Origin of the sequence: Janthinobacterium pasteuri (genome assembly GCF_051380775.1) — a bacterium.
Classification (GTDB): Bacteria; Pseudomonadota; Gammaproteobacteria; order Burkholderiales; family Burkholderiaceae_D; genus Janthinobacterium.
The window spans coordinates 274359-329680 of the sequence record NZ_JBNYXS010000001.1 but is presented as its reverse complement, the minus strand read 5'-3'; the positions used below and the strand labels follow the sequence as shown (position 1 = coordinate 329680).

Genomic DNA, 55322 nt, shown 5'->3' with positions numbered 1-55322 from the left:
GCTTAATATGAGGGGAGAAGTTTGGTTTTGCACGGCGGGTAGATTAAGATACCTAATTCAGCATTTTACTTGATTGAAGGGTGGCAGAACGTGAGTAGCAACGAAACAACGCAGCAATTCCAAACGTGGATGTGTCTTATTTGCGGCTGGGTTTATGATGAAGCGGCCGGCCTGCCCGACGAAGACATCGCTCCCGGCACGCGTTGGGCCGATGTTCCGATGAACTGGACCTGTCCTGAATGCGGTGCGCGCAAGGATGATTTCGAGATGGTGGCGCTGTAATTAATCCAGATCCGTGGGATGGTGCTGCCAGCACGCTGGTATCGCGGCAGCCTGTGCTATGGTATGAAAGATTGTCGAATAATCACATGACGCGTCCCTTCCTGCCCGAGGCACCGTCCGATGCCGTGTGCGCTGGCGCCACGATACTGGTCATCGACGACAGCGCTACCAGCCGCAGCGCGGCGGAAAAGGTCTTGCGCGAGGCAGGTTATCGCGTAGTGGTGGCGGAAAACGGCTTCGAGGCCCTGGCCAAGATCGCCGACTGCCAGCCGGCGCTGATCGTGTGTGACATTGTGATGCCGCGCCTGGACGGCTACCGCACGTGTGCGCTGATCAAGGCCAGTGCGGCCTTTCATGCCACGCCGGTGCTGATGCTGTCGTCGAAGGAGGGCCTGTTCGACCGTGCGCGCGGCGCCATGGCAGGCGCCAGCGCCTGCCTGGTCAAGCCGCTGGCGCGCGAGGCGCTGCTGGAAGCCGTACGGCTGCATCTGGCCAGGTAATTTGAGTAAGTGGTTTATTGATTGACAACGCAGCAAGGAAGCAGATGGCCATACACACAATTCTGATCGTCGATGACTCGCCGACAGAACGCTATTACCTGAGCGAGATGCTGGTGCGTGCCGGTTATGCCGTCCTCACGGCGCAGGACGGTGCCGACGCGTTGGCGCAACTGAAGCAGGCCAGGCCCGACCTGATCCTGATGGACGTGGTGATGCCCGGTGCGAATGGCTTCCAGATCACGCGCGCGATTGCGCGCGATCCCGAACTGCAGGACGTGCCGGTGATTATCTGCTCCAGCAAGAGCCAGGAAACGGACCGCATCTGGGGCTTGCGCCAGGGTGCGCGCGATTACCTGGTCAAGCCGGTGGTCGAAGCCGACCTGCTGGCCAAGATCGCTGCGATTTCCTGAGAATGCAAACGATGTCAGGTCACGGCGTTTCCACAGCGGCCTTCCCGCCTGCCGCTGCCGCCATGCCATCCTTCGAGGCGGGGGCGCGGCAGGGGCGCTTGCGCCAGTATCAGTTGCAATTGATCGAGCGGATACAGGCCGCGCGCAGCGGCGCGCTGGCAGCGCGCAAGGAACTGGGCGTGATGCTCGGTGGCCAGCCGTGCCTGCTCGACCTGACGCAGCTCGGTGAAATCGTCATCGCTGCCGGGGTGCAGATCCAGGGCGTGCCGCTGGCGCAGGACTGGTATTTGGGCCTGGCGGCCATGCGCGGACGCCTGACAGGGGTCGTCGACCTGGCCCGCTACATGGGCGAACCGCCTTGCGCGCCAGGCAATCACTGCCGCATCATCACGTTCTCTCCCCGCCTGGGCCTCAATTGCGCACTGCTGGTCGAGCGCGTATTGGGCTTGCGCCAGCTGCGCACGCTGCAAGCCGTGTCCTTGCCGGCTGCACCGCTGGGCGCGGCGCCATCCTGGGCGGCGCAGGCGCTGCGCGACAGTGAAGGGCAGCAGTGGCTGCGCCTGGACCTGGCGCAGCTGGCGCAATCGGAACGCTTCCTCGATGCCGGTTTTGGCGGCCTCGCCGCACACAAGGATATTTGCTGATGGGCGCCCATTCCCCTATCCTGTCCGCCGGCATGCCCGAAGCGGAACACGCTGCTGGCGAGCCCGTATCGGCGGCCGACCTGCCGCTGCGCCTGCGCGACGCGCTGGGACGGCGCAAGTCGCTGGCCAAGGCACCGGTCAGCGACTTGAAGCTGCCGCTGATCGGCCATTTTCCGCTGCAAAGGCAATTGAGCATCCTGTCGACGGTGATGGCTCTGAGCCTGGCCGCCAGCCTGCTGTTCGTCGGTCTCAATACGCGCAGCGGCAATATCGCCTCGGCGCAGACGCAGCTGGCCAGCGACGCGTTGATGCATTCTCAGCGCATCGGCAAGGCTGCGCCGAATGCCGTGCAAGGCAATCCGGAAGCCTTCCGCCAGCTCGAGGAAAGCCGCAATGAACTGAACCAGGATTTCCGCCTGATGCTGCGCGGCGGGACGTATCACGGGCGCGATATCGGCGAGTCGCGTTCCGCCCTGTTGGCGGCGGTGGCCGACGCGCGCAAGAAGTGGGCCAGCAGCGACCGCGCGGCCAGCACCATCTTGCGCCTGAAAACGGAGCTGGGCGAATTCGACAAGACCTTGCAGCAATTGAACGCACTGTCGCCGGCGCTGCTGGCGCAGACGGAGGAAATAGCGGCGCTCAAGGTGCAGCACGGCGGCAACGCGCGCGACCTGGCCGTCATCGGCCGCCTGATGATGCTGAGCCAGCGCATGAGCCGCAGTGCCAGCGAGTTTCTGTCGTCGGGCAGCATCAGCTCGGAAACGGCATTTTCGCTGGGGCGCGACACGACGTATTTCCGTACCGCCGTCGAAGGCTTGCTCAATGGCAGCGTGGCGCTGCAATTGGCGCCCACGCGTGACGCCGAATTGCGCGACCGGCTGGTGGCGCTGAAAGCCAGTTTTGACACTTACCAGAAACTGGTCTCGTCGATACTCGACCGGCTGGATAAATTCAGTTCGGCCAAGAGCGCCGAACAGCTGATCTTCAACGAGAACGAAGATTTGCGCCAGCGCTTGACCCTGCTGCAGCAGATGTACCACGTGAACCAGGAAACGCTGGGCATGGCCTTCTGGATGATGGTCGGCGGCGTGTTGCTGACGCTGATCGCGGCAGCCGGTATTGGCCGCGTGCTGCTGCAGGACTCCGTCAACCGCACGCGCGACGCCGAGCGGCGGCGCCAGGAAGCGGAAATCCTGCGGCTTGAGTCGCAGGGGAAAGAGGAAGAGGCGAAGGCCAGGAATGACCAGAATCAGGCGGCCATCCTGCGCCTGATGAACGAATTGCAGAAGGTCGCCGACGGCGACCTGACGGTGCAGGCCACCGTATCGGAGGATATCACGGGCGCCATCGCCGATTCCGTCAACTACACGGTCGAGGAATTGCGCGGCCTGGTGGGGCGCGTGACGGCGACGGCCGAGCAGGTCAACCGCGCCTCGACGCAGGCGCAAGGCATCTCCAGCAAGCTCCTGATCGCTTCGCAGCAGCAGTCGCGCGAAATTCAGGGCGTCAGCGCCACCGTGGTCAAAATGGCCAATGCGATTACCGACGTGTCGAAGTCGGCCAGTGTCTCGGCCGACGTGGCGCGCCAGTCGGTGGCGGCGGCGCAGCAGGGGGCGACGGCGGTGGAAAACGCCATCAAGGGCATGCATGAAATCCGCGAGCAGATCCAGGATACCTCCAAGCGCATCAAGCGCCTGGGCGAATCGTCGCAAGAAATCGGCGAAATCACCGAGCTCATTTCCGACATCACCGAGCAGACCAATGTGCTGGCGCTGAACGCCGCCATCCAGGCCGCATCGGCCGGCGAGGCGGGGCGCGGCTTCTCGGTCGTCGCCGAGGAAGTGCAGCGCCTGGCCGAACGCTCGGCCGCCGCCGCCAAGCAGATCGGTGCGCTGGTGCGCACCATCCAGGCCGACACCCAGGATGCCACCCGCGCGATGGAAAAATCCACGCAGGGCGTGGTCGAGGGCGCACACCTGTCCGATGCCGCCGGCGCTGCCTTGAACGACATCAGCCAGGTGTCGAAACACCTGGCTGAACTGATCCAGGGCATCTCGTTCGCCACCGGCACGCAGGCCGGCTCGGCCAGCGGCGTGGCCTTGAATATCCAGCATATCCTGAGCGTGACGGAGCAGACCCAGGACGGCACGCAGCAAACGGCGCAGTCGATCCACAAGTTATCGATGCTGGCGCAGGAACTGAAAAACTCGGTGTCGCGCTTTCGCGTCGCCGCCTGAACGCCGCGCCATTCCAGGCGCGGCGTGTTGTGCGTACCGATTTTTGCGCTACGATTTCTTTACCGAGGCATGCATGAGCACACCTGATAGTCCGCAGCATTCCAAGCCGTTCGACAGCGAACCCCTGTCGTGGGTGATGGTGGAAATCCGCGAAGCGCTGGGCCGCTCGAAAACGGCGCTGTTCGAAGCGGGTGGCCGCGAGCGCGAGGAACGCGCCACGGCACTGCAGCATGCACGCTCGCACCTGCACCAGGCGCATGGCGCGCTGGTGATGGTGGACGTGGCCGGTGCCAGCCTGCTGACGGATGGCGCGGAACAGGCACTGGCGCGCTTTCGCGACGGCAGCCTGGAATACACGCTGGACCATGCGCAGATTGTCGCCGATTTGTATCAGGCCCTGATCGAATACCTGGAAGACCTGGTGGCCGGCACGCCGCCGCAGCCGACGCGTTTGTTCCCTTACTACCGCGATCTGCAAGCCATGCTGGGTGCCGAGCGCATACACCCGGCCGACCTGTTTTTCCCGCCCCCGGCTATGCTGGAAGGGCATGTCATCGCGCTGGCGGACGCCCCCCTTGTGGCCGATTATCCAGCCTGGCGCGGGCGCTTTGAAAAGTCTTTGCTGCCCTTCCTGAAAGCGCAGGATGATGCGGCGCGGCGCCAGCACGCCAGCGACTTGCACGCCACGCTGACCCTGGTGGCGGACGCGCAGCAAGAAGCGCCGGCGCGTACCTTCTGGTTCGCCATGCAGGCGTTTGCAGGACTGGCGGCCGGCGGCGAGGGCATGGGCACGCTCAACGTCAAACAGTTGTTCGGCCTGATCAATCTGCAATTGCGCCGCCTGGCGCAGGGCACGGCCAGCCTGCCCGCATCGATGCTGCACGACGCCCTGTTCTTCATCGCCGCCGCCACCGAGCCGACGCCGGAGGCGCGCCAGCTGCGTGCCGCTTTCGCGCTGGACGGGCAGGTGCCAGCCGATGTGGAAGCGCGGCGTTACGGCCAGGTCGACCAGGATGCCTTGCAAGGCGCGCGCACGGCATTGGGGCAGGCGCGCGCCAGCTGGAGCCGTCTGGCGCAAGCCGACCTTGATCCCGCCCTGTGCGAAGCATTCGAACAGTCTTTGCGGCAGGTGGCGGCGCAGACCGATATCCTGAAACAGCCGGCCCTGGCCAGCCTGCTGCGCGAATGCGCGGCCGTGGCGCGGCAAGCCGTGGCCAGCGGGCGCAGTGCGGCCCTGGAGAACGAAATCGGTATGGCGCTGCTGTTTGCCGACACGGGGCTGGAGCAGGTGCGCCGCCTGCCCGACGACTTTGCCGGCAATGCGGAAACCATCGCCGCGCGCCTGCAGGCGCTGCTGGCCGGCGAAGCGCCGCCGCCCGTCACTGCTGGCGAGTTGTCGCGCCAGATCGAACAGGGTCAGACCGTCGCCGCGCTGGCCGAGGACATGAAGACGGGCCTGCGCCAGGTGGAAAAGGTGCTCAACGCGTATTACGCGGATGCCTCGCGTGGCGTCGCGGGGGCCCTGGATGGCGTCGCGCCCGTGCTGGGGCAGTTGCAGCAGCAACTGGCGGGACTGGGGCAGGAAGACGCGCGCGCCGCCGTGCTGCAGGTCGACGCGGCCCTGCAGCGGCTGGCTGGTGGCGACGCCAATGCGGATGCCAGTGCGGAGGCGCTCGACGAGATCGCACAAAATGTCAGTGCGCTGGGATTTTTTGTCGATATGCTGGGCCGCAACGCGCAAGCGGCCAGCGGGCGGTTCCATTTCGATGCCGCCGCCGGCACCTTCCGCGCCCTGCCATTTGAAAAGGTCGCCGCCGCCGGTGTCGTGCCGGTACCCTTGCTCGACCAGGCCCTGGCGCCGGCCCTGCCTGCCGGTGTGGATGCCGCGCCGGTAGTGACCGATGTCGACGCAGAGATGCTCGACATCTTCATCGCCGAAGCGCGCGAAGTGCTGGCCTTTATCGATACCACGCTGGCCCTGCCGCGCGAGCAGGCCGCCAGCGGCGACCACCTGGCCATGCTGCGCCGCTCGTTCCATACTCTCAAAGGCAGCAGCCGCATGATCGGCCTGGTGCAGTTTGCCGAGGCCGCCGGTGCCATCGAGCGTGTCATGAATACCTGGCTGGCCGAGGCGCGCCCTGCCAGCGACGACTTGTTCACCCTGCTCAATTACGGCTGGTACCAGCTCAGCGAATGGGTGGCCGAACTGGAAGGCGGCGCAGGGCGCGAGCGCGAGGCCGGCATGCTGCTGGCGGCGGCCGAGCGCGTGCGCGAAGGCGGTCCGTTCGAACTGCGCAAGCCGCGCCCGGCTGCGCCGGTGGCCAGCAATGGCAATGTGATCGGCTTTCCGTCTGCCACCGCGCCCGCCGCGCACGAAGCGCCTGATGATCACCTCAAGCACGTCGGTGAACTGCGCATCAGCCTACCCTTGTACAACATCTACCTGGCCGAGACGGATGAATTGCTGCGCGTGCTGACGCGCGACTTCGGCGAATGGCGCCACGAACGGCGCGCCGTCAGCGTGGAGGCGCTGCAAGCCGTGCATACCCTGGCGGGGACGTCCGGCACGGTCGGCTTCCAATCCTTGCGCGACCTGGCGCACGCGCTTGAGACGGTGATCGAGACGGTGGTGCCGCCGCTGGCCGGCCTGCGCGCCGGGCAGCACGACGTGCTGGAACAGGCCATGCAGCGCATCGCGCAAATGCTGCAGGCGTTTGCGCTGGGCGACCTGGCGCCATCGCAGCCGGACATGATCGAAGCGCTCAACACACTGTGGCGCGCCTTGACGGCGGCGCCCGGCGAGAGCCATGAAGACCAGCTCGACGCCCTGTTTGCCGCCGCTTACGCCAGCATCGTCGGCACGCCGGCGCAGCCTGCAGAAGCGCAGGCCGACGCCTTGGCCGAGGTTCCTGTACCCCAGCTCGAGTCCCTGTTCGAAGCGACGTATGCGAGCATCGTCGCCGATGCGCTGCAGCCGGCCGCGCCAGCCACGCCCACCGCGCTGGCGCTGACGCAGGACAGCGGCGCCAGCGACGACCTGTTCGACGCCGGTTTCGAGCACGCGCCGCCTTTGGTGCACGTGGAGCCGGAAGCGCTGGCGCCGGCCATCATGCCGGCCGACGCTGTCGCTCTGCTGGCGGCGAGCGCCGGCATCAGTGATGAACTCGACCTCGATTTGCTGTCCGTGTTCCTGGAAGAGGGCGCCGACCTGCTGCCGCAGATCGGCGCGGCGCTGCGCAGCTGGCAGCAGCAACCGCACGACAGCGGCCAGGCGCAGATGCTGCTGCGCACCCTGCATACAGTCAAAGGCAGCGCGCGCATGGCCGGCGCCATGCGCCTGGGCCAGCATGCGCATGAAATCGAGACGCATATCGAAAACATGCTGCACGCAGGCACCGCCACGCCGCAGGCGTTCGATGAATTGCTGGCCCACTATGACCATGCGCTGCACCTGTTCGAACAGTTGCAGCAGCCTTTGCTGCCCTTGCCAGGCATGGAAGACACGCCGGCGGCCGAACCGAAGGCGGCGCTGGTGCGCGTGCGCGCCGATATCCTCGACCGTCTGGTGAACCAGGCTGGCGAAGTGTCGATTACGCGCTCGAAGATGGAAAATGAAGTCGGCGTGCTGGGCGCCTCGCTGTCCGAGTTTTCCGACAACCTGGCGCGCCTGCGCCGCCAGCTGCGCGAAGTGGAAATGCAGGCCGAATCGCAGATCGCCTCGCGCATGGCCGTCGGCAGCGAGCGCGATTTCGATCCGCTTGAATTCGACCGCTTTACGCGCTTGCAGGAACTCACGCGCATGATGGCTGAAAGCGTCAATGACGTGGCTTCGTTCCATGAAAACCTCAGCCACAGCGTCAATGCGGTGACGGACGACCTGGTGCTGCAGGCACGCCTGACGCGGGAGCTGCAACGCGACCTGATGCAGATCCGCATGGTGCCGTTTGCCAGCATTGCCGAACGCCTGTTCCGCGTGGCCCGGCAAAGCGCCAAGGAAGTCGACAAGCGCGTCAACCTCGATATCCGCGGCGGTGGCGTGGAAATCGACCGCAGTGTGCTCGAACGCATGGCCGCGCCCTTCGAGCACCTGCTGCGCAACGCCATCGTGCACGGCGTCGAGCCGCGCGAGGCGCGCCTGACAGCAGGCAAGAGCGAGATGGGCGAGCTGCTGGTGCAGGTCAGCCAGCAGGGCAATGAAGTGGCGATCGCTTTTTCCGACGATGGCGCGGGGCTGGACCTGGAACGCATCCGCGCCAAGGCGCATGGCGCCGGCCTGGTGGCGATGGACGCGCCTTTGACCGACGCGCAGGCGGCCGAGCTGATTTTCACGCCCGGTTTTTCCACTGCCGACAGCCTGACGGAACTGGCCGGGCGCGGTTTTGGCATGGATATCGTGCGCTCCGAAGCGCTGGCCCTGGGCGGACGCGTGGAAACGCTGACGCAGGCCGGACTGGGCATGCGGTTTACCATCCACTTGCCGCTGACCCTGGCCGTGACGCAAGTGGTGCTGCTGGCGGCGAACGGCAAGACGTATGCCTTGCCATCGGTGCTGGTGGAGCAGGTGCTGCACCTGAAAGGCGAGCAGCTGGAGCAGGTACGGGCGGCCGGGTGCGTCGAATCGCATGGGCAGTCGCTGGCGCTGCACCATCTGTCGGCCATGCTGGGCGAGACGCCGGCGGCGCAGACCATGCAGCGCTATGCGCCGGTGCTGCTGCTGAGGAATGGCCATGACAGGCTGGCCTTGCAGGTCGATGACGTGTTGGGCAACCGCGAGGTCGTAGTCAAGCATGTGGGGCCGCAGCTGGCGCGCATGCCGGGCATCGCCGGCGCCACGGTGCTGGGCACGGGCGATATCGTGCTGATCCTCAATCCGGTGGCGCTGGCGCAGCACCTGGAACATCATCCTGAACTGCTGTCGCAATATGCGCTGGCCAGCAGCGAGCAACATGCCGCCTCCAGCGCACTGGCCGTGCCAGCCGTGCGCGTGATGGTGGTCGACGATTCGCTGACGGTGCGCCGCGTGATGCAGCGACTGTTCGAGCGCGAAGGCTACCAGGTACTGCTGGCCAAGGATGGCGTCGAGGCACTGGAGCAGCTGCATGCACTGGAGCCGGCTGCCATGCCGGCCCTGCTGCTGGTTGACGTGGAAATGCCGCGCATGGACGGTTTTGACTTGACGCGCAATGTACGCAGCGATGACAAGACGCGCGCCATTCCGGTCATCATGATCACCTCGCGCAGCGCCGACAAGCACCGCAAGCACGCGTTTGAACTGGGCGTGAATGCGTATTTCGGCAAGCCGTTCCAGGAAGAGGAATTGCTGGCCGAAGTAGCGCGCTTGCTGGCCGGTAGCGCAGTTACGCCGCCGCCTTGACTACCGCGTAGCGTTCCAGCGTCTCTTTGCGCGCTGCGTCGTGCTGTACCATCGGCTGTGGATAATCGCGTCCCAGCACGATGTTTTTTTGCTCGAGCAGCATGCGCGGCACCAGCCAGGGCGCATGGATTTCCTTGTCGCCCAGCGCCTTCAGTTGCGGCAGATAGCGGCGGATGAAACGCCCGTTCGCATCGAATTTTTCTGATTGCGTGATCGGGTTGAAGATGCGGAAGTAGGGTTGCGCGTCGCAGCCGGACGAGGAGGCCCATTGCCAGCCGCCGTTGTTCGAAGCCAGGTCGAAGTCATTCAGGTGCAGTGCGAAATACGCTTCGCCGCGGCGCCAGTCGATGCCCAGATCCTTGATCAGGAAGCAGGCCGTGACCATACGCAGGCGGTTGTGCATATAGCCCGTCTGGTTCAGCTGCGCCATGGCCGCGTCCACCAGCGGATAGCCGGTGCGCCCCTCGCACCAGGCCGCAAACGCGGCATCGGCTTCGGGGCCGGTTTCCCATGCGATGGCGTCGTAGGCCGGTTTGAAGGCGCCGCCTTCCACATGCGGGTTCTGGTACAGGATCATGGCGTAAAAATCGCGCCAGATCAATTCGGCCAGCCACACGGGCGCGCCATCGCCGCCGCTGCCCCGGTCCATCAGGTCGACCACGGTGCGCACCAGGTAGCGCAGCGATACGGTGCCGAAGCGCAGATGCATGGACAGGTAGGACGGCCCCTTCAGGGCAGGAAAATCGCGCGCCACGTCATAGCGGGTTACGCGCGCCAGGAAATCCTCGAACAGCGTGCTGGCGCCCGACATGCCCGTGGGAATGGCCAGTTCGGCCAGGTTGCTCGCTTCGAAACCCAGTCCGCCCAAGGTCGGCAGGGGGGCAGGCGTGCCGGTGCGCGGCGGCGCCAGGCTGGCCGCGTGCGGTTCGATATCGAACGGCGCCAGGCAGCCGGGTTCGGCGCGCATTTTCTTCAGCCAGGCATTCTTGTACGGCGTGTAGACCGTGTACGGCTTGGCCGAGAGCGTCAGCACCTCGTCCTTTTCAAAGATGACCTGGTCCTTGAAGCTGAACCACAGGCGCGCCTCGTGCGTGAGCGCGGCGGCTACCATGGCGTCGCGGGCGATCGCTTGCGGCTCGTAGTCGTGGTTGGCGAAGACGGCGTCGGCATTCAGTTCGGCGGCCAGGCGCGGGATGGCCTCGGCGGCGTCCGCGTGCAGCACGATCAGGTCGCCACCCAGCTGGCGCAGCTCGTCGGCCAGTTCGGCCACGCTGGCATGGATGAAATCGACCCGCCGGTCGCGGCGCGGCAGCGCGGCCAGGATGGCGGTGTCGTAGACGAAGACACAATGCACGGCCTGGCTCTGGCGCAGGGCGTGATGTAGCGCAGCATGATCAAATGCGCGCAGATCGCGCCGGAACCATACCAAAGAAGTCTTGATTGTCATTATTTTGCGTGTTCAGGGTCAAAGATAGGCTATTTTTTGCCGCCAACAGGGCTTTATGGCCGCGCGCGTCGTGCCTTTGGCGTCGCTGCGGCGGCAATTCAGTGTAAACTAGCGGGTACGTTCGTGGTGGTTTATGTGCGACAGCGATTATGCAATCAATTTTACAATTGGCATGGCAATGCGCTCGCCAGCGCGGCGATGTTTGATATTTCGCAAGTTGCAAAGCGTACTGAAGTAGCCGAATGGCTCATCGAATGTATAACAAATTTATAATATAACAAGAATAGCGCCCGGCATCACGCTTCTCGCCGCCCAACTTCGTGGCAGCGTGCGTCAGGCGTACGATAGCGGGGTAAGCGAGACTTGCCAGCAAGGCCACAGAGAGAGCATCGCGTATGAAAAAGAGTAAATTCGACCAGACTCTACCAGGGCATCGTTTGATGCAGGGTGTTGGAGAGCCGGTCGCGGCCGGTTCCTCCACCTTGAATCTGGCCAACCATTTCCTGATTGCGATGCCGGCCATGCAAGATCCGATCTTCGGTGGCACGGTCGTGTACGTCTGCGAGCACAATGAAAACGGCGTCCTGGGCGTCGTCATCAACAAACCCACCGACATGACCATGGAAGTGCTGTTTGACCGCATCGATCTGAAACTGGCGGCCGGCAGCGACACGCCCATCATTAACGAACCGATCATGTTCGGCGGCCCCGTGCAGGATGACCGCGGCTTCGTGCTGCATACGCCGGGCGCGCATTATTCCTCGTCGCTGACGGTGACGGATGAAATCGCGTTTACCACCTCGATCGATGTGCTCGAAGCCGTCGCCAAGGGCGATGGCCCCGAGCGCATGCTGGTGTCGATCGGCTATTCGGGCTGGAGTCCGGGCCAGCTGGAAGACGAGATCGGCCGCAATGGCTGGCTGACGGTGGGTGCCTCGGCCGACATCCTGTTCGACTTCCCCATCGAGCAGCGTTACGTGGCGGCCATCAAATTGCTGGGTATCGATCCCCTGATGCTGGCATCGGAAGCCGGACACGCATGAGCGGTGACGCCATCGACACCATCCTCGCCTTCGATTTCGGCTTGAAACGCATCGGCGTAGCCATCGGCAATAGCATGATTTGCCAGGCCAAGCCGCTCAGCGTAATCACGGCCACGGCGAATGAGCCGAAGTTTGCCGCCATCGATAGCCTGATCAAGGAGTGGGGCGCGAGCCGCATCGTGGTGGGCCTGCCCAGCCATCCGGATGGCACCGAGCACGAGATGAGCGCGCGTTGCCGCCGTTTCGCCAACCAGGTGCATGGCCGCTTCAATCTGCCGGTGGATCTGGTCGATGAGCGTTATTCCTCGGCCGTCATCGCCGCCAAGCGCGGCGAAGTCATCGACGACCGCGCCGCCGCCATTATCCTGCAACAGTATTTCGACGCGAATTATTAATCTGACCTTAGCCTCCCATCCTGAATGATTAAGAACTCTATGCCGCATCCTACGAATCCTTCCCAACTCGACGCCGAGGCCCTGTACGCGGTCTTGCTGCAGCAGGTGCAGAGCGGCCTGGCGGGCATCCCCAACGTGGCCATCGTCGGCATCCATTCGGGCGGCGCCTGGCTGGCCGAACGCCTGGCGCGCGACCTGAACCTGCTCGACCGCCTGGGTGTGCTCGACGTGTCGTTCTACCGCGACGACTTCGCCCAGAAAGGCCTGCATGCCGACGTCAAGCCGACGAAAATCAGCTTTGACGTCGCCGGCGCCACCATCCTGCTGGTCGACGACGTGCTGTACACGGGCCGCACCACGCGCGCGGCCATCAATGAATTGTTCGACTATGGCCGTCCGGCCAAGATCATGCTGGCCGCCCTGGTCGACCGCGGCGAGCGCCAGCTACCGGTGGCCGCCGATTTCGTGGCCGCCTTCACTGCCGTGCCGGCGGGCCAGGCGCTGGTCCTGAAGCAAGCCGACGATGGAAAATTCACGCTCACCATAGATACCCACCATGCTTAATCCGCAACTGAATAAACACGGCGAACTGCAACATCTGCTGACGATTGAAGGCTTGCCGAAGTCTATCGTCAACCACATCCTCGACACCGCATCCTCGTTCGTCGGCATTTCCGACCGCGATGTGAAAAAGGTGCCGCTGATGCGCGGCAAGAGCGTTTTCAATCTGTTCTTTGAAAACTCCACGCGCACCCGCACCACCTTCGAGATCGCCTCGAAGCGCCTGTCGGCCGATGTCATCAACCTCAATATCCAGGCTTCGTCGGCCAGCAAGGGCGAGTCCCTGCTCGACACCATCGACAACCTGTCGGCCATGCATGCCGACATGTTCGTCGTGCGCCACGCGCAGTCGGGCGCGCCGTACCTGATCGCCAAGCACCTGATCGACACGAAGCAGCCGCACGTGCACGTCGTCAACGCGGGCGACGGACGTCACGCGCACCCGACCCAGGGCTTGCTCGACATGTACACGATCCGCCACTACAAGAAGGATTTCACCAATCTGACGGTGGCCATCGTGGGCGACATCCTGCATAGCCGCGTGGCCCGTTCCGACATCCATGCGCTGACCACCTTGGGCGTGCCGGAAGTGCGCGCCATCGGCCCGCATACCTTGCTGCCGGGCGGCCTGGAACAAATGGGCGTGCGCACCTTCACCAACATGGATGAAGGCCTCAAAGGCGTGGACGTGATCATCATGCTGCGCCTGCAGAATGAACGCATGAGCGGCGCGCTGCTGCCATCGGCGCAGGAATATTTCAAGAGCTACGGCCTGACGCCCGAGCGCCTGGCGCTGGCGAAACCGGACGCCATCGTCATGCATCCGGGCCCGATGAACCGCGGCGTGGAAATCGATTCTGCGGTGGCCGATGGCCCGCAGGCGGTGATCCTGCCGCAGGTGACGTTCGGTATCGCCGTGCGCATGGCGGTGATGAGTATTTTGGCTGGTAATCAGGGCTGATAGCCCAAGGACGAGTAAGCGAGCATGACGACACTACATATCAAGAACGGCCACCTGATCGACCCTGCCAACGGCATCGATGGCTTGCAAGACCTGTTTATCGCCGATGGCAAAGTGCTGGCCGTGGGCAGCGCCCCGGCCGGTTTCAAGGCCGACACCACCTTTGATGCGGCAGGCCTGGTGGTTTCCCCCGGCCTGGTCGACCTGTCCGCGCGCCTGCGCGAGCCGGGCTACGAATACAAGGCGACGCTGGAATCGGAACTGCAGGCGGCCCTGCAGGGCGGCGTGACGAGCCTGGTGTGCCCGCCCGACACCGATCCCGTGCTCGACGAGCCGGGCCTGGTGGAGATGCTGAAATACCGCGCCAAGACGCAGAACAAGGCCCACGTGCACCCGCTGGGGGCGCTGACCATGGGCTTGAAAGGCAAGTCGCTGACGGAGATGGCGGAGCTGACGGAAGCGGGCTGCATCGGCTTCGCGCAGGCGGAAGAGCCAATCGAGGACACCACCGTGCTGTTGCGCGCCATGCAGTACGCGAACACTTTCGGCTACACGGTCTGGCTACGCCCGCAGGATCCGCATATCGGCCGTGGCGGCATCGCCCACAGTGGTCCGCTGGCGTCGCGCCTGGGCCTGTCCGGCGTGCCCGTGATGTCCGAAACCATTGCCCTGCATACGATCTTTGAATTGATGCGCGCCAGCCGCGCGCGCGTGCACCTGTGCCGCATTTCGTCGGCGGCGGGCCTGGAGCTGATCCGCGCAGCCAAGGCCGAAGGCTTGCCCGTCACCTGCGACGTGGGCGTGCACCATGTGCACCTGACGGACGCCGACATCGGCTTTTTCGATCCGAACGCGCGCGTCACGCCGCCGTTCCGCAGCCAGCGTGACCGCGACGCGATCCGCGCCGGCCTGCTCGACGGCACGGTGGACGCCATGTGCTCGGACCACACGCCTGTCGATGACGATGAAAAACTGCTGCCCTTCGGCGAAGCGTCGCCGGGCGCCACCGGCCTGGAACTGCTACTGTCTTTGGCCCTGAAATGGGCAGACGACTATGCGCTGGGCCAGCCGCAAGCGGGCGCCCGTCCGCTGGCGCGCGCCGTGGCCAAGGTCACGTCCGATGCGGCCCGTGTCGCCGGCATCCCGGCTGGCAGCCTGGCCGTGGGCGAAGCGGCCGACATCTGCGTCTTCGATCCCGCCGCGCGCTGGACCGTGTCGTCGGCGTCGCTGGCCAGCCAGGGCAAGCACACGCCTTTCCTCGGCTATGAGCTGAGCGGTATCGTCAAGGCGACCATCGTGGCTGGACAGGTGGCATTTCAGCGTTAAAAAATCAGATCCATGGACCGGGGCAGGCTGCCCCGGCATCCCTTGTCTGCTCCCGGATTTCGGCTCTGGTTTATTTGTTGGTGTCATTTGAAACTTCTGCTTACCTACCGCCTCGCGCGCATCGCCATTCACCTGAGCTGCGGCATGGCCAAGAGCGCCGTGCTATTCCCCTGGCTGGACCTGGAAGGGCGCAACCGGCGCATCCGCGGCTGGTCGATGCAGTTGCTCGACATCTGCGGCGTGCACGTGGAGCAGCCGGCTGACAGCATGCCGGCACTCGACCATGCCATGGTGGTGGCAAACCACGTTTCGTGGCTCGACATCTTCGTCATCAATGCCGTTCATCCTTGCCGGTTTGTCGCCAAGGCGGAAATCCGCGCCTGGCCGATCCTGGGCTGGCTGGCGGGGCGCGCCGGCACCATCTTCATTTCGCGCGGCAGCAAGCGCGACCTGCGCCTGATCTTCCAGGGCCTGGTGGATAAATTGACGGCGGGCGAGCGCATCGCGTTCTTCCCCGAAGGCACGACCGCCGCGCAAGGGCAGATTTTGCCGTTTCACGCGAACCTGTTCGAGGCGGCCATCGACGCGCAAGTGCCGGTGCAGCCTTTCGCGCTCGTGTATGTGGATGACAAGGGGGCTTTGCACCACGCCGTCGACTTCATCGGCGAGATGAGCTTTGCGCAAAGCATGGTGGCGATTTTAAGCGGCCCGCCGATCACGGCGCGCCTGACTTGCCTGGCTTCCGTCGCGACGGCCGGTGCACACCGGCGTTACCTGGCTGCGGCAACGCAGGCGGCGGTGGCCGCCGCGCTGCCGCTGGAACAGCTTAATTCTTGACGTGCAGCCAGCGCGCGTGCGCGGCGCGGGCCAGGTAGTCGAGGATAAAACCTAAAATCCCGATCAGCACGATGGCAGCCATCAGCTCCGAATACGCCAGGCGGTCGCGCGTGTCGAGGATGAAGTAGCCGAGGCCGGCCGACACGCCCAGCATTTCCGCCGGTACCAGCACGATCCAGATGATGCCGATGGCCAGACGCACGCCCGTCAGAATATCGGCCGTGATGCCCGGCAAAATCACCTTGAAGACGATTTCGCTGCGCGTGGCAGACAGGCTGCGCGCCAGCAGCAACCAGTTCGGATCGAGCCGCGCCACGCCGGCCGCCGTATTGAGCAGAATCGGCCAGACGGCCGCAAACGCCAGCAGGAAGTACACGGGCGCGTCACCGACGCCCAGCACCATCACGGCAATCGGCATCCACGACAGCGGCGAAATCATGCGCAGCAGCTGGAACAGTGGCATGGCCGCCCCGGAAAAGCTTTTCGACATGGCCACCAGCACGCCCAGCGGCACGCCGATGACGATCGCCAGCCCCAGGCCGACAGCCACCCTTTGCAGGCTCAATACCACGTGCAACCAGATATCCGAACCGCCCAGCATCTCCTTGAACGCCAGCGCCGTGGGCAGCGGTGCAAAGGCGGTGGCGATGGGCGTGGATTTCTCCAGCGCCGTCACGCCCATGGACCACAACAGCCAGGCACAGGCCAGCCCTACCAGGGGCAGGCCGAACTTCGTGAACAACTTGCTTGCCATCGTCAGACCGCCACGGTTTCGCTGCGCAGCAGGTTGGCCGGCAAGCCGAAGGCGGCCGGGCCGCCGACTGCCGCGATGGCCTTGCGCACGAAGCGGTCATCGACCAGGTCGCGCGCGGCGAACTTCGGATCGAGGTTCGCCAGGAAGCGCGTATCGCCTTCGACCTTGGTGCGACCGATGGCGCGCACCAGTTCTTCCGTGTACGAGGCGAACGGATACGGCTGGAAGTCGATGCGGCGCTGCTGCCAGTTCTTGTGCACGATCAGGCCCTGTTTTTCGTAGCTGGCGTAATCGGTGGTGGCCAGTACCTTGGTCAGCACCTGCAGCGGATGCGGCGTGTAGCGATTCTCTCCCACGTTCGACAGCAGCTTGGCCGTATCGACCTGGTTCGAGCGCGTCCACAGCTGCGCCTTGACGATGGCGTTGGTGACTTTTTGCGCCCATTCGGGACGCGTGTTGATGTCGCGCTCGGACAGGAACGTGACGCAGCACGCATGGTTTTTCCACACGTCGCCCGAGAAGCGCAGGATCTTGCCGATGCCGGCGTTTTCCGCCGCCGCATTGAATGGTTCGGCCACGATGTAGCCGGCGATGGACTTGCTGGCCAGGGCCGAGACCATTTCGGCCGGTGCCAGCACGATCAGGTTGACTTCATTCGATTTGATGGCCGCGTTGCGCGCGCGCGTGACCGGGGTCAGGCCGTTGGCACTGAGGATTTGCTGCAGCAGGATGTTGTGGATCGAGTACCAGAACGGGATGGCGACCGTGCGCCCGCCCAGATCGGAGACCTTGTTGATCTCGTTGGCCACCGTCAGCGCGGAGCCGTTGACGTGGTTCCAGGCGACGACCTTCGCCGGGAACTTGGCGCCGTAGCGCACCCACAGGGTGGCGGGCGACAGCAAATGGATGACGTTGACCTGGCCAGCCACGAAGGCTTCGATGATTTGCGCCCAGCTGCGGAACAGGCGCGGTGTTTCCGCCTGCAAGCCTTCCGCTTCGAACATTTTTCGGGCGTGGGCGACGAGCAGCGGGGTGGCGTCGGTAATCGGCAGGTAGCCGATTTTCACGGGCTGATCGTCGCCTTTCGGACCTTGCTGGGCCATGGCGTCGCCGGCGAACAGCAGCGGCGAGGCGACGCTGGCCGTGGCCAGGGCCGACATGCGCAGGAAGTCGCGCCGCGTCAGGCCGCAGTCGCAATCGGACGAGGCGCAGATGTGCAGGGGTTTGTTATCGTTTGGGAGGGACATGATGGGTTCCAATAAGGTGCATTAATGTGCGGCGTGGGCCTGGTCTTGCTGTTGTAGCGCCTGCAGCGCGGCAAGGATATCCATTTTCAGGGCGATCACCTCGGCGCTGTGGCCGATGCGCGGCTGGGCGATGGCGACGGGCCATTCGCGCACGATGTTGCCAGGTTTGCCACCCATCAGCAAGATGCGGTCGGCCACCAGGATCGCTTCATCGATATCGTGCGTGACCAGCAGCACGGCCGTGTGCCAGCGGTGCACCACGTCGACCAGTAGCGACTGCATCTCGGCGCGCGTGATGGCGTCGAGCGCGGAAAACGGTTCGTCAGCGAACAGCAGTTCCGGTTCGCGCGCCAGTGCGCGGGCCAGCGCCACGCGCTGCGCCATGCCGCCCGACAGCGCGGATGGATACAGCTTTTCGCGGCCCTTCAGGCCCACCGCCTCGATGGCTTGCGCCACGCGCGCCTGGTGCGCTTCGCGCGTGAGTTGCGGCTGGTGCTTGAAATCCAGGCCAAAGCCGGCGTTGCCCGTGACATTCAGCCAGGGCAAAAGGCTCGCCTGCTGGAACACGAGGGCGCTGCGCGGGTCCGGTTCGCGCATGGGCGCATCGAGAAACTGGATCTCGCCCGTCGATGGCGGCTGCAAGCCGGCCAGCACGCGCAGCAGGCTCGATTTGCCGCAGCCGCTGCCGCCCAGCAGGCAGACGATTTCACGCTTGCGCACGCCCAGCGAGACCTGCTGGAACACAGGCGCCGTGCCGGGATAGGCGTAGCTGAGGTCTTGCGCCTGCAGCGCCCAGTCTTGCGCTTCCACTGCTGTCGTCATGCGGGCGCTCCCGCAGCCTTGGCCGCCTGCTGGCTGTCGAACAGCTGCAAGGCTGCCTGTAATTGCGTCAGGCTGGGGGTGACGATGGGGATGAATGACGACTCGCGCCAGCGGCGCGCAAAGCCCTGCTGTTCGGCATTCAGGTAGGCGCGCCCGCCCATGGCCTGCAGTTCCAGCATCAGCGCCTGCTGCAGCACGTCGGCCAGCTGTATGCGCAGGCGGAACATGGCCGGCGCCTGCGTCTTGAAGCGGCCATCGTGCACGCCCGCCAGCAAGGTAGCGACAGCCGCTTCCAGGGTCGCTTGCAGCGTTTCGATGCGCGGTGTGAGCTGGTTGCGCGAGCCGGCCGAAATCTGCGCCGCCTGCGCCAGGCTGGCGCGCGCCAGGCCGATCGACAGGCCGCACTGCATGCCGAGGAACGATGGACGCACCTGCGGCAGCCAGGCTGGCGCATTGTCGCTGATGATGTCCGCAGCGGGGATGTGCACCTGCGTCAGCTTGACGGAGGCCGTATTGCTGCCGCGCAGGGCGATCAGGTCCAGGTCGTCGCTGCGCTTGACGCCTGGCGTGCTGCTGTCAAAGGCGACGATGACGGGTGGCGCGCCGTCGTTGGGCGCCACGGCGGCCGCCGCGATAAAGCCCGCCTTGCGCAAATTCGTCACCCAGGCCAGGCCGCCGTCGACCAGCAAACCGTCATCCTGGCGCGCACCCGTGATTTGCAGCTGCTCGATGCCGGACAAGAATTTCATGGCGTTCGACAAACCGCTGGCGCCCGCCTGCGCGCCCGCCAGCAGGCCTGGCAGGCGGCGCGCGGCCAGCGCGCGGTTTTCGCTTTGCAGCAGGAATTCGATGAAGCAGCGCTGGCCCCAGAAGACGAAGGCCGCTGTTACCGATTGTTCGGCCACGTTGGCGATGGCGTCGATGGCATCGCGCACGTCGCCGCCCGCGCCGCCATGTTCCTGCGGCACGCCGATGGCCAGCAGCTGGTCGCCGGCCAGCGCCGGCAGGACGGTTTCAGCCAGCTCCGACGATTGGTCGAGCTGGTCGGCATGCATGTGCAGCCAGTGATTGAGATGGCCCATGTCAGACGGCGCCAGGCAGGTAGGGCGTCAATTGCGGATTGACGGGCGTGCCGGCCAGGCTGTTGGAGAAATTGCACAGGGTGGCCAGGCTGATGCCCAGCACCACTTCCAGCGCCTGCTGTTCATTGTAGCCGGCGGCCAGGAAGGCTTGATACTCGCTGTCGGCGACGGCACCGCGCGTGGCGATGACGGCCGTGGCGAAGGCGGCAACGGCGTCGAGTTTGGCGTCGCCGGTCGGCTGGCCATGCTGCAGGGCGCGCACGATATCGGGCGTCTGTCCCGCTTTTTTCAGCGAGATGGCGCTATGGCCCGCGATGCAGAAGTCGCAGCCATGGATGCGCGCGGCGGTGATCTGCACCACTTCGCGTTCCATCAGGCTCAGGCTGGCGCGCGCATTGATGCCCGATACGCTCAGATAGGTTTCCAGCGCCAGCGGGGCATTGGCCAGCACGCCGATCAGGTTGGGCAGGAAGCCGTTGTTGGCGATGGCCTTTTCCACGAAGGGGCGGCTATCGGCCGGGGCGGTATCGAGAGTGTGCAGCGTCAGACGGGACATGGGGTACCTTGCTAGTTTAGTAAGTCACCCAGCCATTATATCGGCCATGCCGTGCATGCAACAGACGTCAGCGTCGTCCTTTTGTGCTCGTTCGTCTTTGATTGCGCACACCTTGATGTCAGCTGGCCAGTTGGCGCTGGCGCTGGTCGCGCCGGTAGGCGCCCGGTTGCTCGCCCGTGACCCGCTTGAAGGCGCGCGTAAAGGCGGCGTGCGAGCGATAGCCCACCAGTTCGGCTGCGCGTTCGACGGAGACGCCGTCGTGCAGGCGCCGCGCGGCGATCTTCATGCGCAGCAGGAGCAGGAATTGGGCCGGTGAGTGGCCGCTGGCGCTGGCGAAATGCTTGCAGAAGCTGGCGCGCGACATGCAGGCCGCTTTGGCCATGTTTTCAATCGACCAGTCGGCGGCGGGGGCGTCGAGCATGCGTTCGAGCAGCGGCGAAAATGCGGGCTGGTGCAGCAGCGACAGCAGGCCGGCTGCCACTTGCTCGCCCTGCGCCACATGGCGGATCAGGTAGAAGAACAGCAGTTCGACCAGGCGCGCTATGAGCGGCGATGGCTGTTCCGGGTCACCGCCTGCCTCTGCCAGGATCAGGTCGAACAGCGCGGCGGCGGCACTGAAGGCTGGCGCGTCGCCGCGTATCAGCAGGTACGGCGGGAAGGAGTCGACGATCAGCGCGGAAAGGGCGCCGCGAAATTGAAAGAAGCCGCAGGCCAGCGCCGTCGCCGGCTGGTCCGTGGGCGTCTGCAGCGGCAGCATGGCTTGCGCGCTGACCGCCTGCAGCGGATCGCTGTGGGGGCTGAGGAAATGGGGCAAGTCGCGCAGCAGGAAGACGCCATCGCGCGGGCCGAGCGCAATCGGCGCCGCGCCATCGAGATGCAAATAGCAGTGGCCATCGAGCACCAGGTGAAAGCTGCCCAGTTCCCGGCCCGCCGTGGAAGCGCGCCAGCGGCCGCAGTACTGGCCCACGTGCAGGACGGCGGTGTCAAGTTCCAGGCTGCCGAGCAGCCAGCGTGCCAGTCTGTCGGTATCAGGGTGCATGGGATGGGACAGGCAAAAGCTGCATCATACGGACCACGCGAGGCAAGGCAAACGACCGATTTCGACTAAGCATATGCGCGCGATGCTGCTTACTGTTTGCCACTGTGCCGCTGGAAGGCAGGACAGTCCACTTGCAGCAGCGAGCGGTCTTCCAGGCACACGGCGGACAGTTTACCACCCCATACGCAGCCGCTATCGAGGCCGATCAGGTGGGGTCGCAACTGCAGTCCCAGCGCCGACCAGTGGCCGAAGACGACGGTGTCGCCAGCGCTGCGCCGGCCGGGCACGTCGAACCACGGCAGCAGCTTGGAACCCGGTGGCGCGCTGCCGCTCTCCTTCATCTTGAAGTCCATCACGCCATCGGGTGTGCAAAAGCGCAGGCGCGTCATGGCGTTGACGATGCAGCGCAGCCGGTCGGCGCCCTGCAGGTCGTCGCGCCAGGCAGCCGGCTCGTTGCCGTACATGGTACGCAGGAACGCCACCCAGCCATCGCTGCGCAGCATGACGGATACTTCCTCGGCCAGGGACAGGGCCTGGGAGGCGTTCCATTGTGGCAGCAGGCCTGCATGCACGAGTACATGACCCTGGTGCTGCAAGGCGAGCGGACGGTGGCGCAGCCAGGTGATCAACTCCTCGCGATCGGGCGCGTCGAGGATCTCGGCCAGCGTATCGGATGCATGCTCCGGGCGGATGCCGTTGGCTACAGCCAGCAAGTGCAAGTCATGGTTGCCCAGGACGCTGTCGGCCAGGCCCTGCTGCGCCAGCGCATGCACATGGCGCAGGGTGGCCAGCGATGCCGGGCCACGATTGATCAGGTCGCCCGCGAACAGGAGCCGGTACGGGCCTTCTGCCGCCGTCTGGATCCGTTCGATCAGTTCGACGGTTTGTGCATGGCAGCCTTGCAGATCGCCGATAAAGTAAGTTTTCATAGGTACCGAGGTGAAGTGAACTACGCGCATGCATTATAAACATGGCTGCCCTTAGTCGTTGGCTGCCTTGCCGTCATCTGCCCGATTGCGCGCACGGCCGGCTGGAAGGGAAAAGTCGGGAGACGATTATGCTGCATGTGGATTTAATGTGGTTTCATTTCCCGCTGCCGCATATCGACAATAATACTCCGGCACGTTTATCGGAATGGATAATTGTCGCACCATGCAAGCCTTGCAAGCAGTATGGCAGGCATGCCGGAATGCCACTCATCCATGTTTATGCATTTTTCACGCGTGCTTTCGGTATATTCTTCATTTCATCTTAATGTTGAACAGATAAATAAGTCGATGGCCGTGATTCAAGCGGCGATGGATTATGCAACGTTGCGCAGATATTTATGCAATGTAGTATATTCCACGTGATTTTATTATTTAATAATGTAAAGGATATACCGGATGGATCTGTCAACGATGACGATGCTGGAATTGCGCAAGCTGGAAGATAATGTGAAGCAGGAATTGAACAGCCGCGAGCGTGAAGACTTGAACAAGGCGCGCGAACAGATCATGGCCATCGCGCAGCAAGCGGGCATTCCGCTGAAACAGTTGATACTCGACGGCTTGCATCCGCGCACGGGCAAAGTCGCGGTACGTTACCGCCATCCAGACAATGCCACTGAACAATGGACCGGCCGTGGCCGCCAGCCGCTGTGGGTCAGGCAGTGGGTGGAATCGGGCAAGTCCATCGATCTGCTGCGCGTATAATTCGGTATACTCTTGGCGCAGTCGCGTGCTTCACCTTGCCATGCACCCTATTGATACCCTTACTTATAGCGCCCATACCATGCTTCCATTGTCCAGAACGATCTTCAAGGCTTACGATATTCGCGGCATCATCGCTAAAACCCTCGATGCCAGCGTGGCCTACAAGATCGGTCAGGCATTTGGCCAGGCAGCCCTGGCCAAGGGTGAGCAGCGGGTCGTGATCGGCCGCGATGGCCGCCTCTCGGGGCCTGAATTGACGGCGGCGCTGGCGCAGGGCTTGCAGGCTGCCGGCGTCGACGTGATCGACCTGGGCGTGGTGGCCACGCCGATGGTTTACTTTGGCACGAACGTGCTAGACACGCGCTCCGGCATCATGGTCACTGGCAGCCACAATCCACCCGATTACAACGGTTTCAAGATGGTGTTGGCGGGCGAAGCGATCCACGGCGAGGCGATCCAGGCGCTGTACCACAGCATCGTCGCGCATGACGGCAGCGCCAGCGCCAAGGACGTTGCCAACCCGGGCAGCTACACCACGCACGATATTCGCGCCGCCTACCTGGAGCGCATCCTGGGTGACGTCAAGCTGGCGCGCCCGATCAAGATCGCCGTCGACTGCGGTAATGGCGTGGCCGGCGCATTTGCCGGCGACCTGTTCCGCGGCATGGGTTGCGACGTCATCGAATTGTTCTGCGACGTCGATGGCAATTTCCCGAACCACCATCCGGACCCGGCGCATCCGGAAAACCTGCAAGACCTGATCCGCTGCCTGGCCGAGACGGATGCGGAAATCGGCATCGCCTTCGATGGCGATGGCGATCGCCTGGGCGTGGTCACCAAGGATGGCCAGATCATTTACCCCGATCGCCAGATGATGCTGTTTGCCGCCGACGTGCTGACCCGCCATCCGGGTGCGCAGATTTTGTATGACGTGAAATGCACGCGCCATCTGGCGCCGTGGATCAGCAAGCATGGCGGCGTGCCGCTGATGTACAAGACGGGCCACTCGCTGGTGAAAGCCAAGCTGCGTGAAACGGGCGCGCCGCTGGGTGGCGAAATGAGCGGCCATATCTTTTTCAAGGACCGCTGGTACGGTTTCGACGACGGCCTGTATTCGGCCGCGCGCCTGCTGGAAATCCTCACCCGCGAAGCCAATCCTTCGGCCCTTTTGAACTCTCTGCCGCAGTCCGACAGCACGCCGGAACTGCATCTGGAACTGAAGGAAGGCGAGAATGTCGCGCTGATGGACATGCTGCGCCGCGACGCCGTCTTCCCCGGTAATGAACAGATCATCACCATCGACGGCTTGCGCGTGGAGTATGCGGACGGCTTCGGCCTGGCCCGTTCGTCCAACACCACGCCGGTGATCGTCATGCGCTTCGAAGCGGAAACGCCGCAAGCGCTGGCACGCATCCAGGGACAGTTCAAGAGCGTGATCCTGGCCGCCAAGCCTGACGCCGTTCTACCCTTCTGACAGCATGACCGCTCAATCTGGCGCACAGGCGCCCTTGAAAATCCTGCTGGTGCGGGTATCTTCGCTGGGCGACGTGCTGCATAACCTGCCGATGGTGGCAGACATCGCCCGTCATTATCCGGATGCGACCATCGACTGGGTGGTCGAGGAAGGCTACACCAGCCTGGTGCGCCTGAACCCCCGCGTGAATACCATTTTCCCGTTCGCGCTGCGGCGCTGGCGCAAGAGCCTGGGCAAGAAAGAGACGCGCGCGGAAATCGCCGCCTTTTTCCGCAGCCTGCGCCAGACGCGCTACGATTACGTGTTCGATACCCAGGGCTTGCTCAAGACGGGCATCATCATGGGTGCTGCGCGCCTGGCGCCAGGCGGACAGAAGGTTGGCCTGGCGAACGGCAGCGAAGGTTCCGGCTACGAGGGCATTTCGCGCCTGTTTCATACCAACAGCATTCCGCTCGACCCGCGTACGCACGCGGTAGCGCGTGGCCGCCTGGTGGCTGCCGCCGCACTCGGCTACACGGTCGATACGCGGGCCGATTTCGGCTTGCCGGCAGTGCCAGGCAGCGAACCGCGCCCGGACTGGATGGGCGCGGCGCCATATTGCGTGTATTTCCACGGCACGGCGCGCGACGCCAAGAAATGGGCGCCGCAACACTGGATCGCCCTCGGCCATGCGCTCTCGCCCATGCCCATTCTGCTGCCCTGGGGTTCGCCCAAGGAAAAGGCGGAAGCCGAACAGTTGGCGGCCAGCCTGCCGAACGCGCGCGTGCTGCCGAAACTGTCGATGGGCGAGGCCACCCTGCTGGCACGCCACGCGGCGCTGGTGATCGGCGTCGATACGGGCCTGACACATATCGCCGCCGCCTTCCTGCGTCCGACGGTGGAAATCTATGCAGATTCGCCACGGTGGAAAACAGAAGGCAACTGGTCGCCGAACATCATCAACCTGGGCGACAAAGGCGCGCCGCCCGGCGTGCCGGAAGTGCTGGCCGCGGCGCAGCGCCTGCTGGCCGAGCATCCCCCCGCCTGACTTCAACGTTACCTATCATGCGACTTTTTTATACCCTTGCCTGGTGGCTGGCCTTGCCCCTGGTGCTGGCGCGGCTGTGGCTGCGCGGACGCCAGGAGCCCGGCTACCGCCAGCATTGGGGCGAGCGCCTGGGCTGCTACGGCCGCCAGGCAAAACCACTGATTCCCACGCTCTGGCTGCACGCCGTCTCCGTCGGCGAGACGCGCGCTGCCGAGCCGCTGATCGATGCGCTGCTGGCCGCATGGCCCGATTGCCGCATTGTCCTCACGCACATGACGCCCACGGGACGTGCGACCGGTAAAACCCTGTTCGCCAAGCACGGCGCGCGCCTGCTACAAAGCTACCTGCCGTACGACACGGGAGCCATGCCGGCCAGTTTCATCCGCCATTTCGCGCCGCGCATCTGCATCCTGATGGAGACGGAAGTGTGGCCTAACCTGATCCACCAATGTAATCGCTACAAAGTGCCGGTGGTGCTGGCCAATGCGCGATTGTCGCAGCGTTCGCTGGGCAAGGCGCAGCGCCTGGGCAAGCTCATCGCCGATGCGGCGCGCGGCATCACCCTGGTCGCGGCGCAGACGCAGGACGACGCCGATCGCGTGCGCCAGCTGGGCGTGCAGGAGGTGGTCGTCACGGGCAGCATCAAGTTCGACGTCGTCGTGCCCGAGGCGGCCCTGGCGACGGGCGCCTGGCTGCGCGGTGCGATAGGTGCACGCCCCGTGCTGCTGTGCGCCAGCACGCGCGACGGCGAAGAACCATTGATTCTTGATGCCTTTACCCGCGCCAGCCTGCCCGCCAACGTGCTGCTGCTGATCGTGCCAAGGCATCCGCAGCGCTTCGACGAGGTGGAAAAACTGGTGCTGACGCACGGCCTGGCCGTGCAGCGCAGGTCCGGCCTGGCGCAGGACGATACCGTCACGGCGGGCACGCAGGTGCTGCTGGGCGATACCATGGGCGAGATGTTTGCGTATTACGCGGCCTGCGATTGCGCTTTCGTCGGCGGCAGCCTGCTGCCGCTGGGCGGGCAAAACCTGATCGAACCGGCGGCGCTGGGGAAACCCGTGCTGATCGGCCCCCACACCTTCAACTTTGCGCTGGTGACCGAGCAGGCGATTGCCGCCGGCGGCGCCGCGCTGGTGGCGGACGCCGACGCGCTGATGGCGCAGGCGTCATTCTTGCTGCAAAATCCCGCGCAACTGGCGTCGATGGGGCAAAAGGCGCTGGCCTTCGCGGCGCAGCACCGTGGCGCCACGCCGCGCACGATTGCGGCCATCAAGACCCTGCTGCCCGTTTAATTGAACAAGACGGGGAGTTCCTGCGAGCGTTTTCTCAGTGCCTGCTTGGCGCCATCGTAGTCGGGATAGATCGATTCCACGGTGGCCCAGAAGCGGGGGCTGTGATTCATTTCCAGCAGGTGCGACAGTTCATGCGCTACCACGTAGTCGATCAGTGGCAGGGCGAAGTGGATCAGGCGCCAGTTCAGACGGATCTTGCGCTCGATGGTGCAGCTGCCCCAGCGCGTGCCGGCCGAGGATAGCGACAATGAATCGTAACGCACGCCCAGCCTGTCCGCATACAGGTCCAGCCGCGCTTCGAACAGCTGGCGCGCTTCATGCTGGAACCAGCCCTTCACTTTTTCCTTCAACTGTTGTTCGCTGCCCGTGGGCGTGACCCAGACGTGCAATTCATTCGTTTCGCGCTGGAAGCTGGCGCGGTGGCGCGGCGCCTGGTGCAATCGCAATGTGATCTCGCCACCGAGATAGGGCAGCACGGCGCCATCGATCCATGCCACGGGTGGGCGTTGCTGGCGCTGCACCTTGCGCTCGCCCCGTTCCAGCAGCTTCGAGACGATCCAGCCTTGCTTGGCGCGGATGGCATTGTCAATTTCGGCCAGGGTGACACGCTTGGGTGCGGTCACGCGCAAGCCGTTATCGTCGATCATGAAACCGATGGAGCGGCGCGTGGAGCGGCGCAGGGCGAATTCGATCAGGTGGCTGCCCAGCTGCAGCTGGCGCAGTGGCGGGCCATCAGCGGTGCGCGGCGGGGAAGGCAACGGAGATGGGGCAGGGCTAACGATGGGCGGCGGCGCCACTTGCGGTGGCGCCACGGGCGGCGCTGGCGGTGCCGTGGGGCGCACCGCCGGGGGCGTGCTGGTCGAGACGTCGTGCGCGAACAGGTCCAGTTGCTGGTCGCCGACCTTGATGGTCTTCATCTGCTGGCGCAGGGTCGGCTCCTGGATGACCGCGCTGATGCCGTCTAGCCAGCGTTGTAGGCGTGAGGCGAAATGACGCGCATTTCTGATTCTATCCAATTTTCCACCTGTTGCATCATGCTGTCCGGGGTTTGCCCTTCCGGCGAAATCGGTTTGCCTATCGAGACGGTGATCAGTCCCGGGCGTTTGAGGAATGACTGCTTGGGCCAGCATTCGCCTGAATTATGCGCAATCGGTACCACCACGGCGCCCGTGGCGATGGCCAGACGCGTGCCGCCGCTCTTGTACTTGCCCGCCTGGCCCACGGGAATGCGGGTGCCTTCGGGGAACATGATAATCCATTGGCCGTCGGCCAGGCGGCGTTTGCCATGCGCGACCACGCTTTTGAAGGCATGCTTGCCCTGCTTGCGGTCGATGGGGATCATGCGCAGCAGCGCCATGGCCCAGCCGAAGAAGGGGATGTACAGGATCTCCTTCTTGAATACATACACCAGCGGACGGGGCAGGCTGGGCAGCAAGAAGATGGTTTCCCATGCCGACTGGTGCTTTGACAGCACGATGGCCGGCGCATCCGGGAAGTTCTCGGCGCCCTTGACTTCATAGCGGATGCCGCAAATGACCTTGGCGCACCACAGGATAAACACGTTCCAGCGCGAGGTGACCCAATAGCGCTTGTTGTAGCTCAATGGCGCGGCAAAAAAGCACACGCAGGCCCAGACGATGGTGGCCACGATCATGATGGTCATGAACAGCAGGGATCGCAGGAACAGGGAAATATTACGCAATGCGGTTCTCCGAAAATTAGATACTGAATGCCACGGTGGGCGCTGGCGCCTTGAGCAGGTGGCTGACCACGGCTGCTAGGTCGGGGAATACCTGGGTGCCAGGCGGCAGGCCACCCGTTTCGTTGGTTTTTTCGCCCTTGCCCGTCAGGACCAGGTAGGGCACGCAGCCGCTGATGAAACCTGCCTGCAGGTCGCGCAGCGAATCGCCCACGGTGGGCACGCCTTTCAGGCTGGTGTTGTAGCGCTTCGAGATTTCATGGAACATGCCCGGTTTCGGCTTGCGGCAGTCGCAATTGTCCGCACCCGCGTGCGGGCAAAAGAAGATGGCGTCGATATCGGCGCCCACCTGCTGCGCCAGGGTATGCATCTTCTGGTGGATCGCGTTCAGCACCGTCATGTCGAAGTACTCGCGCGCGATGCCCGACTGGTTCGAGGCGACGACGACGCGATAGCCAGCCTGGTTCAGGCGGGCGATCGCTTCGAGCGAACCGGGAATCGGCAGCCATTCGGCCGGCGACTTGATGAAGTCCGGCGAGTCATGATTAATGACGCCGTCGCGGTCGAGAATAATCAGTTTCAGCGCCGGAGTGCCCATTATGCCGCCAGCTTGGAAATGTCGGCCACGCGGTTCATCATGCCGTGCAGCGACGACAGCAAGGCCAGGCGGTTGTTGCGCAGGGCGACATCTTCGGCCATCACCATCACGTCGTTGAAGAAGCCATCAACGTCGTCGCGCAGCTGCGCCAGCGTTTGCAGGGTGCTGGTGAAGTCGCCCTTGGCGAAGGCTGCGTCGACTTCCGGCTGCACGCGCGAGACGGCAGCGGCGAGTTTTTTCTCCGCTTCGTCCTGCAGCAGCGCCACGTTGACGCCACCGGCGGCGACCTGGTTGACGGCTTCCTCGTTCTTTTTCAGGATGTTCGTGATGCGCTTGTTGGCGGCGGCCAGCGAGGCGCTTTCCGGCAGGGCGGCAAACGCCTGCACGGCTTCCAGGCGCTGCACGATGTCATCCAGGCGGTCGGGATTTTGCGCCACGACGGCTTCGATTTCATTCGGCGAGAAGCCGCGTTCGCGCAGGATGCCGCGCAGGCGGTCCAGCATGAAGGTGGTGACGTCCGCCACCGGGTCCTTGAAGCCGGGAATGGCGGAAAATTGCGCAGCGGCGTCGCCCAGCAAGCCCTGGATCGACAGGGGCAAGCGCTTTTCCAGCAGCATGCGCAGCACGCCCAGGGCGTGGCGGCGCAGCGCGAACGGGTCCTTGTCGCCCGTGGGCGCCAGGCCGATAGCCCAGATGCCGACCAGGGTTTCGAGTTTGTCGGCCAGGGCCACGGCGGTGCCGGTGGCGGTCGACGGCAGGTTGTCGCCGGCAAAGCGCGGCTGGTAGTGCTCGGAAGCGGCCAGCGCCACTTCTTCCGGTTCGCCGTCATGGCGCGCGTAGTACGTACCCATGATGCCTTGCAGCTCGGGGAATTCGCCCACCATGTCGGTCAGCAAATCGGCCTTGGCCAGCAGGGCGCCGCGTTCGGCCAGGGCCACGTCGTAGCCCAATTTGGCGGCGATGGCGCCGGCCAGCGACTTGACGCGTTCTGTGCGTGCCGCTTGCGTGCCCAGCTTGTTGTGGTAGACCACGTTGGCCAGCAACGGCAAACGCGCTGCCAGGGTTTTCTTCTTGTCTTGCTCGAAGAAGAACTTGGCGTCGGACAGGCGCGGGCGCACGACGCGCTCGTTGCCGCCGATGATGTGTTCTGGCGTGTCCGTCTCGATGTTGGAGACGATCAAAAAGCGCGAGCGCAGCTTGCCTTCGCTGTCGGTCAGCGCGAAGTATTTTTGATTTGTCTGCATGGTGAGGATCAGGCATTCCTGCGGCACGGCCAGGAATTCTTCCTCGAAGTGGCACTCATACACGACCGGCCATTCGACCAGGGCAGTCACTTCGTCGAGCAGCGCTTCGGGCATCAGCACCTGGTCGGCACCGGCCTTGTCCAGCAGCTGGGCGCGGATGCGCTCCTTGCGCTCCTCGTTGCTGGCGATGACGCTGGCGTTGAGGATCAGGGAAGCGGCATAGTTTTCCGCGTGCGCGATGGTGATAGCCTTGCCATCGGTCAGGAAGCGGTGGCCCAGGGTGGTGCGGCCAGCCGTCAATCCCAGCAGGGTCAACGGCAGAATATTGATGCCATGCAGGGCGATCAGGCTGTGGGCCGGGCGCACGAATTGCACGGTCGTGCCATCCGGGCGCTGATAGCTCATCAGTTTTGGAATCGGCAGCTTGGCGGCCGACTCCGTCAATGCGGCTTGCGCACCGGTGGCGAGCTGGCTGCCTGGCGCCGTGTAGGTGTAGAAGAAGCTTTCAGCCTTGCCGTCGACGGCGCGTTCCAGCTCGGCCACCGTCAGCTCGGGGAAGCCCAGCGCGGCCAGTTTCTTGGCCAGCGGCGGCGTGCCGTTGCCGTTCGCGTCCAGCGCCACGGAGACGGGCAAGACTTTTTCACGGATGGATTTGTCGGGCGAGACTTCGCGCACGTTGGTGATGGAGACGGCCAGGCGGCGCGGCGAGGCGTAGCTGGTGGCGACGCTGTCGGCTTCCAGGAAGTCGCGAGCCTTCAGGCCGTTGACGATGCCGGCGGTGAAGGCGGCGCCCAGTTTGGCCAGCGCCTTCGGCGGCAGTTCTTCGGTCAGCAGTTCGATGAGCAGTGTTTGGTTCATGGTGTTCTTGTCTGGTACGGCGGTGTAGAGGCTCGAATGATGGAGGCTCGAAGTTAAGCGGCGGCGGGTTGGTCTGCAGCGGGCAGCATCGGGAAACCGAGGCGCTCGCGCGAGTCGTAATACGCTTGCGCCACCAGGCGCGACAGGGTGCGCACGCGGCCGATGTAGGCGGCGCGTTCCGTCACCGAGATGGCGCCACGCGCGTCCAGCATATTGAAGCTGTGCGAGGCCTTCATGATTTTCTCGTAGGCGGGCAGGGTCAGTTGCAGCTCGATCAGGCGCTTCGCTTCCGCTTCGTAGTTGCCGAACTGTTCGAACAGCAGGTCTGTATTCGCGTGCTCGAAGTTGTAGGTCGATTGCTCCACTTCATTCTGGTGGAAGACGTCGCCGTAGCTCAGCTTCTTCGTCACGCCATTTTCTTCCCACTCGGTCCACACCAGGTCATACACGTTTTCCACGCCTTGCAGGTACATGGCCAGGCGTTCGATGCCGTAGGTGATCTCGCCCAGCACGGGCTTGCAATCGAGGCCGCCCACTTGCTGGAAGTAAGTAAATTGGGTCACTTCCATGCCGTTCAGCCAGACTTCCCAGCCCAGGCCCCAGGCGCCCAGAGTCGGGCTTTCCCAGTCGTCTTCGACGAAGCGCACGTCATTCTGTTGCAGGTCCAGGCCCAGTGCGGCCAGCGAACCCAGATACAGGTCGAGGATGTTTTCCGGCGCGGGCTTCAACACCACCTGGTACTGGTAGTAGTGCTGCATGCGGTTCGGGTTTTCGCCATAGCGGCCATCTTTCGGGCGGCGCGACGGCTGCACATACGCAGCGCGCCAGGGTTCCGGGCCGATTGCGCGCAGGAAGGTACCGGTGTGGAAGGTGCCGGCGCCGACTTCCATGTCGTAAGGCTGGAGCAGGGCGCAACCTTGCTTGTCCCAATAGGTTTGCAAGGTCAGGATAATTTGTTGAAATGTGAGCATCGTATGAATTCGCCGCGCGGGAGGCTGCGCTTTGTTAAGGTTTGCTTGAAGGCCGGACGCTTGCCTGGAAAGCGCGTCCGGGCCGGAGTTTTGCTAATTTTAGCGGTTTTTGCCGGCCCACTGTGACTCTTCGGGCAATATCGGCCGACTATTCCTGCGCGGCGCGGCCACGGCGGGCGGTGCGCGACAGCAGGAAGGCCGTCAGCAGGGCCAGCGCGGCCAGGGCCAGCACCAGTTTATTGCCATACAGAATGTACGGCGTCATGCCGCCCATGCCTTGCACCTTGGCTGCCAGCGTGGCTTGCTGTTCCGGCGGCAGCAGGCTTTGCACCACGCCTTTGCCGTCGATGACAGCGGTGGCGCCCGTGTTGGTCGAGCGCAGCGTGGGGCGACCCGTTTCCAGGCTGCGCATCTGCGAAATCTGCAGATGCTGCGGGATGGCGATCGAATCGCCAAACCAGGCCAGGTTCGAGATATTCAGCAGCACCGAGGCCGACTGCTTGCCATTGCGGTGGGCGCTGGCCAGCTGGCCGGCGATTTCCTCGCCAAACAAGTCTTCGTAGCAGATATTCGGCAGCACCAGCTGGTCGCGCACCTGCAGCGGCGCCTGCACGTCGGCGCCGCGGCCCATGTCGCCCAGCGGGATGGCCATCATGGCGACAAACCAGTGCAGGCCGGGCGGCACGAATTCGCCGAACGGCACCAGGTGGTGCTTGCGGTACTGGTAGTAGGAGCCTGGCGCGCCTTGTGGCGTGATCCCCAGCGCCGCATTGTAAAAGCGTTGCTGTTCGTCGAGCACGGGCATGCCGACTAAAATCGTGCTGCCCGTCTGCTGCGAATAAGTCGCCAGGCTATCCAGATAGCCGGGCGGCAGCTGGTGCGGTAGCACGGTGACGGCTGTTTCCGGCGTGGCGATCAGGTCGGCCGGCGCGCTGGTGATGGCGCTCTGGTACATCTGCAGTGCGCCCAGCACGAAGCCGGGGTCGAATTTCTGCTGCTGCGGCACATTGCCCTGCAACAGGCGCACCGTGATCGGGCGCCCGACCGGGTGCGTCCACGCCACATACTGCAAGCCAACGCCGGCCGCGTACAGCGCGACCAGGCCGCCCAGCGCGCTCCAGCGCGTGCGGTGCAGGGGATGGACTAGCAAGAGCAAGGCGCCGGCCGACAGCGCCGCCAGCCAGCCCAGGCCATATGAACCGACGATGGGTGCATAGCCGGCCAGCGGGCCGGCATTGTGGGCATAGCCGGTGGCCAGCCAAGGAAAACCCGTAAATAGCCAGCCGCGCGTCCATTCGAACAGGGTCCACAGGGAAGGCAAGATCAACAGCGTCATTGTCGGCAACGAGAGTACCCAGCGTTTGCGCAGCCAGGCGGCCGCCCCCATGGCCAGGGCCACGTAAATGGCCATCAAGAGGGCCAGCAGCGCCACGGCGATGGCCGCGATTGGCGCGGCCATGTCGCCATAGCGGTGCATGGAGATGTACAGCCAGTGCGTGCCGGCTGCGCACCAGCCGAAGCCATAGGCCCAGCCGATCAGTGCACCTGCCTTGACGTTCGAGGCGCGCAGCACCTGGTAGAACAGCACGCCCAGGCTGAGGATTTGCAATGGCCAGTAGCCGAAAGGGGCGAACGCCAGCACCGCGACGGCGCCGGCGATGGCGGCAGTCAGCATGCGCGCCCAGGTGCTGCGGGGCGGTTTGGCGGGGGCGTTGGGATCTAAGCGTCTGAAACGCATTTACAGCACGCGCATGTCAGAGTTCCAGTTCCGGCACGTTGGGCAGGCGTTCGACGAGCAGCACGTGCACCTGGCGCGCATCGGCGCGCAGCACTTCGAAGCGCAAACTGCCCAGGTCGAAGATGTCGCCCTTGTGCGCCATGCGGCCCAGATATTTCGAGACCAGGCCGCCGATGGTGTCGACGTCGTCGTCCACCAGGTGGCTGCCCACTTCTTCGTTGAACTGTTCGATCTCGGTCAGCGCCTTGACTCGCCAGCGGGGGCCAAACTGGCCTTCCTTGAGCGAGAGGATATTGTCCTCGGCTTCGTCGAAGTCGTATTCGTCCTCGATATCGCCGACGATCTGTTCCAGCACGTCTTCGATGGTGATCAGGCCGGCGACGCCGCTGTATTCATCGACGACGATGGCCATGTGATTGTGGTTGGCGCGGAAATCGCGCAGCAGCACATTCAGGCGTTTCGATTCGGGGATGAAGATGGCGGGGCGCAGCATGTCGCGGACGTCGAAAGTTTCTTCTGCGTAATAACGCAGCAAATCTTTCGCCAGCAGGATGCCGATGACCTTGTCGCGCTCGCCCTCGATCGCGGGGAAGCGCGAGTGGGCGGTCGACAGGACTTCCGGCATCCATTCCTCGATCGGCTTGCTGATGTCGATGACATCCATTTGCGAGCGGGGAATCATGATGTCGCGCGCACAGAGATCCGATACCTGGAACACGCCTTCGATCATCGACAGGGCGTCGGCGTCGATCAGCTTGCGTTCATGCGCATCGTGTAGAACATCGAGCAATTCTGCACGGTTCTCTGGCTCGGGGGATATGAGTGCGGTCAGGCGTTCAAACAGTGACCGGTGGGGCTTGACGTCAGTTCTGACGCCACTAGGGTGCTCGGGCATAGGAGGCGTGAGCCGTTGTTGCGAAGGGATATAGGATACACCAAAAGTGGGGCAATACCGGATTTCCCCGCTTTTGATGCAAATTTAATACGCTGAAGTACACCGTTGCCCGACGTTTCAGGCGTCCTGGCCCAGCACGCGCGCGCGCAAGTGCGCCACGTCGGCCTGCCAGTCGGCGAAATGCTCGCTGTCCTGCCACAGCTGGCGCAGTTCCGACGTCTCCGCCACGATCCTGTCGAACGCCAGGCGCGCCTTTTCCAGCAGCGGCGGCGTGACTTTCTTCTTGCAGGCGGCTACCCATTCGTCCACTTCCGCGGTGGCCGGGTCGTCCTCGCCCGGCTTGCCCAAGAGGCGTGCGATCACCTCCAGCGCGGCCAGCGCTTCGGCGGCGAACGGCGCTTCCAGCTCCGCTTCCGTGCTGTCGATGACGTTGTCGAGCGTGGTCTCGACCAGTTCCAGTGTTTTATATTCGTGCAAATCCTGCGCCCAATCCATGGCGTAGTCGTTGCCGAAGGCATCTAGCGCCCAGGTTCCCATGGTCTTACTCCTTGTACGGGTCGGTGATGCCGAGTTTTGCGAGGATCTCCGTTTCCAGGCCCTCCATCTCGGCCGCTTCCTCGTCATCCATGTGGTCGTAGCCCTGCGCATGCAGCACGCCGTGCACGATCAGGTGGGCCGTGTGCTCTTCCACGCTCTTCTTTTGCTCGGCCGCTTCCTTTTCCAGCACGTCCGTGCACAGGATGATGTCGGCGCGCGTCGGCTCGTCGTCGCCCAACTCTTCGCCTTCGTTGTAGGCAAACGTCAGCACGTTGGTGGCGTAGTCCTTTTCGCGGTAGTCGCGGTTCAAGGTACGGCCTTCCTCGGCGTCGACGAAGCGGATGGTCAATTCGGCCGGCGCGAACAGGGCCGCCTTGACCCAGCGGCGCACTTTGGGGCGCGTGATCAGGCTTTCCAGGCGAGTATCCGGGTATTGCACGGACAAGGACAGTTTATTTTTTTCGGACATTTTTGGCGGCTGCTGGTTTGATCAGGGGGAGTAACTGGGCGGCGTTGGCACCGGCCGCCTGCGCCGTTTCATAGGCATCGACGATGCGGGCGACGAGCGGATGGCGCACCACGTCGCTGCTGTTAAATTGGGTGAAGCCGATACCGCGTACATCTTTCAATACGTGCACGGCGTCGATGAGGCCACTCGTCTGGCTCTTGTGCAGGTCGACTTGCGTCACGTCGCCCGTCACCACGGCCTTGCTGCCAAAGCCGATACGCGTCAAGAACATCTTCATCTGTTCGACAGTGGTGTTTTGCGCTTCATCGAGGATGACGAAGGCGTGATTGAGCGTGCGTCCGCGCATGTAGGCCAGCGGGGCGATCTCGATCACCTGTTTTTCAAACAGCTTTTGCGTGCGGTCAAAGCCCAGCAAATCGTACAGCGCATCGTACAGGGGGCGCAGGTACGGGTCGACCTTTTGCGCCAGGTCGCCCGGCAGGAAGCCCAGGCGTTCGCCCGCTTCGACGGCGGGGCGCGTCAGGATGATGCGCTTGACGGCGTCGCGTTCGAGCGCGTCGACGGCGCAGGCGACGGCCAGGTAGGTCTTGCCCGTGCCGGCCGGACCCACGCCGAAGCTGATGTCGTGTTCGAGGATGTCGCGCAGGTAGGCGATCTGGTGCGGCGTGCGCCCGCGCAGGTCGCTGCGCCGGGTTTTCAGCACGGGGCTGGCGATGTCCGGTTCCACGAAGGTGCTGATGGGCGCGTTGGCGTGGTGTTCCGAGGCGGCGGACAGGCCCGCGCGCTGTTCCACCAGGGCCAGTTGCACTTCTTCCAGCGGCACGACCTTGTTGGCAATCGCGTAGAACTGTTCGAGTATTTCCACGGCGCGTTCGGCATTGCTGCCGCCGACGATGAATTTCTCGCCGCGGCGGAAGATCGTCACGTCGAGGGCGGCGGAAATCTGGCGCAGGTTTTCATCGAGCGGCCCGCACAGATGCGCCAGGCGCGTGTTGTCCAGCGGCTCGGGAATGAAGTAATGCGGCTGTATCGGGGCTTTGGTTTTCAACTGGCTCTTTTCAATGCGGGTGCGCTGGCGACGAGTTCGCCGCGCAGGGTGTAGGAATGGCTTTCGGTGATGCGCACGTCGACCAGCTGGCCGATTAATTGCAAACCGTCCGGGCCGGCGTCGAAATTGACCACGCGGTTGTTTTCCGTGCGGCCTTGCAGCTCGCTGTCATCTGTGTCCTTCTTCGAGCGGCCTTCGACGAGGATGGTTTGTACGCTGCCCACCATGGCCAGGCTGTATTTGCGTGTGTTGGCGTCGATGGCCGCCTGCAGCTGCTGCAGGCGTGCCAGCTTGACTTCGTGCGGCGTGTCGTCTTCCAGGCTGGCGGCCGGCGTGCCGGGGCGCTTGCTGAAGATGAAGCTGTAGCTGTTGTCAAACCCCACGTCCGCGATCAGCTTCATCATGGCGTCGAAGTCGGCCTGCGTCTCGCCAGGGAAACCGACGATGAAGTCAGACGAAATGGCCATATTCGGGCGCACGGCGCGGATGCGGCGGATGATGGACTTGTATTCGAGGCCCGTGTAGCCGCGCTTCATGGCGCCGAGGACCTTGTCGGAACCGTGCTGCGCCGGCAGGTACAAATGGTCGACCAGTTGCGGGATTTTCGCATAGGCGTCGATCAGACGCTGCGTGAATTCCTTCGGGTGGCTGGTGACGAAGCGCATGCGGGCGATGCCGGGAATATCGGCCACGTATTCGAGCAGCAGGGCGAAGTCGGCAATCTCGCCGCCTTCCATCGCGCCGCGGTAGGCATTCACGTTCTGCCCCAGCAGGGTGATTTCCTTGACGCCCTGCGCGGCCAGGCCCGCCACTTCCGTCAGCACGTCTTCGAAGCGGCGCGACACTTCCTCGCCGCGCGTGTAGGGCACGACGCAGTAACTGCAATATTTACTGCAGCCTTCCATGATGGAAACAAAAGCCGAGGCGCCGTCCACCTTGGCCGGCGGCATGTGGTCGAACTTTTCGATTTCCGGGAAGCTGATGTCCACCTGCGAGGCGCCGCTGGAGCGGCGCAACTCGATCATTTGCGGCAGGCGGTGCAGGGTTTGCGGGCCGAAGACCATGTCGACATACGGCGCGCGCTTGACGATGGCGTCGCCTTCCTGCGAGGCCACGCAGCCGCCCACGCCAATCAAGAGGTCTGGCTTGGCCAGTTTCAGCTCACGCAGACGGCCCAGGTCGGAAAAGACCTTTTCCTGCGCCTTTTCGCGCACGGAGCAGGTGTTGAGCAAGATCACATCGGCATCTTCCGGCGTGTCGGTGCGTACCAGGCCGTCGGAGGCGCCCAGCACGTCGGCCATTTTGTCCGAGTCGTACTCGTTCATCTGGCAGCCGAAGGTTTTAATGAATACTTTTTTCTGCATGGAGTCGGGTGCTTATCGGTAAATGTGGCGGCAAACAAATGGGGTAAATAAGTGTGGCAAATAAGTGTGGCGGCAAGGGGGCTTGCGCCGTGCGCCACCCAGGGCGGGGACGGTGGATGACCGGCCGGGCGCTTCTGGCTGCCCGGTGGCAGGCTCGCTGCAAGTTCAGGGCATAGTTTAGCGTAAATCGCCGGGACGGGCCATGTGGTGCTGATCTTGCCGACAAGATTGCAGCGTAAATACGGCGCACGACACGACGATGCCGAAAAGCATTTATTGCCGTGCGACACCATTGATTTGTAACAAGTTGCTGCAAATCCTTGTGCGCGCCCGCTGGCATCCTAATGTGTTGAAATAGCATCGTTTCCAAGCCAACCAGCAGCTTGATTGATATTTAACAATCAGGACGTTTGCGCGAGGCGCAGATGCGGCCTGTTTGGGCTAGTATATTGTCTTATATGCAATTCATTTTAGTGAATTGCACGTGCTTTTACTCACGCGGCAAGTTGTTCACGTTGGCTGGACGTGGCTGTGCGAGTCCTGTGCAGGCAGTGCGATAAGGAGGGGAGGCGGAGGGCAGGGCTGAATTTGATGAAGACGTTTATTTAAACACTCTAAGCCAGCCTTAAGTTCGTATCGGCATTATTTTCTACATTCACCAGACGAGGAAAAATCATGGCACATCATGCATTAGCATCGCAAGAGAGTTACAACCCGAATCACCTGCTCGATATTCTGCTGAGCAAGATGCAGCTGAAAAACGACGCAGCCCTGTCGCGCCTGCTTGAAGTGGCGCCACCCGTCATCAGCAAGATCCGCCACCACCGCTTGCCGGTCGGCGCCTCGCTGCTGATCCGCATGCACGAAGTGACGGGCATGAGCATCCGTGACTTGCGCGACTTGATGGGCGACCGCCGCACCAAGTATCGTCTGTCCGACGCCCAGGGCCGTCCAAAAGCGGAAGACCGCGGCGATGCGCAAGAATCGAATTACGCGCACTGATGTGGTTGCGCGCTGACTGTGCCGCTTGCGTAGCTGCTGGCGGCAACAGGCTGGCGTGGACCGGGCAGCATGGACCGGGTAACCTGGATACACCGCAGTACCCATAACGGCTTTCGCCTCGCGGCGAGAGCCGTTGGCATTTGGCGCGGTGTTTAGCTCAGCAGTGCCGAGGTGATTTCGTCGTAGCGCAGCTCCGTTTCGCGGAACAGTTGCAGATACGTGGCTTCGCCCAGGCCCAGCGCATCCCAGGCCACCGGCGAGACGCGCGGCACCATGTCGTCGCCCGCCTGCGCCAGGTCGAGCGCGCAGGCGATGGCATTGGCCACGTGGATCAGCGCGGCCAGGAAGCCGGCCCCCGGCGTTTCCGGCTGCAGGTAATTGGCCAGTGCCAGGCGCATGGTGTCGGAAAAATTCCAGTGCTCGGCCAGTGCCACGCCTGCCTGCACATGGTCCACGCCCAGCACAGCCCGCTCCGCGTCGAGCAAGCTGCAATCGTGCGCCGCCTGGTGCGCGATGACTTGCGCATAGTGCGCGGGAAAGCTGCTGACCAGCACCAGGCGGCCGACGTTGTGCAGCAAGCCGGCTGTAAAGGCGTAATCCTGGTTGAAGCGGATCTGCCGCGCCAGCACCTTGGCGCAGGCGGCTGTCGCCACCGAATGGCGCCAGAAGGCCTTGTCGTCGAAGCCGGGACAGCGTCCTTCCGGGAAGCAACCCGTGATGGCGGCCGACGTGATCAGGCTGCGTGTGGTCTGGAAGCCCAGATAGGTAATCGCCTGCTGGATGGTGGTGGCCTTCACTTGCAAGCCATATTGGGAAGAGTTGGCCAGGCGCAAGGTTTTTGCCGTCAGTGCCTGGTCGTACGACACTTTTTTCGCCAGCACGGAAATATCGACATCGTCCAGGTCGATGCTGTTCAACAGTTCCATCACGACGGCAGGCAGCGAGGGCAGGTCATCGAGGTGGGCGACGATATCGTCGAGCGTCAACTGGGTGCTCATGCCGCGCCTCCCGTACCCAGGCGGTAAGCCGTGACATAGCTGCGCAGCAAGGTGGTGGCCACGTCTTCGGGATCGTCTGGATCATGTTTGCGGAACAGGTAGGCCAGCCGTTCGCTGTCGGTCGCCTGTTGCGCGGCGATTTCTTCCGGCGAAGGCGGCGGCGCCTGGATCGGCAGCATGTCGATGCCGTGGCGCGGCATCAGGGACAGCATGTTTTCCGTCAGTACCGCGCCTTGCGGCAACAGCACTTGTCCATGCGCGTCGAGCAAGACATCCGACAAGACCATGCCAGGACGCACTTGTTCCAGGGGTAGATGTTGATGCATGACCGCCATGACGACTCCTTAGATGATTGCGGGATATTACCATTGCCATCACGCAATGTCTCAAGCTGTCACAATGCCGCTGCAGAAAACAGGGTTGCTGTAAATCTTGCCAATACGTATGTCATACCGTACATTTGATTCAGGCTGTTGTCTGCTGACGTCTCTGTGCCCGCGCCGCGGGCCGTCGGCCCGCCTGGCCCGGGGAGTGTAGATCGATGGTGAGTATCCAAGTCCGGCTGACCCTGCTTTTTGTCGTGATCGTCACCTTGGTGCTGGGAATTTCTGGCAGCTATACTCAATATACATTGAGCCGGGAACTCGAATCGGGCAGCGCGCGCCTGCGCAGCGGCGTGATCACGCGCTTGCAGACCAGCTTGCCTTCCGCCCTGTGGGACCTCGATAAATCCAAGGTCGACAGCATCGTCGCGGCCGAAATGCTGCCGCCGGAACTGCTCGGTATCCGCGTCTACGACGCCTCCGTGGGTCTGTTCGCGGGCGAAGTGCGCGATGCGGCCGGCACCCTGGTGCCTTTGACCTCCGACGTGGCCATGGGCGGCACGCCCGTCGAGGCGCCGCTGGTGTTCCGCGACGCCGTGGCGGCGGCCACGGGGGGCAAGCCGGTGATCGTCGGCAAGGTCATCGTCAATTTCAGCCGCGCGCAGATCGATGCGGCCCTGCGCAACGAAGTGCGACGCAAGGTGCTGGAAGTGTTGCTGCTTGACATCATCCTGGTGGGTGCCCTGGCGCTGAGCCTGCGCATCGTCTTCGGGCCCTTGAAACAGTTGCGCGATGGCTTGATCGACCTGGCCACGCGCGGCAGCGATGAGGTCGAGGAGCTGCCGGAGAACCGGCGTGACGAATTGGGCGACGTGATCCGTGGCTTCAATGCCGTGCAGCGCAAGCTCAAGTTCATCATCGAGGGCAGCCGCGAGGCGGAAGACATGGCGCGCCGTTCGCAGCAGGAGACGGCGCAGGCCATGGACGAGCTGCGCCGCGCGCAGGAATCGTTGCTGCAATCGGAACGCCTGGCCTCGCTGGGTAGCCTGGTGGCCGGCGTGGCGCATGAAATCAATACTCCAGTCGGCATCGCGCTGACCAGCGCCTCGGTGCTGAAGGAAGCCACCGATCACATCAGCGCAGCGGTGGCCGGCGGCAGCGTGAAGAAAACCGATATCGTGCGCTACCTGGAAACGGCCGGCGAAAGCGCGCGGCTGATCATGAACAATGCCTACCGCGCCGCGCATCTGATCCACAGCTTCAAGCAGATCGCCGTCGACCAGGTCAGCGAGGCGCGCCGTTTGTTCGAATTGCGCGACTATATCGGGGAAGTGATCTCGAGCCTGCAGCCGACCTTGAAAAAGACGCGCATCAGCATCGAGATCGATTGCCCGTCTGACATCTTGCTCGACAGCTATCCGGGCGCGCTGGCGCAGGTGCTGACCAACCTGGTCTTGAATTGCGTCGAGCACGCCTTCGATGCGGACACGGCCGGCAACATCCATATCGGCGTGCGCCGCGACGGCGAGTGGATCGCCATGCAGGTGCGCGACAACGGCCGCGGCATCGCGCCCGACATGCTCGACCGCGTGTTTGACCCGTTTGTCACCACGCGGCGTGGACAGGGCGGCACGGGCCTGGGCTTGAATATCGTGTTCAACTTGATTGCCAAGCAGTTTGGCGGCACCATCACGGTCAGCAGCACGCTGGGGCAGGGCGCGACATTCCTGCTGCGCCTGCCCACGGTGACGCCGTTGCCGGAAAGCACCAGCAGCCCGGCATAGGCAAGGAGAAGAGACATGGCACAGCTAGAAAACAGTCAGCAAGTGGCGCTTTTGCGCGGGATCAATGTGGGTCGTGCCAAGCGCGTGGTCATGGCCGACCTGCGCAAGCTGCTGGGCGACCTGGGTTTTGCGCAGGTTCGCACCGTACTCAACAGCGGTAACGTCGTCTATGACGGGGGCAAGGTGGCACCGTCCGAGGCCGCTGCCCGCATCGAGGAAGCGCTGGTGCTGAAACTGGGCGTGGCGGCCCGGGTGACGGTGCTGTCGGCCAGTCAGTTTGCCGAACTGATCGAACAAAACAGCCTGGCGCCGACGGCCGATGCGGCCCGTCTGCTGACCTTGGTGCTGAACAATCCGGCCGATGTCCAGCGCCTGACGCCGCTCTTGCAGCGGCCGTGGCAGCCGGAAGCGCTGGCGCTGGGGCGATGGGCCGCGTATGCCTGGTGTCACGATGGCGTGCTGGCCAGCAAGGTGGTGGCGGCACTGGGTGTCATGCTGGGCGATGGCGTCACCTCGCGCAACTGGGCCACCATGCAAAAATTACATGCGCTGCTGAACGGGCCCGATGCCGCAGCCACAGCCTCATTTTCCAAGGAGCATTGATGCCTACCATTTCAGGTGCATTCGACGTCACCATCACCCCGGAAACCCTGTCGGACACGGCCGCGCAATCGGGGCTGGGACGCCTGTCGCTAGCCAAGCGCTACCATGGCGTTCTCGACGCCAGCGCACAGGGCGAGATGCTCAGCGTGCGCGCCGCCGTGGCCGGTTCGGCCGGCTATGTGGCGCTGGAACGGGTGGAAGGCAGCCTGGACGGGCGCCACGGCAGTTTTTATTTGCAGCACAGCGGCAGCATGGCGCGTGGCGCACCCAGCTTGTCCGTCAGCGTGGTGCCAGATACGGGGACGGGCCAGTTGCAAGGGCTGTCGGGCAGCCTGGCCATCCGCATCGAAGATGGCAGGCATTATTATGATTTCACGTATGACATTGCTGAGACGCCATGAACTGGGATATCGTCAAGGGCGTGCTGATCCTGCTGGCCGCCGTCAGCGCCCTGGGCACGGCCTTCGTGCTCATGTCTGCTTCGGGCCCGGACAAGGCGGGCTGCATCGCGCGCGCCCTGAAGTCAGGCATTCCTGTGGGCAATATCGAGAGAGTCTGCCGCTTGCTGGACAAGTGAGGCGGCGAAAAAAATTCCGCGCAAGGCGGAATTTTTTTTTATGGCAGCGGTATGCGCCGCCGGAATGGGGTCAGCCATCGAATTTTTCCTGTTTTTCACCATGCATGCTAAAGGCCAGCAAACCCAGTCCCACCAGTAACATCGAGACCATGCTCGCCTCTGGCACGGGCGGCGGCACGTTCGTTTGCTGCACGGCGGGGGCCGTGGCGGCGGCGGGCAGTGCGCCGTAGCGTGCACCGGCGCTGCGCCAGCGCGGGGCCGCATTGAGCGAGGCGCTCTGCGTCAGCAGGCGCGTATATGGCAAGTCCGGTGTTTCCCAGCCGGGATTGTCGCTGGTGTTAGTGAAACCGAGACTCTCGTCGCTCACGACCTGATCGCGTGCTGTGTGCGGGTTGCCGGGCGTGTCATCGCCCCTTGCCGCCGCACTCCCTGCTGCTGCCGACAGCGCCAGCATGACTACGCATAGCGGCTGAAAGATCTTCATCGTTGACTCCCTGGTTTACCGTGTGGCGCGGCCGAAACCGGCCTGCGCCTGGACGGACAATTCGCCTGTACGGAGGCGTATCATAGTTTTTCTGATGAGGTCTTATTACAGCACAAATCGTGGCAATTTTGCTACGTATATTTGCTTTAAATTACGAATATTTATCATTTTGATAGCGCGAACGCTATCGCTGCCGCACACTTGGGATGAGCACGCTATCGCTGAAAAAACACTGTTGTTTTTTTGTGCGAATCGCCAGCAGGAAAACAATATATTGATTAGTATATTGTTTATCGCACGATGCACAACATGACCGCCTGTGGGAGGGCAAGATGGAGATAGTTGCAACACAACACGCCGAATACAACCTCGATGCCATGCGCGGCTCGGCCTACAAAGCCAGCTCGCTGCTCAAGGCCATGGGCAATGCCGACCGTTTGATGCTGCTGTGCCAGCTTTCGCAGGGTGAGCATTGTGTCAGCGACCTCGAGCAAAAGGTGGGCATCGGCCAGCCTACCCTGTCGCAGCAGCTGGGCGTGCTGCGCGAGGAAATGCTGGTGGCCACGCGGCGCGACGGCAAGCAGATTTATTACCGCGTCGCGAGTGCACCCGTGCTGGCCGTACTGCAAGTGTTGTACGCGCAATTTTGCGCGCCGCGCCCCCAGTTCAACGACGAAGCGGACTGAATCCTGCCATGAACATAGCCTGGCAACACTTTACGCCGTGGGCCTCGCTGGCCGGCGGCATGCTGATCGGCCTGGCGGCTGCCCTGCTGATCTTGTTCAATGGCCGCATCGCCGGCATCAGCGGCATCCTCGGCGGCCTGCTGCGCCCGCGCAGCGGCGACCTGGGCTGGCGCATCGCTTTTCTTGCGGGTCTGATCGGCACGCCCCTGCTGTATTCGCTGTGGCAAGCCTTGCCGCCCGTGCAGATCGAGGCGGGCACGTTGGCCCTGACCGTGGCGGGCTTGCTGGTCGGCGTGGGCGTGCGCTATGGCGCCGGCTGCACCAGCGGCCACGGCGTGTGCGGCCTGTCGCGCCTGACACCGCGTTCGCTGGCGGCCACCATGGCCTTCATGGCGGCCGGTTTCCTCACCGTCTATCTGTTGCGCCATCTATGAGCAAGCTACTCCTTTCGCTGTTGAGCGGCCTCGTCTTTGGCCTGGGCCTGATCGTCTCCGGCATGGGCAACCCGGCCAAGGTGCTCGGTTTCCTCGACCTGGCCGGCCCCTGGGACCCGTCGCTGGCGCTGGTGATGGGTGGCGCCATCGCCGTGGCCCTGCCTGCTTTCTGGCTGGCAGGACGGCGCAGCACGGCGCTGTTGGGCGATTCCATGCAATTGCCTGCGGCGCGGCGCATCGACCGGCGCTTGCTGCTGGGCAGCCTGGCCTTTGGCGTGGGCTGGGGCATCGCCGGTTTCTGTCCCGGCCCCGCCCTCGTATCCCTGCTGGCGGGCCAGCCGAAGGCGTGGATTTTTGTCGGCGCCATGCTGGCCGGCATGGCTCTCTTTGAAGTGCTGGAGCGCCGCAAGCATCCCGCGCCGGCCTGAGGCGGTACAATCTGGCGCATCGCCATTCAGGATACCCATTGACATGAAGACCGTGATTTTCCGCGCCGGTGCGCGTGCCGCACTGCTGTGCAGCGTGCTGGCGCTGGCCGCCTGCGGCAGCTTGCTGAAGAAGACAGCGCCGCCCGCTCCCGCGCCCGTGGCCGACACCTTGCCCAATCCGCAAGTATTGCTGCTGGGAGAAGTGCATGACAATGCGCAAGGCCACCGCCTGCGCGTCGAGGAATTGCAGCGCCGCCTGGCAGCCGGCTGGCGTCCCGTGATTGTCATGGAGCAGTTCGACCGCGAAAACCAGGCCTTGCTGACGCGCGCCGCGCGCGATTGCGCCGACCCCGACTGCATCATCCGCGTGATGGAACAGCCGCGCTGGGACTGGAGCTTGTACCGGCCCGTGCTGGACCTGGTCATCAGTTACCAGCTGACCCTGGTCGCCGGCAATTTGTCGCCGGCCGATGCTTCGCGCATCGTGCGCGACGGCATCCAATGGGCGATGCCGCCCGCCATGGTGGCCACTTATCTGGCCGCACCCGTGCCGACCGACATCCTGGAAGGGCAACAGAAGGAAGTCCAGGCGGCCCGCTGCAATATGCTGCCCGACATGATGATCAAAGGAGTCGTCAACGCGCAGGTGGCGCGCGATATCTGGATGGCCAAGCTGATCCGCGACCAGGCGCCGCGCGATGTGGTGCTGATCGCCGGCAATGAGCATGTGCGCAAGGATATCGGCGTGCCCCGCTGGCTGAAGCTGGCCGACCCGCAACTGAACGTGCGCAGCATCGGCTATCTGGAGCAGGGCGGCACGGGTTACAAGGGCACGTTTGACTTGACGCAAACGATGCCGGCGCAGCCGCGCCCCGACCCGTGCGCGAAGTTTAACAAATAATCACTGCTGCACCCGCACCAGAGCGCTGACCCGGCTGGCCGTATCGGGCAGTTTCGGCAAGCTGTGTTCCAGCAGGTGCGCCACGGACGGTCCCGCCGTCTGGCCGCTGACATTGATCGCCGCCCCCACCTTGCCGGCCCGGTCGGACAAGGGCGCGGCCAGGGCGATCAAGCCCTGTTCCAGCGCTTCCCGCACCAGGCACCAGCCCTGGCGTGGCGCGGCTGTTCCAGGGCTTGTCCGTGGGCGGCGAATACGGCACCAGCGCCACTTACATGAGTGAAGTGTCGGAATCGGGCAAGCGCGGCTTCTTTGCCTCGTTCCAGTACGTGCCCCTGATCGGCGGCCAACTGCTGGCGCTGCTGGTGCTGGTGGCCTTGCAACAATTGCTGATCCTGCAAGAATTGCGTGTCTGGGGCCTGCGCATCCCGTTTGTGCTCGGCGCCCTGGCCACCCTGTGCGTGCTGCCGATCAAGCATACCTTGAAAGACATCAGTTGCCTGATCAAGGCGGAAATGTTCCCCGTCGAAGTGCGCGCGCCGGGCGTGGCATGTGGAAGACTATTTCTATTGATACGTGACCATCATGTACCTGATTTCCTTCATCGTCGCCATCCGCATGACGGACCCGAGCCGCTCTGGCCTGCTGAAGTAACGTTGCCGTAAAATGGGGGACACTGCGGTGTCCCCTTTTTCATCACCGCCTTTTTATCGTGCCGATCAGGAGTCCTCATGCCGTATGTTTTTCCCGCAGCGATCCAGCCCAGCGTTCCCGTCACCGGCAGCGTCGATACTTTCCCTGTCCACCGCATCTATTGCGTGGGCCGCAACTATGTCGACCATGCCAAGGAAATGGGCCACACGGGCCGCGAGGCGCCGTTTTTCTTCATGAAACCAAACGACGCCGTGCTGCCCGTGCCAGCGGGCACGACGGGCGAGTTGCCGTATCCGCCGCAAACGCAGGATTTCCAGCACGAGATGGAATTGGTGGTGGCCATCGGCAAGGGCGGCAGCGATATCGGCGTGGCCGATGCTTTGAACCACGTGTGGGGTTATGCGATAGGCCTGGACATGACGCGCCGCGACGTGCAGGGCGCAGCGAAAAAGCAGGGCCGTCCATGGGAGACGGGCAAGGCGTTCGAGCACTCGGCGCCCATCGGTTCCATCACCCCGGCCGCGCAGGCGGGCGACGTCAGCCATGCCGCCATCACCCTGCGCGTGAATGGTGAGCTGCGTCAAGGCAGCAGCATCGACATGCTGATCTGGAACGTGGCCGAAACCATCGCCGACCTGTCGACCTACTTCACCCTGCAGCCAGGCGACCTGATTTATACGGGCACGCCGGCCGGCGTGGCGGCCGTGCAGCGTGGCGACGAGCTGGTGGGGGCCATCGATGGCCTGGGCGAACTGCGCGTGAAAGTGGTCTAAGCTGTCAGGAGAACCGGCATGATGAACGATACTTATTCTGTAGCGCAACCAGCGCGCGCCGAGATCGACGCCCTCGCGGGTCCGGCCCTGCTGGAATTTGGCACGGGCTGGTGCGGCCACTGCCGCGCCACTCAGGCGCCGCTGGCCGCCGCCTTTGCGCAGCACTCCCGGGTGCCGCACCTGCGCGTGGAAGACGGCCCCGGCCGCGCGCTCGGGCGTTCATTCCGGGTGAAACTGTGGCCGACCCTGATCTTTCTTAAGGATGGCCAGGAAGTGGCGCGTCTCGTGCGTCCGCTCGACAGCGCGGAGATCGCCAGGGCGTTTGCCCTGATTGCCGCATAACTTGGGGGCAGACCCGCCGGGGGAGTGCGTCCCAATGGGATGCGCTCCGATCGCGAAGCGACTGCCCTCTGCAATTGCCCACAACTTCTTGCCGCACTGCACCACTGCGCGTATCATAAGCCGCTTACAGCAAGATCAACCGCATCCTTAGTGATGCAGCGCGATCATCGCCGGCCCGCTCCACCCGGAGGGGCCGCAGGCAAGGATTCACCACAAATGACCGATGCCGCGATGCCGACGCGCGGGTCTGGTACGGAATGCCTGGCGATACGCCGGGCCTGATACACGTCGCCCATCCCCTGACGCTTTTCCTGCCGTGCCCCGGGTAACCGGATGGCGCACGACCGTTGTTTCTCTAAATCAGCACTGATCACAGCGCGTTAGCGCGCGTTGGTACTCCGTTGTCTACCGTTAACAACGGCGTGTTGCGGCGTGGAATTTGTTTGCGAATTTAATAGCAAATTCGCAGCAAATACGCCTGCGCACAGCTATGATATGCGAACGACACGGAGACAACGTGCTGTGCTGCTGCCTGAAAAAACATCCAGAGAATGGCCTTTAGACACCCTCCCCAAGGAGCGCAGTAAATGAGTATGCCCCGGAGCACCCTTCCCAAGAAAAATTCCCCCGGCACGGTGCTGTTCGCCAGCCTGATCGGCACCACCATCGAGTTCTTTGACTTTTATATCTACGCCACCGCCGCCGTGCTGGTGTTCCCGAAACTGTTCTTCCCCGCCGGCGATCCGTCGGCCGCCGTGCTGCAGTCGCTGGCCACGTTCGCCATCGCCTTCTTTGCCCGCCCCATCGGCTCGGCCGTGTTCGGCCACTTCGGCGACCGCATCGGCCGCAAGGCCACTCTGGTGGCAGCCTTGCTGACCATGGGTATCTCCACCGTCATCATCGGCTTGCTGCCGACCTACGCCGCCATCGGCACGCTGGCACCATTGCTGCTGGCGCTGTGCCGTTTCGGCCAGGGCCTGGGTCTGGGTGGTGAGTGGGGCGGCGCAGTGCTGCTGGCCACAGAAAACGCGCCACCGGGCAAGCGCGCCTGGTACGGCATGTTCCCGCAACTGGGGGCGCCAATTGGCTTCTTCCTGTCGGGCGGCATCTTCCTGCTGCTTAGCGAAACCATGACCGATGAGCAGTTCTTCAGCTATGGCTGGCGCATCCCCTTCCTGGCCAGCGCGCTGCTGGTCATCGTCGGCCTGTACGTACGTCTGAAGATCACGGAAACGCCGGACTTCCAGAAAGTCATCGACAAGAACGAAGTCGTCAAACTGCCTGTGGCTACCGTGTTCCGCCAGCATGGCCGCATGCTGTTCCTCGGCACCATCATCGCCCTGGCTACCTTCGTGCTGTTCTACCTGATGACGGTGTTTGCCTTGAGCTGGGGTACGACCAAGCTGGGCTTTACGCGCAAGGAATTCCTCATTGTGCAGCTGTTTGCCGTGCTGTTCTTTGCCCTGACGATTCCGTTCTCGGCCGTGCTGGCCGACCGCCGCGGCCGCCGCGCCACCCTGATCTGGGTCTCCGTCGCCATCGCCATCTTCGGCCTGGTGCTGGCCCCGATGTTCGGCTCTGGCGTGACCTGGGAAGTGACCGTTTTCATGGCTATCGGCCTGGGCCTGATGGGTATGACCTACGGACCGCTGGGCACCATGCTGTCCGAGCTGTTCCCGCCCGAAGTGCGTTACACGGGCGCCTCGCTGACCTTCAACCTGGCAGGCATTCTGGGCGCCTCGCTGGCGCCGTACATCGCCACCTGGCTGGCTACCAACCATGGCTTGCAATACGTGGGTTATTACCTGTCGCTGGCAGCCGTGCTGACGTTGGCTGCCCTGCTGATGGTGGGCAAGCCACGTGCGGGCAAGGAAGCCTGGGAATAAACGCCCGCGCTAGCTGCATGCCACTGAACTGAACCCCGGAAGTTGGATGCCAACTTCCGGGGTTTTTTTATGGCGGTCGCATCACGCCACCATCCTGGCCGACAGACCCGGCTCTCAGCCTCCCGAGCCGCCTACCACTTTGGCGTGTACTTCAAGGTGAACTGCACATTGCGCGGGTCGCCGAAGTGGTTGTTGCCGCCCGTGTCGTTATAGGACGGGATCACGTAGCGCTTGTCGAGCAGGTTGTTGACGTTAACTGCCAGCGACAGTTGCGGCGTGGCTTGCCAGGCCAGGCGCGCGTTCCACAGTGAGAAGCCGGCCACGTCGAATGAACGGCCGAAGTCCAGCGTATGGCTTTGCATGTTCACGCCGGCGCCGACGCTGAACTTGTTCCACTCGCCGGGCAGGGTATAGCCGGACCAAAGGCGCAGCATGTGCTTTGGCGTCCAGGTCGAGAAGACTTCGCCCTTGTTGTCAGGATCGTCGAGGTAGGTCGTCGTCGTGTAGGCATAGCCGGCCGACAGCTGCAAGCCGCGGGCTACCTCGCCGGCCACTTCCGCTTCCAGGCCCTGGCTGCGCACCTTGCCCGAGGCACGCGAGCAGTACCAGCCGTCGCAGGCGAAACCGGCAGCGTAGTCGTTGACGGCGCGATCCTTGTGCTGGTAGCGGAATACGGCCAGCGAGGCATTGACTTTGCCGTCCAGCAGTTCGCCCTTGACGCCCGCTTCATAGCTGTCGCCCGTGATCGGCTTGAGGATCCGGCCCGCCGCGTTGCGGTTCGTTTGCGGCTGGAACACGCCCGTATAGCTGGCGTAGGTGGACCATTGCGGCGTCAGCGCATACATCAGGGCCGCCGATGGCGTGAACTTGGCCGTAACGCTGGTGGTGTCGGCTGTGCCACCCTTTGGGGCATACACGAAGTCATACCAGCTGAAACGCCCGCCCAGCAGGGCTTTCAGATGGCTCGTCAGCTGGCCGTTCCAGGTGCCATACAGGCCTTTCTGGCGCATGTCGTAGGTGCTGCTGGAGCTCATGCCGCGTGCGGCGATGGTGTCGAAGTCCTGCCATGGGCGATGATGGTCGATATTGAATATCTGCGCGCCTTGTGTCCAGGCGCGCGCAAAGCGGTCGTCGGAATGGAACTTCACATAGCTGGCGCCCACGACGACTTCCTGCGCGATGCCCAGGCCATCGAATTTGCCGCGCACAAAGGCGTCGATGCCGCGCTTCTGGTTCTCGAAATCGGTGGAGAAGTCGCCGTACATGGAACCGCTGCCATCGGCCTTGATGGTGCCGGCCATGCGCTGGTGGGTCGAATTGGTGCTTTCATTGACGCCCAGCGCTGCCGTCTTGAAGCTCCACTGGCTGTTGAAGTGGTGCTCCAGGTCCAGGTTGACGGTGGTCTGTTCCACCTTGCTGCGGTTCCAGTCGGCGCCCGTATAGGTCGAACGAGGCAGTCCCAGCTCGCTGCCGTCGGCGTAGCGCGCCAGGCCGACGAACATCGGGCGGCCACGCCCGTTGATGTTGCTCATGGCCAGGCCCAAAGTGGTGGCAGGTCCCAGGTCATAGTCGAGCGCAGCGTACAGGGTGCGGTTCTTGCTCCACACCTGGTCGATGAAGGAGTGGGTGTCGTCTTCATCGACGATCACGCGTCCGCGCAGGCTGCCGTCCGCATTCAATGGGCTGCTGACATCGAGCTGGGCGCCGTAGTGGTCCCACGATCCGGCGCGGGCCGTGAGCGTGACCTGGCGCGTGGCCAGCGGGCGCTTGCGCACCAGGTTGATGGAGCCGCCGGGGCTGCCCGTGCCTTCGAGCAGGCTGGAAGCACCGCGCAGCACTTCCAGGCGGTCGTAGATGACCATGTTTTCCTGGCCCCAGTTACCCAGCGCGTAGGTATTGCGGTCGATCGGCACGCCGTCGTACTGCCATTGGTCGATCTGGAAACCACGCGCCGTGATCACCACGCCCGGGCCCACGCCATGCACGCCCACCACGCCGGTAACGTTGTTGACCGCCTCGCGCAAGTCCGTGATGCCCTGGTCGTCCAGGCGCTGGCGCGTCAGCACGCTGACCGATTGCGGCATGTCCTTCATCGCTTGCTCGCCCTTGCCGAGGGTGATTCTGCGCGCCGTGTAGGAGCCGCTGCCTTCCGTGGTGGCGCCTTGCTCGGCCTGGCCGACGACGGTAATCGAGGGCATGGTGCGCTCGGCCGCCGAGGCAGCACTTGCCGCCGCCGTGGGCGCGGACGCCGGCGCGGCTACCAGTACATAGCCGGTCGCCGTCTTGCCGATGGCGTAGCCGCTGCCGCGCAGCAGCACGGCAAAGCCGTCCGCGATGGCGTAGCTGCCTTGCAAGCCTGCGCTGGTTAAACCCTGCACCTTTGAGGCATCGATGACGATGGACACGCCCGCCTGCTGGGCATAGCGGTTCAGGGCACCGGCCAGCGGACCGGCGGGGATGGCGTAGCTGGCGACAGCCGGCGCGGCCTGGGCGACTGCCTGGGCGTGCAGGCCGGCGCCAGCCAGCAGCATGGCCGCCAGGGCCAGCGGGCGCAGCCGCGTGCGCAGGGTGTTCGGGGATGAAACGGCAACGACTTGAGCGTACATGGTGACAGCCTTTTTTGAATGATCTCAGCTGCCTTGACGCACGAGATGCGCAAAGTGGAACCGCGAACGCACAATTTCTTATTTATTTTTTGGCGGGATCGCGGGCGGGAGCGTCGACCATCACCAGGTAGCGCGTCAGCATGCGGATGCGCAGCTGCGGGAAATTGTCGATCAGCAGTTGCAGCGCCTTGTCCGTGTCGTCCAGCGGCAGCACGGCGGCCACGCGAATACCCGCCATCTGCGCCCGGTCGTAATGCAGCTGGCCGGGCCGGTGGCGGGCCAGCTCGTCGAGCACCTCGGCCAGCGGCAAGTCGTCGACCACCAACTGGCGCGCGCGCCACGCTTCCTGCACGCTGGCCGCATCGATGGCTTGCAACGGGCCCACGCCATTTTCCGTGATGCGCGTGCGCTGGCCCGCCTGCACCACGACGGCCGGATGCTGCTGCACCTGCGCCAGCACTGTCGATTCCAGCATGCTCAAGATGGTGGCGCCGTCTTCCCTGCGCACGACAAAGCGCGTGCCCAGCGCGCGGATCGCCGCCTGCTTGCTGTCGACGATGAAGGGGCGCTGTGCATCCTTGGCCACGTCGACGAGGATGTCGCCACGCACCAGCTCCACATGCCGTTCGCCTGCATTGAAACGCACGTTGACGGCGCTGTCGCTGCCCAGGGTGAGGCGGCTGCCATCGGCCAAGGTGTGCGTCTGCCATTGCCCTGTGGGGCTGCGCAGGTCGGCCAGCAGGTAGGCGGGGCGCTCGCTGATGACCAGTGCGCCGGTCAGCACCAGCACGGCCACGGCGCTGGCCGTGGCCAGCTGGCGCAGACGCTGGCGGGGGCGCTTTGGTGCGATGGCGGCCAGGGCGGCGCGCGCGGGCCTATGGTTGCCGCCGGCCGGTTCGCGCACGGCATTCAATTGGCGCAGCAGGTTTTCCATGCCGGCGGCCGCGCTCGCGTGCAGCGGGTCGGCCGCCTTCCATGCGGCGAAGCCGGCCTGCGCCATGTCGCGCTCGGCCGGGTCGTCGGCGCTCAGGCGCACGATCCAGTGCGCGGCCTGCTCGGCTGCCACATCGGTGCGGGGGCTATTCATGCCGCCATGGCCGGACAAGCGTGGCGGCAGGCCAGCAAGGCTTGCACCAGGTATTTTTGCACCATGCGCGTGGAGACGTTGAGCTGAGCCGCGACAGCGCCCTGCGGCTGTTCTTCCAGGTAGTGCAGCAAAAAGGCGTCGCGCGCCTTGGCCGATAAGCCGGCCAGCGCCGTAGCGATCTGCTCAAGCGCCTGCACGGCCATCAGGATCTCGTCGGGCGAGGGCGCGCCGGGCAGGCTGTCGGCCAGCAGGGCCAGTTCCGCCAGGTAGCTGCGCTCGAGTATCTGGCGGCGTGCGCGGTCGAGCAGCAATCGCTTTGCCGTCGTGGAGAGATAGGCGCGCGGTTCGCGCATGCCGAACAGTGCGTCGCGCGAGGCGATGATGCGCACAAACGTGTCTTGCGCCACATCGGCTGCGCCATGCGGGCAACTGAGTTTTTTGCGCAGCCAGCCGAGCAGCCAGCCGTGATGCTCGCTGTAGAGCGATTGCACTTGCTGTTGCAGGCTGGGCTGGGCGATGGACATAAGGTGGCGAAGGATTATGAATGAGAATTATTCTCATTGTAAGCGCCAGTGCCGGCTTGCCACAATCCCCAATGCTTGCCGATGGGGCAGGTGTTGCTTACAGGCCGCACGCGAGGCGGCCCAGAAATGAAAAAACCCGCCGCTGCGCGAGGCAGGGGCGGGTTTATCAAGACTGCAAATTCTTGGTGGTGATAGGTGGACTTGAACCACCGACCCCAGCATTATGAATGCTGTGCTCTAACCAACTGAGCTATATCACCAAACAGACCGGTCAGACCGGATGCTGGTTGCGACCATGGCGAACCATGATCCTTGTTCTTTGGTGGTGATAGGTGGACTTGAACCACCGACCCCAGCATTATGAATGCTGTGCTCTAACCAACTGAGCTATATCACCCAACAGCCGAGCATTATCCAGTCTTCCCATTTCCTTGTCAATGCCGGCCATGAAAAATCTGTGGGTTTTTCATGACCGGCTGGCGCTGTGATTATTTTTGTAACGGCGTCAGCAAGGGCTGGATCTGCGCCAGCATGGACGAGGCCGGGTCGGCGCCCAGGCAATCGATGACGATGCGTTCCGGCATCGAGCGTAACCAGAGTCGAGCCTAGCGCATGGCCAGTTGTTGTGTGGCGACGCTTATTTCAGCAAAGGGACGATTTGTGCCAGCATGGCACTGGCCGGGTCGGCGCCCAGGCAATCGATGACGATGCGTTCCGGCATGGCGCGCAGCCTAAGTCGAGCCTAGCGTCTGGCCGGTGGTTGTGTGGCGACGCTTATTTTAGCAACGGGACGATTTGTGCCAGC

At 63.6% G+C, this 55322-nt stretch carries 55 protein-coding genes, 2 tRNA genes and 1 pseudogene (1 of these 58 only partly in view); 29 read left to right on the top strand and 29 right to left on the bottom strand.

Going from position 1 to position 55322, the window contains the following annotated elements:
• Positions 1-33, bottom strand: partial view of a bifunctional hydroxymethylpyrimidine kinase/phosphomethylpyrimidine kinase gene (gene thiD, locus ACQ4WN_RS01485; RefSeq protein WP_436549948.1) — the start only. 825 nt of this gene lie to the left of the window's left edge; the window shows 33 of its 858 coding nt (coding positions 1-33); the start codon lies at positions 31-33; its stop codon lies beyond the left edge, outside the window.
• 96 nt (positions 34-129) lie between these two features.
• Here thiD and ACQ4WN_RS01480 point away from each other — a divergent pair, with 96 nt between their 5' ends.
• The 6 genes from ACQ4WN_RS01480 to ACQ4WN_RS01455 all read left to right on the top strand — a co-directional run bounded on the left by ACQ4WN_RS01480 (position 130) and on the right by ACQ4WN_RS01455 (position 9447).
• A complete protein-coding gene (locus tag ACQ4WN_RS01480; protein WP_010401308.1) occupies positions 130-282 on the top strand; it encodes a rubredoxin in 153 nt (50 codons plus the stop codon).
• Between the two features lie 86 nt (positions 283-368).
• Entirely contained in the window at positions 369-782 is a 414-nt protein-coding gene (locus ACQ4WN_RS01475) for a response regulator (RefSeq protein WP_436549947.1), read from the top strand.
• Positions 783-826: 44 nt separating this feature from the next.
• Complete coding sequence (locus ACQ4WN_RS01470) at positions 827-1192, top strand: response regulator (protein ID WP_035822096.1); 366 nt, start codon at positions 827-829, stop codon at positions 1190-1192.
• 11 nt (positions 1193-1203) lie between these two features.
• Positions 1204-1836, top strand: a complete 633-nt coding sequence (locus ACQ4WN_RS01465) for a chemotaxis protein CheW (protein WP_436549946.1) — start codon at positions 1204-1206, stop codon at positions 1834-1836.
• Positions 1836-4073: a methyl-accepting chemotaxis protein gene (locus ACQ4WN_RS01460; protein ID WP_436549945.1), complete on the top strand. Its 2238-nt coding sequence runs from the start codon at positions 1836-1838 to the stop codon at positions 4071-4073. The genes ACQ4WN_RS01465 and ACQ4WN_RS01460 overlap by 1 nt, the downstream gene beginning before the upstream one ends.
• A gap of 73 nt (positions 4074-4146) precedes the next feature.
• Positions 4147-9447, top strand: coding sequence for an Hpt domain-containing protein (locus ACQ4WN_RS01455; protein ID WP_436549944.1), 5301 nt, complete (start codon positions 4147-4149; stop codon positions 9445-9447).
• Here ACQ4WN_RS01455 and ACQ4WN_RS01450 read toward each other — a convergent pair.
• Positions 9431-10894 (bottom strand): cryptochrome/photolyase family protein, encoded by a 1464-nt coding sequence (locus ACQ4WN_RS01450; RefSeq protein WP_436549943.1) that lies wholly within the window; start codon positions 10892-10894, stop codon positions 9431-9433. The two genes, ACQ4WN_RS01455 and ACQ4WN_RS01450, sit on opposite strands and share 17 nt — an antisense overlap.
• Positions 10895-11334: 440 nt before the next feature.
• On the opposite strand from ACQ4WN_RS01450, the gene ACQ4WN_RS01445 reads away from it, so the two are divergent.
• The 6 genes from ACQ4WN_RS01445 to ACQ4WN_RS01420 all read left to right on the top strand — a co-directional run bounded on the left by ACQ4WN_RS01445 (position 11335) and on the right by ACQ4WN_RS01420 (position 16017).
• On the top strand, positions 11335-11937 hold the full coding sequence (locus tag ACQ4WN_RS01445; RefSeq protein ID WP_436550089.1) for a YqgE/AlgH family protein: 603 nt from the start codon (positions 11335-11337) through the stop codon (positions 11935-11937).
• Positions 11934-12332, top strand: a complete 399-nt coding sequence (ruvX, locus tag ACQ4WN_RS01440; protein WP_436549942.1) for a Holliday junction resolvase RuvX — start codon at positions 11934-11936, stop codon at positions 12330-12332. The genes ACQ4WN_RS01445 and ruvX overlap by 4 nt, the downstream gene beginning before the upstream one ends.
• A gap of 39 nt (positions 12333-12371) precedes the next feature.
• Positions 12372-12896 carry a bifunctional pyr operon transcriptional regulator/uracil phosphoribosyltransferase PyrR gene (gene pyrR, locus ACQ4WN_RS01435; RefSeq protein WP_436549941.1) on the top strand — a complete coding sequence of 175 codons (525 nt, stop codon included), beginning with the start codon at positions 12372-12374 and terminating at the stop codon, positions 12894-12896.
• A complete protein-coding gene (locus ACQ4WN_RS01430) occupies positions 12889-13854 on the top strand; it encodes an aspartate carbamoyltransferase catalytic subunit (RefSeq protein WP_034746695.1) in 966 nt (321 codons plus the stop codon). The genes pyrR and ACQ4WN_RS01430 overlap by 8 nt, the downstream gene beginning before the upstream one ends.
• A 24-nt stretch (positions 13855-13878) precedes the next feature.
• Positions 13879-15180, top strand: a complete 1302-nt coding sequence (locus ACQ4WN_RS01425; RefSeq protein ID WP_436549940.1) for a dihydroorotase — start codon at positions 13879-13881, stop codon at positions 15178-15180.
• Between the two features lie 87 nt (positions 15181-15267).
• On the top strand, positions 15268-16017 hold the full coding sequence (locus tag ACQ4WN_RS01420; protein WP_436549939.1) for a lysophospholipid acyltransferase family protein: 750 nt from the start codon (positions 15268-15270) through the stop codon (positions 16015-16017).
• On the opposite strand, the gene ACQ4WN_RS01415 is transcribed toward ACQ4WN_RS01420, so the two are convergent.
• From ACQ4WN_RS01415 to ACQ4WN_RS01385, 7 genes are all read right to left on the bottom strand, one after another.
• A complete protein-coding gene (locus ACQ4WN_RS01415; RefSeq protein ID WP_436549938.1) occupies positions 16007-16771 on the bottom strand; it encodes an ABC transporter permease in 765 nt (254 codons plus the stop codon). The two genes, ACQ4WN_RS01420 and ACQ4WN_RS01415, sit on opposite strands and share 11 nt — an antisense overlap.
• Positions 16772-16773: 2 nt before the next feature.
• Positions 16774-18018 carry an ABC transporter substrate-binding protein gene (locus ACQ4WN_RS01410; RefSeq protein ID WP_436549937.1) on the bottom strand — a complete coding sequence of 415 codons (1245 nt, stop codon included), beginning with the start codon at positions 18016-18018 and terminating at the stop codon, positions 16774-16776.
• 21 nt (positions 18019-18039) lie between these two features.
• On the bottom strand, positions 18040-18840 hold the full coding sequence (locus ACQ4WN_RS01405) for an ABC transporter ATP-binding protein (protein WP_436549936.1): 801 nt from the start codon (positions 18838-18840) through the stop codon (positions 18040-18042).
• Positions 18837-19922, bottom strand: a complete 1086-nt coding sequence (locus ACQ4WN_RS01400; protein WP_436549935.1) for an acyl-CoA dehydrogenase family protein — start codon at positions 19920-19922, stop codon at positions 18837-18839. Before ACQ4WN_RS01400 ends, ACQ4WN_RS01405 begins: the two co-directional genes overlap by 4 nt.
• Position 19923: 1 nt before the next feature.
• Positions 19924-20478: a carboxymuconolactone decarboxylase family protein gene (locus ACQ4WN_RS01395; RefSeq protein ID WP_436549934.1), complete on the bottom strand. Its 555-nt coding sequence runs from the start codon at positions 20476-20478 to the stop codon at positions 19924-19926.
• Positions 20479-20596: 118 nt separating this feature from the next.
• Complete coding sequence (locus ACQ4WN_RS01390; RefSeq protein ID WP_436549933.1) at positions 20597-21517, bottom strand: AraC family transcriptional regulator; 921 nt, start codon at positions 21515-21517, stop codon at positions 20597-20599.
• An 89-nt stretch (positions 21518-21606) separates the two neighbouring features.
• Complete coding sequence (locus ACQ4WN_RS01385) at positions 21607-22446, bottom strand: symmetrical bis(5'-nucleosyl)-tetraphosphatase (protein ID WP_436549932.1); 840 nt, start codon at positions 22444-22446, stop codon at positions 21607-21609.
• Between the two features lie 456 nt (positions 22447-22902).
• On the opposite strand from ACQ4WN_RS01385, the gene ACQ4WN_RS01380 reads away from it, so the two are divergent.
• From ACQ4WN_RS01380 to waaA, 4 genes are all read left to right on the top strand, one after another.
• Positions 22903-23211: an H-NS histone family protein gene (locus tag ACQ4WN_RS01380; protein ID WP_077408468.1), complete on the top strand. Its 309-nt coding sequence runs from the start codon at positions 22903-22905 to the stop codon at positions 23209-23211.
• A gap of 79 nt (positions 23212-23290) precedes the next feature.
• A complete protein-coding gene (locus tag ACQ4WN_RS01375; RefSeq protein ID WP_436549931.1) occupies positions 23291-24685 on the top strand; it encodes a phosphomannomutase/phosphoglucomutase in 1395 nt (464 codons plus the stop codon).
• Positions 24686-24689: 4 nt separating this feature from the next.
• The gene (gene waaC, locus ACQ4WN_RS01370; RefSeq protein WP_436549930.1) at positions 24690-25712 is read left to right on the top strand and encodes a lipopolysaccharide heptosyltransferase I; all 1023 of its coding nucleotides are present in this window, start codon (positions 24690-24692) and stop codon (positions 25710-25712) included.
• A 17-nt stretch (positions 25713-25729) separates the two neighbouring features.
• Positions 25730-27007: a lipid IV(A) 3-deoxy-D-manno-octulosonic acid transferase gene (gene waaA, locus ACQ4WN_RS01365; RefSeq protein WP_436549929.1), complete on the top strand. Its 1278-nt coding sequence runs from the start codon at positions 25730-25732 to the stop codon at positions 27005-27007.
• Here waaA and ACQ4WN_RS01360 read toward each other — a convergent pair.
• The 11 genes from ACQ4WN_RS01360 to miaB form a co-directional block, all read right to left on the bottom strand.
• The gene (locus ACQ4WN_RS01360) at positions 27004-27924 is read right to left on the bottom strand and encodes a M48 family metallopeptidase (protein WP_436550088.1); all 921 of its coding nucleotides are present in this window, start codon (positions 27922-27924) and stop codon (positions 27004-27006) included. The genes waaA and ACQ4WN_RS01360 overlap by 4 nt on opposite strands.
• Before the next feature lie 44 nt (positions 27925-27968).
• A complete protein-coding gene (locus ACQ4WN_RS01355) occupies positions 27969-28709 on the bottom strand; it encodes a lysophospholipid acyltransferase family protein (protein WP_100874414.1) in 741 nt (246 codons plus the stop codon).
• Between the two features lie 16 nt (positions 28710-28725).
• A complete protein-coding gene (gmhB, locus tag ACQ4WN_RS01350; RefSeq protein WP_436549928.1) occupies positions 28726-29304 on the bottom strand; it encodes a D-glycero-beta-D-manno-heptose 1,7-bisphosphate 7-phosphatase in 579 nt (192 codons plus the stop codon).
• Entirely contained in the window at positions 29304-31406 is a 2103-nt protein-coding gene (gene glyS, locus ACQ4WN_RS01345; protein WP_436549927.1) for a glycine--tRNA ligase subunit beta, read from the bottom strand. Before glyS ends, gmhB begins: the two co-directional genes overlap by 1 nt.
• Positions 31407-31459: 53 nt before the next feature.
• Entirely contained in the window at positions 31460-32377 is a 918-nt protein-coding gene (gene glyQ / locus ACQ4WN_RS01340) for a glycine--tRNA ligase subunit alpha (protein ID WP_436549926.1), read from the bottom strand.
• Between the two features lie 148 nt (positions 32378-32525).
• Entirely contained in the window at positions 32526-34052 is a 1527-nt protein-coding gene (lnt, locus tag ACQ4WN_RS01335; RefSeq protein WP_436549925.1) for an apolipoprotein N-acyltransferase, read from the bottom strand.
• A gap of 79 nt (positions 34053-34131) precedes the next feature.
• The gene (locus ACQ4WN_RS01330; RefSeq protein WP_436549924.1) at positions 34132-35010 is read right to left on the bottom strand and encodes a CorC family transporter; all 879 of its coding nucleotides are present in this window, start codon (positions 35008-35010) and stop codon (positions 34132-34134) included.
• 117 nt (positions 35011-35127) lie between these two features.
• Positions 35128-35547, bottom strand: a complete 420-nt coding sequence (locus tag ACQ4WN_RS01325; RefSeq protein ID WP_436549923.1) for a DUF4259 domain-containing protein — start codon at positions 35545-35547, stop codon at positions 35128-35130.
• A gap of 4 nt (positions 35548-35551) precedes the next feature.
• Positions 35552-36016, bottom strand: coding sequence for an rRNA maturation RNase YbeY (gene ybeY, locus ACQ4WN_RS01320; protein ID WP_436549922.1), 465 nt, complete (start codon positions 36014-36016; stop codon positions 35552-35554).
• Positions 36000-37064, bottom strand: a complete 1065-nt coding sequence (locus tag ACQ4WN_RS01315; protein WP_436524890.1) for a PhoH family protein — start codon at positions 37062-37064, stop codon at positions 36000-36002. The genes ybeY and ACQ4WN_RS01315 overlap by 17 nt, the downstream gene beginning before the upstream one ends.
• Positions 37061-38428, bottom strand: coding sequence for a tRNA (N6-isopentenyl adenosine(37)-C2)-methylthiotransferase MiaB (miaB, locus tag ACQ4WN_RS01310; protein WP_436549921.1), 1368 nt, complete (start codon positions 38426-38428; stop codon positions 37061-37063). Before miaB ends, ACQ4WN_RS01315 begins: the two co-directional genes overlap by 4 nt.
• Positions 38429-39103: 675 nt before the next feature.
• On the opposite strand from miaB, the gene ACQ4WN_RS01305 reads away from it, so the two are divergent.
• Positions 39104-39430, top strand: a complete 327-nt coding sequence (locus ACQ4WN_RS01305) for a hypothetical protein (RefSeq protein WP_034746769.1) — start codon at positions 39104-39106, stop codon at positions 39428-39430.
• A 152-nt stretch (positions 39431-39582) separates the two neighbouring features.
• Here the strand turns inward: ACQ4WN_RS01305 and ACQ4WN_RS01300 are convergent, their stop codons facing one another.
• Together ACQ4WN_RS01300 and ACQ4WN_RS01295 are read right to left on the bottom strand one after the other, a co-directional pair.
• Complete coding sequence (locus ACQ4WN_RS01300; RefSeq protein WP_436549920.1) at positions 39583-40428, bottom strand: HDOD domain-containing protein; 846 nt, start codon at positions 40426-40428, stop codon at positions 39583-39585.
• Complete coding sequence (locus ACQ4WN_RS01295; RefSeq protein ID WP_436549919.1) at positions 40425-40763, bottom strand: hypothetical protein; 339 nt, start codon at positions 40761-40763, stop codon at positions 40425-40427. Before ACQ4WN_RS01295 ends, ACQ4WN_RS01300 begins: the two co-directional genes overlap by 4 nt.
• Positions 40764-40969: 206 nt before the next feature.
• Between ACQ4WN_RS01295 and ACQ4WN_RS01290 the strand changes: the two genes are divergently transcribed.
• Genes ACQ4WN_RS01290 through ACQ4WN_RS01275 form a run of 4 tightly spaced genes read left to right on the top strand, consistent with a single transcriptional unit; the run spans position 40970 to position 43715 of the window.
• Positions 40970-42535, top strand: a complete 1566-nt coding sequence (locus ACQ4WN_RS01290) for a sensor histidine kinase (protein WP_436549918.1) — start codon at positions 40970-40972, stop codon at positions 42533-42535.
• Between the two features lie 15 nt (positions 42536-42550).
• Positions 42551-43138: a DUF1697 domain-containing protein gene (locus ACQ4WN_RS01285; RefSeq protein ID WP_436549917.1), complete on the top strand. Its 588-nt coding sequence runs from the start codon at positions 42551-42553 to the stop codon at positions 43136-43138.
• Positions 43138-43539: a DUF3224 domain-containing protein gene (locus tag ACQ4WN_RS01280; RefSeq protein WP_436549916.1), complete on the top strand. Its 402-nt coding sequence runs from the start codon at positions 43138-43140 to the stop codon at positions 43537-43539. Before ACQ4WN_RS01285 ends, ACQ4WN_RS01280 begins: the two co-directional genes overlap by 1 nt.
• Complete coding sequence (locus tag ACQ4WN_RS01275; RefSeq protein WP_436549915.1) at positions 43536-43715, top strand: hypothetical protein; 180 nt, start codon at positions 43536-43538, stop codon at positions 43713-43715. The genes ACQ4WN_RS01280 and ACQ4WN_RS01275 overlap by 4 nt, the downstream gene beginning before the upstream one ends.
• Before the next feature lie 70 nt (positions 43716-43785).
• Here ACQ4WN_RS01275 and ACQ4WN_RS01270 read toward each other — a convergent pair whose 3' ends face one another.
• Positions 43786-44199 carry a hypothetical protein gene (locus tag ACQ4WN_RS01270; RefSeq protein WP_436549914.1) on the bottom strand — a complete coding sequence of 138 codons (414 nt, stop codon included), beginning with the start codon at positions 44197-44199 and terminating at the stop codon, positions 43786-43788.
• A gap of 332 nt (positions 44200-44531) precedes the next feature.
• On the opposite strand from ACQ4WN_RS01270, the gene ACQ4WN_RS01265 reads away from it, so the two are divergent.
• From ACQ4WN_RS01265 to ACQ4WN_RS01250, 4 genes are read left to right on the top strand one after another with little or no spacing between them, the layout of a single operon-like run.
• Entirely contained in the window at positions 44532-44885 is a 354-nt protein-coding gene (locus tag ACQ4WN_RS01265; RefSeq protein ID WP_436549913.1) for an ArsR/SmtB family transcription factor, read from the top strand.
• 8 nt (positions 44886-44893) lie between these two features.
• A complete protein-coding gene (locus ACQ4WN_RS01260) occupies positions 44894-45319 on the top strand; it encodes a YeeE/YedE family protein (RefSeq protein ID WP_436549912.1) in 426 nt (141 codons plus the stop codon).
• Positions 45316-45747, top strand: a complete 432-nt coding sequence (locus ACQ4WN_RS01255; RefSeq protein WP_436549911.1) for a DUF6691 family protein — start codon at positions 45316-45318, stop codon at positions 45745-45747. The genes ACQ4WN_RS01260 and ACQ4WN_RS01255 overlap by 4 nt, the downstream gene beginning before the upstream one ends.
• A gap of 43 nt (positions 45748-45790) precedes the next feature.
• Complete coding sequence (locus ACQ4WN_RS01250) at positions 45791-46648, top strand: ChaN family lipoprotein (protein ID WP_436549910.1); 858 nt, start codon at positions 45791-45793, stop codon at positions 46646-46648.
• Here ACQ4WN_RS01250 and ACQ4WN_RS01245 read toward each other — a convergent pair whose 3' ends face one another.
• Positions 46649-46843, bottom strand: coding sequence for an IclR family transcriptional regulator (locus ACQ4WN_RS01245; protein ID WP_436549909.1), 195 nt, complete (start codon positions 46841-46843; stop codon positions 46649-46651).
• Between the two features lie 17 nt (positions 46844-46860).
• Between ACQ4WN_RS01245 and ACQ4WN_RS01240 the strand changes: the two are divergent.
• The 4 genes and pseudogenes from ACQ4WN_RS01240 to ACQ4WN_RS01225 form a co-directional block, all read left to right on the top strand.
• A pseudogene (locus ACQ4WN_RS01240) lies at positions 46861-47136 on the top strand (MFS transporter); the annotation flags it as partial.
• A gap of 240 nt (positions 47137-47376) precedes the next feature.
• Positions 47377-48072 (top strand): fumarylacetoacetate hydrolase family protein, encoded by a 696-nt coding sequence (locus tag ACQ4WN_RS01235; protein WP_436549908.1) that lies wholly within the window; start codon positions 47377-47379, stop codon positions 48070-48072.
• A gap of 18 nt (positions 48073-48090) precedes the next feature.
• On the top strand, positions 48091-48414 hold the full coding sequence (locus tag ACQ4WN_RS01230) for a thioredoxin family protein (protein WP_436549907.1): 324 nt from the start codon (positions 48091-48093) through the stop codon (positions 48412-48414).
• Between the two features lie 587 nt (positions 48415-49001).
• Positions 49002-50300: an MFS transporter gene (locus tag ACQ4WN_RS01225; RefSeq protein ID WP_436549906.1), complete on the top strand. Its 1299-nt coding sequence runs from the start codon at positions 49002-49004 to the stop codon at positions 50298-50300.
• A 131-nt stretch (positions 50301-50431) separates the two neighbouring features.
• On the opposite strand, the gene ACQ4WN_RS01220 is transcribed toward ACQ4WN_RS01225, so the two are convergent.
• From ACQ4WN_RS01220 to ACQ4WN_RS01200, 5 genes are all read right to left on the bottom strand, one after another.
• Complete coding sequence (locus ACQ4WN_RS01220; protein ID WP_436549905.1) at positions 50432-52906, bottom strand: TonB-dependent siderophore receptor; 2475 nt, start codon at positions 52904-52906, stop codon at positions 50432-50434.
• Positions 52907-52988: 82 nt separating this feature from the next.
• On the bottom strand, positions 52989-53993 hold the full coding sequence (locus tag ACQ4WN_RS01215) for a FecR family protein (RefSeq protein WP_436549904.1): 1005 nt from the start codon (positions 53991-53993) through the stop codon (positions 52989-52991).
• The gene (locus ACQ4WN_RS01210; RefSeq protein WP_436549903.1) at positions 53990-54517 is read right to left on the bottom strand and encodes a sigma-70 family RNA polymerase sigma factor; all 528 of its coding nucleotides are present in this window, start codon (positions 54515-54517) and stop codon (positions 53990-53992) included. Before ACQ4WN_RS01210 ends, ACQ4WN_RS01215 begins: the two co-directional genes overlap by 4 nt.
• Before the next feature lie 183 nt (positions 54518-54700).
• A tRNA-Met gene (locus ACQ4WN_RS01205) sits at positions 54701-54777 on the bottom strand.
• 60 nt (positions 54778-54837) lie between these two features.
• A tRNA-Met gene (locus ACQ4WN_RS01200) sits at positions 54838-54914 on the bottom strand.
• Positions 54915-55322: the final 408 nt, after the last annotated feature.

Bases quoted from the DNA above. Each gene is read 5' to 3' on its own strand.
- miaB (WP_436549921.1), bottom strand. From the start codon at position 38,428: ATGCAGAAAAAAGTATTCATTAAAACCTTCGGCTGCCAGATGAACGAG.
- ACQ4WN_RS01250 (WP_436549910.1), top strand. From the start codon at position 45,791: ATGAAGACCGTGATTTTCCGCGCCGGTGCGCGTGCCGCACTGCTGTGC.
- ACQ4WN_RS01325 (WP_436549923.1), bottom strand. From the start codon at position 35,547: ATGGGAACCTGGGCGCTAGATGCCTTCGGCAACGACTACGCCATGGAT.
- ACQ4WN_RS01410 (WP_436549937.1), bottom strand. From the start codon at position 18,018: ATGTCCCTCCCAAACGATAACAAACCCCTGCACATCTGCGCCTCGTCC.
- ybeY (WP_436549922.1), bottom strand. From the start codon at position 36,016: ATGTCCGAAAAAAATAAACTGTCCTTGTCCGTGCAATACCCGGATACT.
- ACQ4WN_RS01405 (WP_436549936.1), bottom strand. From the start codon at position 18,840: ATGACGACAGCAGTGGAAGCGCAAGACTGGGCGCTGCAGGCGCAAGAC.
- ACQ4WN_RS01380 (WP_077408468.1), top strand. From the start codon at position 22,903: ATGGATCTGTCAACGATGACGATGCTGGAATTGCGCAAGCTGGAAGAT.
- ACQ4WN_RS01305 (WP_034746769.1), top strand. From the start codon at position 39,104: ATGGCACATCATGCATTAGCATCGCAAGAGAGTTACAACCCGAATCAC.
- ACQ4WN_RS01430 (WP_034746695.1), top strand. From the start codon at position 12,889: ATGCTTAATCCGCAACTGAATAAACACGGCGAACTGCAACATCTGCTG.
- ACQ4WN_RS01455 (WP_436549944.1), top strand. From the start codon at position 4,147: ATGAGCACACCTGATAGTCCGCAGCATTCCAAGCCGTTCGACAGCGAA.
- ACQ4WN_RS01385 (WP_436549932.1), bottom strand. From the start codon at position 22,446: ATGAAAACTTACTTTATCGGCGATCTGCAAGGCTGCCATGCACAAACC.
- ACQ4WN_RS01415 (WP_436549938.1), bottom strand. From the start codon at position 16,771: ATGGCAAGCAAGTTGTTCACGAAGTTCGGCCTGCCCCTGGTAGGGCTG.
- ACQ4WN_RS01480 (WP_010401308.1), top strand. From the start codon at position 130: ATGTGTCTTATTTGCGGCTGGGTTTATGATGAAGCGGCCGGCCTGCCC.
- ACQ4WN_RS01260 (WP_436549912.1), top strand. From the start codon at position 44,894: ATGAACATAGCCTGGCAACACTTTACGCCGTGGGCCTCGCTGGCCGGC.
- ACQ4WN_RS01375 (WP_436549931.1), top strand. From the start codon at position 23,291: ATGCTTCCATTGTCCAGAACGATCTTCAAGGCTTACGATATTCGCGGC.
- ACQ4WN_RS01425 (WP_436549940.1), top strand. From the start codon at position 13,879: ATGACGACACTACATATCAAGAACGGCCACCTGATCGACCCTGCCAAC.
- ACQ4WN_RS01450 (WP_436549943.1), bottom strand. From the start codon at position 10,894: ATGACAATCAAGACTTCTTTGGTATGGTTCCGGCGCGATCTGCGCGCA.
- ACQ4WN_RS01265 (WP_436549913.1), top strand. From the start codon at position 44,532: ATGGAGATAGTTGCAACACAACACGCCGAATACAACCTCGATGCCATG.
- ACQ4WN_RS01225 (WP_436549906.1), top strand. From the start codon at position 49,002: ATGAGTATGCCCCGGAGCACCCTTCCCAAGAAAAATTCCCCCGGCACG.
- pyrR (WP_436549941.1), top strand. From the start codon at position 12,372: ATGCCGCATCCTACGAATCCTTCCCAACTCGACGCCGAGGCCCTGTAC.
- ACQ4WN_RS01295 (WP_436549919.1), bottom strand. From the start codon at position 40,763: ATGGCGGTCATGCATCAACATCTACCCCTGGAACAAGTGCGTCCTGGC.
- waaC (WP_436549930.1), top strand. From the start codon at position 24,690: ATGACCGCTCAATCTGGCGCACAGGCGCCCTTGAAAATCCTGCTGGTG.
- glyQ (WP_436549926.1), bottom strand. From the start codon at position 32,377: ATGCTCACATTTCAACAAATTATCCTGACCTTGCAAACCTATTGGGAC.
- ACQ4WN_RS01475 (WP_436549947.1), top strand. From the start codon at position 369: ATGACGCGTCCCTTCCTGCCCGAGGCACCGTCCGATGCCGTGTGCGCT.
- ACQ4WN_RS01330 (WP_436549924.1), bottom strand. From the start codon at position 35,010: ATGCCCGAGCACCCTAGTGGCGTCAGAACTGACGTCAAGCCCCACCGG.
- ACQ4WN_RS01470 (WP_035822096.1), top strand. From the start codon at position 827: ATGGCCATACACACAATTCTGATCGTCGATGACTCGCCGACAGAACGC.
- glyS (WP_436549927.1), bottom strand. From the start codon at position 31,406: ATGAACCAAACACTGCTCATCGAACTGCTGACCGAAGAACTGCCGCCG.
- ACQ4WN_RS01285 (WP_436549917.1), top strand. From the start codon at position 42,551: ATGGCACAGCTAGAAAACAGTCAGCAAGTGGCGCTTTTGCGCGGGATC.
- ACQ4WN_RS01230 (WP_436549907.1), top strand. From the start codon at position 48,091: ATGATGAACGATACTTATTCTGTAGCGCAACCAGCGCGCGCCGAGATC.
- ACQ4WN_RS01215 (WP_436549904.1), bottom strand. From the start codon at position 53,993: ATGAATAGCCCCCGCACCGATGTGGCAGCCGAGCAGGCCGCGCACTGG.
- ACQ4WN_RS01395 (WP_436549934.1), bottom strand. From the start codon at position 20,478: ATGTCCCGTCTGACGCTGCACACTCTCGATACCGCCCCGGCCGATAGC.
- ACQ4WN_RS01220 (WP_436549905.1), bottom strand. From the start codon at position 52,906: ATGTACGCTCAAGTCGTTGCCGTTTCATCCCCGAACACCCTGCGCACG.
- ACQ4WN_RS01300 (WP_436549920.1), bottom strand. From the start codon at position 40,428: ATGAGCACCCAGTTGACGCTCGACGATATCGTCGCCCACCTCGATGAC.
- ACQ4WN_RS01270 (WP_436549914.1), bottom strand. From the start codon at position 44,199: ATGAAGATCTTTCAGCCGCTATGCGTAGTCATGCTGGCGCTGTCGGCA.
- ACQ4WN_RS01275 (WP_436549915.1), top strand. From the start codon at position 43,536: ATGAACTGGGATATCGTCAAGGGCGTGCTGATCCTGCTGGCCGCCGTC.
- lnt (WP_436549925.1), bottom strand. From the start codon at position 34,052: ATGCTGACTGCCGCCATCGCCGGCGCCGTCGCGGTGCTGGCGTTCGCC.
- gmhB (WP_436549928.1), bottom strand. From the start codon at position 29,304: ATGGGCACTCCGGCGCTGAAACTGATTATTCTCGACCGCGACGGCGTC.
- ruvX (WP_436549942.1), top strand. From the start codon at position 11,934: ATGAGCGGTGACGCCATCGACACCATCCTCGCCTTCGATTTCGGCTTG.
- ACQ4WN_RS01400 (WP_436549935.1), bottom strand. From the start codon at position 19,922: ATGGGCCATCTCAATCACTGGCTGCACATGCATGCCGACCAGCTCGAC.
- ACQ4WN_RS01390 (WP_436549933.1), bottom strand. From the start codon at position 21,517: ATGCACCCTGATACCGACAGACTGGCACGCTGGCTGCTCGGCAGCCTG.
- ACQ4WN_RS01360 (WP_436550088.1), bottom strand. From the start codon at position 27,924: ATGAAGACCATCAAGGTCGGCGACCAGCAACTGGACCTGTTCGCGCAC.
- ACQ4WN_RS01235 (WP_436549908.1), top strand. From the start codon at position 47,377: ATGCCGTATGTTTTTCCCGCAGCGATCCAGCCCAGCGTTCCCGTCACC.
- ACQ4WN_RS01465 (WP_436549946.1), top strand. From the start codon at position 1,204: ATGTCAGGTCACGGCGTTTCCACAGCGGCCTTCCCGCCTGCCGCTGCC.
- ACQ4WN_RS01460 (WP_436549945.1), top strand. From the start codon at position 1,836: ATGGGCGCCCATTCCCCTATCCTGTCCGCCGGCATGCCCGAAGCGGAA.
- ACQ4WN_RS01280 (WP_436549916.1), top strand. From the start codon at position 43,138: ATGCCTACCATTTCAGGTGCATTCGACGTCACCATCACCCCGGAAACC.
- ACQ4WN_RS01445 (WP_436550089.1), top strand. From the start codon at position 11,335: ATGCAGGGTGTTGGAGAGCCGGTCGCGGCCGGTTCCTCCACCTTGAAT.
- ACQ4WN_RS01290 (WP_436549918.1), top strand. From the start codon at position 40,970: ATGGTGAGTATCCAAGTCCGGCTGACCCTGCTTTTTGTCGTGATCGTC.
- ACQ4WN_RS01210 (WP_436549903.1), bottom strand. From the start codon at position 54,517: ATGTCCATCGCCCAGCCCAGCCTGCAACAGCAAGTGCAATCGCTCTAC.
- waaA (WP_436549929.1), top strand. From the start codon at position 25,730: ATGCGACTTTTTTATACCCTTGCCTGGTGGCTGGCCTTGCCCCTGGTG.
- ACQ4WN_RS01255 (WP_436549911.1), top strand. From the start codon at position 45,316: ATGAGCAAGCTACTCCTTTCGCTGTTGAGCGGCCTCGTCTTTGGCCTG.